Consider the following 56,518-nt stretch of genomic DNA (forward strand, 5'->3'; position numbering starts at 1 on the left):
CGCCACGCGCTGGCGCTGGCCGCCGGAGAGCTCGTTCGGGTAGCGCCCCGCGATCACGCGCGGCAGCGACACCTGGTCGAGCAGCTCGAAGACCCGCTCGCGCTGCGAGGTGCGGTCGCCGACCTTGTGCACCCGCAGCGGCTCCGAGATGGTGTTGCCGATGTTGTGCAGCGGGTCGAGCGAGCCGTACGGGTCCTGGAAGACCGGCTGCATGGAGCGGCGCAGCGCGAGCATCTCCTTGCCCTTGAGCTTCTCGGTGCGGCGGCCGTCGATCGAGATCGCTCCGGAGGTCGCGGTCTCGAGGCCCAGCACGAGGCGGGCGATCGTCGACTTGCCCGAGCCCGACTCCCCCACGAGCGCCGTGGTGGTGCCCTTGGGGATCGAGAACGAGACGTTGTCGACGGCCGTGAAGTCCTCGGCCTTCAGCCCGCCGCGGCGGATCTTGAAGACCTTGGTGAGGCCGTCGAGCTCGATCATCGGCCGCGCGGTGGTCGTCGCGCCGCCGTGGTGGGCGCCAGCGGCGCCGACCAGGTCGACTTCGCGGACGGCGGCGGACTCGCCGGGCACCGACTCCGTGGCCGCGCCGGCCGTGGACTGGATGCGGCGCGAGGCGAGGCTCGGCGCCGCCGCGATCAGGCGCTGCGTGTAGGGGTGCTGCGGGTTCTGCAGCACCTCCACCGAGGCGCCCGACTCGACGATGCGGCCCTTGTACATGACGATGAGCTTCTCGGCGCGCTCGGCGGCGAGGCCGAGGTCGTGCGTGATGAAGAGCAGCGCGGTGCCGTCGGTCTTCGTCAGGGTCTCGAGGTGGTCGAGGATGCGCCGCTGCACGGTGACGTCGAGCGCCGAGGTGGGCTCGTCCGCGATGAGCAGCTGCGGCGACGCGGCCAGGCCGATGCCGATCAGCACGCGCTGGCGCATGCCGCCGGAGAACTGGTGCGGGAACTGCTTGAGCCGCTTCTCCGCGTCGGCGAGACCGGCGTTCTGCAGCACCTCGATCGCCTTGGCGCGCACCTCCTTGCGGCCGGAGGCGAGGCCGTTGGCCTTGATCGTCTCCTCGACCTGGAAGCCGATCGACCAGACCGGGTTGAGGTTGGACATCGGGTCCTGCGGCACGTAGCCGATCCGGCGGCCGCGGATGTCCTCGAGCTCGGTCCGGGTCGCCTTCGCCAGGTCCTTGCCGTCGAACAGCACGGAGCCCGCGGTGACCTTGCCGCTGCCGGGGAGCAGGCCGATGATCGCCGCGGCGGTCGTCGACTTGCCGGAGCCGGACTCGCCGACGATCGCGACGGTCTGGCCGTGCTCGATCGTCAGGCTGACGCCGCGGAGGGCCTTGACCAGTCCGCTGCCGGTCTGGAAGCCGACCTCGAGGTCGGTGACCTCGAGCAGCGGGCCCTTCGGCGTGGTGGGTGTCGTGTTCGTCATCGGAGGGCCCTCGCCTTCGGGTCGAGCGCGTCGCGCAGGGCCTCACCCATCAGGATGAAGCTCAGCACGGTGATGGTCAGCGCGGCGGACGGGTAGATCAGCGTCTGCGGGTTGGTCCGCAGGTCGCGCTGCGCCTGGCTGATGTCGTTGCCCCACGACATCACCGAGCCCGGCAGGCCGACACCGAGGAACGACAGCGTCGCCTCCGCGGTGATGGCCGCGCCGAGCGAGATCGTCGTGACGACGATCACGGGGGCGATGGAGTTGGGCAGCACGTGGCGGAACAGGATCGCCATCTTCGACAGGCCGGTGGCCGTCGCGGCGCCGACGAAGTCGGACTGCTTCACCCGGAGGACCTCCGACCGCAGGACGCGGGCGGTGGTGGGCCAAGCGAACGCGCCGATCGCCAGGGCGATCACGAACACGTTCCGGTGGGCCGAGAAGACGGACATGATGACGACCGCGGCGAGGATGTAGGGGATCGAGAAGAAGATGTCGCCCGCGCGCATGATCACGGTGTCGACCCAGCCGCCGAAGAAGCCGGCGAGCGCGCCGCCGACGACGCCGGTGAGCGTCGTGATCAGGATCACGATGAGGCCGACCGAGAGCGACGTCGACGTGCCGTGGATGATCCGGGCGTACACGTCGCAGCCCTGCTTCGTGTAGCCCAGGACGCTGCCGTCGCCGGGACCCTGGTTGCTGAGACCGAGGTCGCAGGCGCGGGGGTCGACGGAGGTGAACAGCGACGGGATCAGCGCGACCGCGAGGATCAGCAGGATCAGCGCGCCCGAGATCCAGAACATCGGGCGCTTGCGCAGGTCCTGCCAGGCGTCGGTCCAGAGGTTGCTGGGCTTGTCGTCGAGCGAGACGGCGTCGATCGTGGCGATCGGCGTCTCCTCGAGCGGGGCGACGAAGTGGTCGATGCGGCGGGCCTTCTGCGCGCCGCCGGAGAACTCATTTGGCATAGCGGATCCTCGGGTCGAGTACGGCGTAGAGCAGGTCGACGAGGATGTTCACCACGAGGTAGAACAGCACCATGACCGTGACGAAGGAGACGACGGTCGGTCGCTCCCCTCGGATGATCGCCTGGTAGAGCGTGTTCCCGACGCCGGGAACGTTGAAGATGCCCTCGGTCACCGTCGCGCCGACGATCAGCAGGCCGAAGTCGGCGCCGAACTGGGTCGTGACGGGGATCAGCGAGTTGCGCAGGATGTGCACGGGGATGACGCGTCGTCGCGAGAGCCCCTTGCCGTAGGCGGTGCGCACGAAGTCGGAGCCGGCGGTCTCGATGACCGAGCCGCGGGTGAGGCGGATCGCCGAGGCGACCACGAACAGCGCGAGCACGATGGCCGGCAGCAGCAGCCGCTCGAACGTCGCCTGGCCGCCGACCGTGGGCGGGAACCAGCCGAGCTGGACGGCGAAGAACGTCTGCGCGATGAAGCAGAGCACGAAGATCGGCACCGAGACGAGCAGCAGGCTGACGACCAGCGCGCTGGCGTCGAAGAACGAGCCCTTGCGCAGGCCGCTGATGAGGCCGATGGTCAGCGCGAGCACGATCTCGATGATGATCGCCATCATCGCGAGGGTCAGCGTGACGGGGAAGGTGCGGGCGAGGATGTCGTTGACCGACTGGCCCGAGAACGAGATCCCGAAGTCGCCGCGGACGACGCCGCCCAGGTAGTAGAGGTACTGGACGAAGAACGGGTCGTTCAGGTGGTACTGCTCCTCGAGGCGGGCCAGGAGCGCCGGGTTCGGCGTCTTGTCGCCGAAGAGCGAGAGGAGCGGGTTCCCCGGCATGGCGAAGACCATGAAGTAGATGAGGAACGTCGTGCCGATGAGCACGGGGACGGCTTGGAGAATGCGTCGGACGATGTAGGCGAGCATCTCAGCCCTGCCGATTCCGGTGTCGCATGGTGGGGGACCTCATTCGATTCGGACCGAAACAGGGCGCTTCGCCCGTACCGAAGACCGAAGTCGACCGCACGGGCGAAGCGCCCCGGTTTCTAGCAGCTTAGTTCTTGGTGATCTCGTAGTAGAGCGGCACCGAGTTCCAGCCGAACTGGACGTTCGACACGTTCTCGCCGTAGCCGCCGGTCACGTTGGAGTACCACAGCGGGATTGCGGGCAGGTCCTTCAGGAGGACCTCCTGCGCCTGCTGGAACTTCTCGTTGGCCGAGTCGAGGTCGGTGTCGACAGCGCCCTCCGCGAGGAGCTGGTCGAACTCGGCGCTGGAGTAGTCGCCGTCGTTCGAGGACGCGTTGGTCGCGTACAGCGGGCCCAGGAAGTTGTACAGACCCGGGTAGTCGGCCTGCCATCCGGTGCGGAACGCGGTCTCGATGGTGCGGTCCGTGATCTTGGTGCGCGCCTCGGCGAAGGTCGGGTACGCCTCGCCCTCGGCGTCGATCCCGAGCGTGTTCTTGATCGAGTTCGACACGGCGTCGACCCAGCCCTGGTGGCCGCCGTCGGCGTTGTAGGCGATCTTGAAGGTGCCGTCCCAGGGGCTGATGGCGTCGGCCTGAGCCCAGAGGTCCTTGGCCTTGTCGGCGTCGAACGCGAGGACGTCGGCGCCCTCGAGCGAGTCGCTCCAGCCGTCGATCACCGGGGAGGTGAAGTCGGAGGCGGGGGTGCGGGTGCCCTCGAAGATCACGTCGGTGATCTGCGCGCGGTCGATCGACATCGAGATGGCCTGGCGTCGCAGCTGGCCCTCCTCACCGCCGAAGTGCGCGAGGCGGTCCGGGATGGTGAAGGACTGGAAGACGGCGGCGGGCTGGTTGACCGCACGGTCGCCCAGGTCGCTCTCGTAGGTGCCGTAGGCCGAGTCCGGGATGGCGTCGAGGACGTCGAGGTTGCCGCCCTGGAGGTCGGAGTACGCCGCGTCCTGCGTGGCGTAGAAGGTGACCGTGAGGCCGCCGTTGACCGGGGTGCGGCCGCCGGTGTAGTCCGGGTTCACGACGAGGTCGATCTGCACGTTGTGCTGCCACGCGTCGTCGCCGGCGAGCATGTACGGGCCGTTGCCGATCGGGTTCTGGCCGAAGGCGTCCATGTCCTCGAACGCGGCGGCGGGCAGCGGGTAGTACGCCGAGTAGCCCAGGCGCAGCGGGAAGTCCGACTTGGGCTCGGTGAGCGCGACGGTGAACGTCGTGTCGTCGACGACCGCGAGGCCGGTGAGCTCGGAGTCCTCGTCGTAGCTGAAGCCCTGGATGTCCTCGAAGAAGTAGCTGTTCAGCTGGTTGTTCGAGAGCTTCGCGCCGTAGTTCCACGCGTCGACGAACGAGTTCGCCGTGACCGGGTCGCCGTTCGTGAAGGTGAGGTCGGGCTTGATCGTGATGGTGTAGTTCTGCGCGTCGGTCGACTCGATCGACTCGGCGACGTCGTTCTGCGGCGCACCCTCGGCGTCGTAGTAGACGAGACCGGCGAAGATCTCGTCGAGGATCTTGCCGCCGCCCACCTCGTTGGTGTTGGTCGGGATCAGCGGGTTCTGCGGCTCGGACCCGTTGGTGGTGATGATCGCGCCGGAGTCGCCTCCCGCGTCACCCCCGCCCGAGTCGTTCGAGCTGCTGCAGCCGGCCAGGACCAGGGTGCTCGCGGCGACGAGCGCCAGAGCTCCGAGGCCGAAACGTCTGATTTTCACAATTCCTCCAGTGGTGTGGGGGCGCGCGAGAAGTGGTTTCCCTGACGCGTGGAGTGCCGTGCGCGTGGCGACGACGTCGGCGCGCGAGACTGGTGGCCACCGCGCGAATGCCTCTGACGAGACTATGTATCGACTGCCTATCGCCACAAAACGATGGGGAAACCGTTACACAGCGGTAACCAGGAGGTGGAATCCTTGCGCGGATTCGCACGAAACGTGCGTCTGCGCGGCGTTCCACGCACGACAGCGAATCCAGGAAGGGGCCTCCGCGTGTCCACCGCTCCCCCAGCGTCCGCCCAGTCCCGGCGCCGGATCGGGGCCGAGATCCTCCTGGTGCTCGGGCTCTCGCTCGGCGCCTCGGCGGTCTACTCCGTGGTGTCGATCGCGAACAAGCTCACCCGCTCCGTCGCGCTCGGGCAGCAGTCGACGACGATCAACGGGGCGCTGAGCGACAGGCCGGCCTTCGACCTGATCTACCAGCTGCTCGCGCTGTTCTTCGACGTCGTGCCGGTGCTGCTCTGCGTCTTCCTGCTCTGGCAGGCCGGTCCGCGGCCGCTCGGCCGGCTCGGGCTCGACCTGCGCCGGCCGCTCCCCGACCTCGGCACGGGAGTCGTGCTCGCGGTGGCGATCGGCGCGCCCGGCATCGGTCTGTACGTGCTCGGGCGGGCGCTCGGCATCACGGTGGCGGTCGTGGCGTCGCCTCTGGACGCCTACTGGTGGACGGTGCCCGTGCTGGTGCTCTCGGCGATCCGGGCGGGGGTGCAGGAGGAGGTGATCATGATCGGCTACCTCTTCGCACGCCTCGGCGACCTCGGCTGGGGGCGCTGGCGGATCCTGTTCGCGAGCGCGCTGCTGCGGGGCAGCTACCACCTGTACCAGGGCATCGGGCCGTTCATCGGCAACGTGATCATGGGTGTGGTCTTCGGTCTGTTCTACCAGCGCTTCGGGCGCACGCTGCCGCTGGTGATCGCGCACTCGATCATCGACATCGTGTCGTTCGTGGGCTACCCGCTGGCGGTCGCCCTCTGGCCGGAGCTGTTCGCGGCGCCGACCCCGCAGCCGACGCCCTCCGTCACTCCGACGCCCTGACGCCCCTCGTCGTCCGGCGCCGGGCGGCCGATCCGTCACGAACGGTCGTGTTGCGAAAGCGGACACGACCGTCCGCGACGGATCGTCGGCGGGCGTCAGGCGAAGGCCTCGATGGGCGGGCAGGCGCAGACGAGGTTGCGGTCGCCGTAGGCCTGGTCGACGCGGCGGACCGGCGGCCAGTACTTGCCGCGGACCAGCGAGCGGACCGGGTAGACGGCCTCCTCGCGGCTGTACGGGTGCGCCCACTCGGCGTCGACGAGGCACTCCGCGGTGTGCGGGGCGTTCCGCAGTGGGTTGTCGTCCACCGGCCACTCCCCCGCGCCGACGCGGTCGGCCTCGGCCTTGATGCCGATCATCGCGTCGATGAAGCGGTCGATCTCGGCGAGGTCCTCGCTCTCGGTCGGCTCGACCATCAGCGTGCCCGCGACGGGGAAGCTCATCGTCGGCGCGTGGAAGCCGTAGTCGACGAGGCGCTTGGCGACGTCGTCCACGGTCACTCCGGTGGCCGCGGTGAGCGGGCGGATGTCGAGGATGCACTCGTGCGCGACGAGGCCGCTGCCGCCGGTGTAGAGCACCGGGAAGTGCTCGCGGAGGCGGGCGGCGACGTAGTTGGCCGAGAGGACGGCCGCACCGGTGGCGGCGCGCAGTCCCTCCTCGCCCATCATCCGGGCGTAGGCCCACGAGATCGGCAGGATGCCGGGGCTGCCGTACGGCGCCGCCGAGACGGGTGCGCCGCCGTGGACGACGGTCTCGCCGTGCTGGCCGACGGAGTGCTCGAGCCGCTGCGCGAGCGGGTGGCCCGGCAGGAACGGCGCGAGGTGCGCCTTCGCGGCGACGGGGCCGACTCCGGGGCCGCCTCCGCCGTGCGGGATGCAGAACGTCTTGTGCAGGTTGAGGTGCGAGACGTCGCCGCCGAAGTCGCCGAAGCGGGCGAAGCCGAGCAGCGCGTTGAGGTTCGCGCCGTCGACGTAGACCTGGCCGCCGGACTCGTGGACGAGGCGGCAGATCTCGGCGACCTCGTGCTCGTAGACGCCGTGCGTGGACGGATACGTGATCATCAGCGCGGCGAGGCCCTCGGCGTGCTCCACGATCTTGGCGCGGAGGTCGTCGAGGTCGACGTTGCCGAGCTCGTCGCAGGCGACGACCACGACGCGCATGCCGGCGAGGACGGCGCTGGCCGCGTTCGTCCCGTGGGCGCTCGAGGGGATGAGGCAGACGGTGCGCGCCTCGTCGCCGCGCGAGCGGTGGTAGCCGCGGATCGCGAGGAGCCCGGCGAGCTCGCCCTGCGAGCCGGCGTTGGGCTGCAGCGAGACGGAGTCGTAGCCGGTGAGGTGCGCGAGCCAGCGCTCGAGCTGGTCGACCAGGGCGAGGGAGCCCTCGACGTCGGCCTCGGGCGCGAACGGGTGCAGTCCGGCGAACTCGGGCCAGCTGACCGCCTCCATCTCGGCGGCGGCGTTGAGCTTCATCGTGCAGGAGCCCAGCGGGATCATGCCGCGGTCCAGCGCGTAGTCGGCGTCGGCGAGGCGCTTGAGGTAGCGCATCATCGAGGTCTCGCTGCGGTGCGTGTTGAAGACGGGGTGCACCAGGAACGGCGTGGTCCGCTCCAGCGCGCCGGGGATGCTGCGCGCGGCGCCGGCGAGGACACCGTGCGCGGCGTCGAGGTCGCCGATCGCGACGGCGACCGCCACGACCTCCTCCGGGGTCACCGTCTCGTCGAGGGCGACCGCGACGGTGTCGGCGTCGACGAGGCGCAGGTCGAAGCCGGCCTCGCGCGCGCGGGCGACAGCCGCCTCCGCGCCCTGCGGGACGACGACCGCGACGGTGTCGAAGAAGTCGGCGTGCCGGAGCGCGTGCCCGCGGTCGAGCAGGAGCCGCGCCAGCAGCGCCGCGCGGGAGTGCACCTGCTCGGCGATCCGGGCGAGGCCGTCCGGTCCGTGGTAGACCGCGTACATCGCGGCCATCACGGCGAGCAGGACCTGCGCGGTGCAGATGTTCGAGGTCGCCTTCTCGCGGCGGATGTGCTGCTCGCGCGCCTGCAGCGAGAGCCGGTACGCGGGGTTGCCGGCCGCGTCCTGGCTGACGCCGACGAGGCGGCCGGGGAGCTGGCGCTCGAGGCCCTTGCGGACGGCGAGGTAGCCGGCGTGCGGTCCGCCGAAGCCCATCGGGACGCCGTAGCGCTGAGTGGTGCCGACCGCGACGTCGGCGCCGAGCTCGCCCGGCGAGCGGACGAGGGTGAGCGCGAGGAGGTCGGCCGCCACGATCGCGAGACCGCCGTGCGCCTTGACGGCGCCGAGGACAGCGGAGGGGTCCCAGAGGTGGCCGGACGCGCCGGGGTACTGGACGAGGGCGCCGAAGGACTCGGGCAGCTCGTCCGCGTCGGTGCGCGAGAGCGGCAGCTCGACGATGCGGATGCCCACCGCCTCCGCCCGGCCGCGCAGCAGCGCGAGGGTCTGCGGGAGCGCGTCGGAGTCGACGACGAAGACATCGGTCTTCGCCTTCGAGGCGCGGCGGGCCAGCAGCATCGCCTCGACGACGGCGGTGCCCTCGTCGAGCATCGAGGCGCCGGCGGTGTCGAGACCGGTGAGGTCGGCGACCATCGTCTGGAAGTTGATCAGCGCCTCGAGCCGGCCCTGCGAGATCTCGGGCTGGTACGGCGTGTAGGCCGTGTACCAGCTCGGGTTCTCGAGGACGTTGCGCTTGATCACGGCCGGGGTGAGCGTGCCGTGGTAGCCGAGGCCGATCAGCGGGCGGCGCACGGTGTTGCGCGCGGCGAGGGCGCGCAGCTCGGCCAGCGCCTCGGCCTCGGTGGCCGGCGCGGGGAGCACCGGCGCGAGGTCGCGGACGTGGATCGACTCGGGGACGGCGGCCTCGACCAGCGCGTCGACGGAGTCGTAGCCGAGCGCTGCGAGCATGGTGCGCTGCGCGTCGGCGTCGGTCCCGATGTGGCGGGACTCGAACTCTCCGGGGGTGCGGGCCGCCATCTACTCGCCCACCAGCTCGTCGTAGGCGGCCGCGTCGAGCAGGCCGTCGGGCAGCGCGTCGAAGCGCACCTTGATCAGCCAGCCGTCGCCGAAGGGGTCGGTGTTGACCAACTCGGGGCTGTCGACGACGGCGGTGTTGGTCTCGAGGACCTCGCCGTCGACGGGCGCGAACAGCTCGCCGACCGACTTGGTCGACTCGATCTCGCCGACGACGCTGCCGCCCTCGACCCGGCTGCCCGCCTCGGGCAGCTCGACGAAGACGACGTCGCCCAGCTTGTCGGCGGCGTAGGCGGTGATGCCGACGGTCGCGGTCTCGCCCTCGACCAGGATCCACTCGTGGTCGGAGGTGTACTGGAGCTCGGTGGGAACGGCCATGGTCAGTTCTTCTTTCTGGAGTAGAAGGGGAGCTCGGTGACGGTCATCGGGAGCCGGCTGCCGCGGATGTCCACGGAGACGACGCTGCCGGGCTGCGCGGAGGCCGGCGCGACGTAGGCCATCGCGATCGGCACGCCGAGGGTGGGCGAGAGGATGCCGCTGGTCACGACGCCGATCACGTCGTCGTCGGGGCCGTGGACGCTGTAGTCGGCGCGGGCGGCGCGGCGGCCCTCGCCGATCAGGCCGACGAGCACCGGGGCGTCGCCGGAGGGGCCCTCCTCGCTGGCCGCGCGGCCGACGAAGTCGATCGGCTTGCCGAGGGCGACGACGCGGCCGAGGCCGGCCTGCGCGGGGAAGACGTCGCGGGAGATCTCGTGGCCGTAGAGCGGCATGCCCGCCTCGAGGCGGAGGGTGTCGCGGGCGGCGAGCCCGGCCGGGACGAGGCCCGCGCCGGCGCCGGTCTCGGCGAGCGCCTCCCAGAGCGCGGGGGCGGTGTCGGGGGCGACGTAGATCTCGAAGCCGTCCTCGCCGGTGTAGCCGGTGCGCGCGATCAGGATCGGGTGCGCCTCGAAGCTGGCGGGCACGGCGCGGTAGTAGCGCAGCTCCTCGAGCAGGCGGGCCGCGTCGTCGGTGTCGAGCACCGACTCCTCGCCCCGGTCGACCTCGATCGCGAGGCCCTGCAGGTTCTGCAGGATCTCGAGCGAGCGCGGGCCCTGGATCGCGATCAGCGCGACGTCGTCGCTCTCGTCGTAGAGCTCGCACTCGAACATCGCGGTGCGGTCGCGCAGCTGCTCGGCGACCACGTGGCGGTTGGCGGCGTTGGCGACGACCATGAAGCGGTCCTCGCCGGTGCGGTAGACGACGAGGTCGTCGATCACGCCGCCGGTGCGGTCGAGCAGGAGGGTGTACTTCGCGCGGCCGACGGCGACGGCGGAGAGGTCGCTCGCGAGCGCGTAGTCGAGGGCGTCCACCGCCTCGGGGCCGACGACGAGGATCTCGCCCATGTGGGAGAGGTCGAAGAGTCCGGCCGCGGTGCGGACGGCGTGGTGCTCGGCGAGGTCGCCGGTGTAGCGGACGGGCATCCACCAGCCGGCGAAGTCGGTGAAGGAGGCGCCGGCGGCCACGTGCACGTCGTGCAGCGGCGAGCGGCGGGGCTCGGTGCTCGGCGCGGTGGCGTCGGGCGAGTCGATCTCGATGCCGCCGGTGTCGGGGGCGCCGGACTCGGCCGGGGTCTCTTCGACAGGGTTTTCGTCAGACATGGGAGTTCTCCAATTCGTCGCAGTGCTGCGCACGCGCCCGCACAGGTCGGTGATGCGTGGCACAGCAGTGCCGTGGGAACTCCCCCTCTGTCGTGGTGCCTGAGAGATTCACGCCGCCCCTCACGGGGCGAGCGCTTTCACCATCGGCGGATCCTCTGCGGATCGCTTTCCAGAGTGGCCAGTTCGACGCGGTACAAGACCTGAGAGATTGGCGGGGAGGCTTGCTCCTTCGGTGCCGACCGGAGTCGGCTCTCCCGCGTCGCGTATGCGGCCCGGTATTCGGTTGTCCGCTCACCCTAGCGGGCGGGTGCGCGTCCTGTCCCCCCGCCGCGAGATGCCACTTGTGCACGGCTTTCGCGGCGTGTCGCGTGCACAAGTGGCATCTCGCGGAGGGGGACGGAGTCGAGCGCAGGCGGAGGAGGGACTTGGCGTTCGGGTCGGGGTGACACTAAGCTCCGGGGAGTCGTTAGGGTCAGGGTGACCTTTAGGGAGGGTCTCGTGGAGGCAGCAGCGCCGCAGCTCGCGGTGTCGACCGTGATCTTCGCGCTGCGTCCGCATCCGGAGACCGGGGCCGCGGCCGTCTGGATCCCCGTCGTCCGCCGGCTGCGCGATCCGTATCAGGGGCTCTGGGCGCTGCCCGGCGGTCCCCTCCGACCGGACGAGGACCTCGCCGAGGCGGCGCGCCGCACCCTCCGCGAGACGACGGGCCTCGCTCCCCGTTACCTGGAGCAGCTCTACGCCGTCGGCGGCACCGAGCGCTCCCGCGGCGAGCGCCGCGTCGTCTCGATCGTCTACTGGGCGCTGGTGCGGACCTCCGAGGCCGACGCCGCGATCGTGGACGAGAACGTCGCCTGGCTCTGCACCGACCTGATGCCCGAGCTGGCCTTCGACCACGGTCTGATCGTCGACTACGCCCTCTGGCGCCTGCGCAACAAGATGGAGTACTCCCGCATCGCGCAGGCCTTCCTCGGCGAGACGTTCACGCTCGCCCAGCTGCGCGAGGTGCACGAGGCCGTCCTGCAGAAGCCCCTCGACCCGGCGAACTTCCGCCGGACGATCGAGGCCTCCAAGACCGTGGTGCCGACCGAGCAGCGACTGACGGGCACCCGTCACCGCCCGCCCCGGCTGTACCGCTACGACGGGTCCGTGGCACTCGTCGACAACGGGCCCCTGCCGGTCTAGCACCGGCCGCCGCCCGCACCAGGCCGCCGCCGGCCCCGGACCGGCCGCCGCCCCCGTCCGAACCGCACCATCGAGGAGACACCGTGACATCGGTCGACAGCACCATCCAGCTCATCGAGCGGGGCGCCGCCCCCGGCGCGACCTGCGCACCCGAGCTCGCCGACGCGCCCTGGTCCTTCGACCTCGGCCTCCCCGCCTACGGCCCGGGCGCCTCGCAGGCGGACCCGATCCCGGCGGCGTCGCCCGTGCAGGGCCGGCTGCCGGACGAGTACACCGCGGCGAGCGCCGACGAGCTGCACCGCCGCATCCTCGCGGCGAAGGAGACGCTGGGCGAGCGCGTCGTCGTGCTCGGCCACTTCTACCAGCGCGACGAGGTGGTGCAGTACGCGGACTTCGTCGGCGACTCCTTCCAGCTCGCGAAGGCGGTGGCGAACCGACCCGACGCCGAGGCGATCGTCTTCTGCGGCGTGCACTTCATGGCCGAGACGGCGGACATCCTCTCCCGGCCGGATCAGGCGGTCATCCTGCCGAACCTCGCCGCGGGCTGCTCGATGGCGGACATGGCCGACATCGACTCGGTCGAGGACGCCTGGGCCGAGCTGACCGAGCTCTACGGCACCGAGCCGGACGCCGACGGCCGCGTCCCGCTGATCCCGGTGACCTACATGAACTCGTCCGCGGCACTCAAGGCATTCTGCGGACGCAACGGCGGTGTGGTCTGCACCTCCTCGAACGCGACCACCGTGCTCGAGGACGCGTTCGCGCGCGGGCAGCGGGTCCTCTTCTTCCCGGACCAGCACCTCGGCCGCAACACCGCGAAGGCGATGGGCGTGCCGCTCGAGCGGATGCCGATGTGGAACCCGCGGAAGCCCGGCGGCGGCTCGGACGAGGCGACGCTGCTCGACGCGCAGGTCATCCTCTGGCACGGCTTCTGCTCGGTGCACAAGCGCTTCACGGTGGCGCAGATCGAGCGCGCGCGCCTCCAGCACCCGGACGTCCGCGTGATAGTGCACCCGGAGTGCCCGATGGCGGTCGTCGACGCGGCGGACGAGTACGGCTCGACCGACTACATCGTCAAGGCGATCCAGGCCGCGCCGGCGGGCAGCACCTTCGCGATCGGCACCGAGATCAACCTGGTGCAGCGCCTGGCGGTGCAGTACCCGCAGCACACCATCTTCTGCCTCGACGACGTCGTCTGCCCGTGCTCGACGATGTACCGCATCCACCCGGGGTACCTCGCCTGGGTGCTGGAGGGGCTGGTCGCGGGGACGGTGCACAACCGGATCTCGGTCGACGAGTCGGTGCAGGACCAGGCACGCGTGGCGCTCGAGCGGATGCTCGCGGCGGTGCCGCCGGCCGGGCCGGCCGCTCCTGCTCCCGTGGCGGGGGTCTGACGTGTCCCGCGTCGTCGTGGTCGGCAGCGGGATCGCCGGCCTGGTCGTCGCCCTGCTGGCCTCGCGTCGGCACGAGGTCGTCCTCGTCACCAAGGGCGCGCTCGCGGAGTCGAGCACGCGCGCCGCGCAGGGCGGGATCGCCGCCGTCACCGCGGCGGGAGACTCCGTCGCCCTGCACGTCGAGGACACCCTGACCGCGGGCGCCGGGCTGTGCTCGCGCTCGGCCGTCGAGGTGCTCTGCGCCGAGGGCCCGGCAGCCGTCGCCGCGCTGCAGGCCTGGGGCGTCGGCTTCGACCGCGACGGCGACGACCTCGCCCGCGGCCTGGAGGGGGCGCACTCGCGGCCTCGGATCCTGCACGCCGGGGGCGACGCGACCGGATCCGCGATCGAGGAGGCGCTCGTCGTCGCGGTGCGCGCCGCCGCGGTCACGGTGCTCGAGGAGACGGTGCTGGTCGACCTGGTGCGGCCGGGAGCGGCCGTGACCGGCGTGGACGTGCTGCGGGACGGACGGGTCGAGCGGATCGCTGCCGATTCCATCGTCCTCGCGACCGGCGGGGCCGGGCAGCTCTACCGGCACACCACGAACCCCGCGGTCGCGACCGGCGACGGGCTCGCCGCGGCGCTGCGGGCCGGCGCCCAGACGGCCGACCTGGAGTTCTACCAGTTCCACCCCACCTCACTCGCGCTGCCGGGCGGGTTCCTGGTGTCGGAGGCGGTCCGCGGCGAGGGCGCGGTGCTGCGCGACGCCGCGGGTGAGCGCTTCCTCGTCGGGGTGCACCCGGACGCCGAGCTGGCGCCCCGCGACGTGGTCGCCCGCGCGATCGCCGACCGGATGCTGCTCCAGGGCGGGCTGCCCGTGCACCTCGATGCGCGCGCCATTCCCGCGGACGTGCTCGCGCGCCGCTTCCCGACCATCTCGGCCGCCTGCCGCGCGGGCGGTCTCTCGCTCGCCGACGACCTCATCCCCGTGACGCCGGCCGCGCACTACTGGATGGGCGGGATCGCGACCGACCTGGACGGGCGGACCAGCCTCCCCGGGCTCTTCGCCGTGGGCGAGGTCGCCTGCACCGGCGTGCACGGCGCGAACCGGCTGGCGTCGAACAGCCTGCTGGAGGGCGTCGTCTTCGCCCGGCGAGTCGCGGCGGCGCTCGACGGACCGCCCGCGATGCCCTCGTCCGAGGCGCCGGAGCCCTCCGCCCTCGTGCCGCTCGCGCTCGACCGCGCGCTCCTGCAGGAGACGCTCTGGTCGGGCGCGGGGCTCTCGCGCGACGCGGCCGGCCTCGAGGCGGCCCGTGCCGTGCTGCTCGCCGCAGGCTCCCCCGCGCCGCTCTCGCGGGCGACCCTCGAGGACGCGAACCTCCGCACCTCCGGCCTCGCCCTGATCGACGCCGCCCTGGCCCGCGCCGAATCGCGCGGCGCCCACCACCGCACCGACCACCCCCACCCCTCGGCGAGCGCCTACCGCGTCGCCGGCACGAGAAAGGTCGCCGTCCCGTGCTGACCCGTCAGAGCATCGAGCGCATCGTCACCCTGGCCCTGGAGGAGGACGCCCCCTGGGGCGACCTCACCTCCGACACCCTGCTGCCCGCCGACGCGACCGCTTCGGCGGCACTCGTCGCCCGCGAGCCCGGCGTCTTCAGCGGCGGGGCGGTGCTGCTCGGCACGTTCCTGCAGGCCGACTCGCGGGTCCGGGTGCAGGACGTCGCCGCGGACGGCACGGTCTTCGCGGCCGGTGACGTCCTCGCCCGGATCGACGGCCCGGCCGGCGGGGTGCTGCGCGGCGAGCGCGTGGCGCTGAACCTGGTGCAGCGGATGAGCGGCATCGCGACGCTGACCGCGCGCTACGTCGAGGCCGTGGCGGGCACCCGCGCGCGCATCGTCGACACCCGGAAGACTACGCCGGGACTGCGGGCGCTCGAGCGGCACGCCGTGCGCAGCGGTGGCGGGCACAACCACCGCTTCTCACTCTCGGACGCGATCCTGGCGAAGGACAACCACCTCGCGATCCTCGCCCAGCGCGGTCTCGACCTGACGGAGGCGCTGCTCGCCGCGCGCGCGGCCGTCTCGCACACGACGCACATCGAGGTCGAGGTGGATCGGCTGGAGCAGATCAGCGCGGCCCTCGCCGGCGGCGCCGACACGATCATGCTCGACAACTTCACGCCCGAGCAGCTGGCGCAGGGCGTCGTGCTGATCGGCGGCCGGGCCGTGGTCGAGGCCAGCGGCGGGGTGAACCTCGACACGGTCCGCGCGATCGCGGAGGCCGGCGTCGACGTGATCTCCGTCGGAGCGCTGACGCACAGCGTCCGCTCGCTGGACCTCGGCCTCGACATCGCGATCGAGGCTCCGGCCGCGTGATCTACCTCGACCACGCGGCGACCTCGCCCGTGCGCCGCGAGGTGCTCGAGGCGATGTGGCCGTTCCTGACCGGCGAGTACGGCAACCCGTCCAGCAGTCATGCGCTGGGCGCGTCTGCGGCCCGCGCACTGGAGGAGGCGCGGCGGCACGTGGCGCGGTTCCTCGGAGGGCGCGGCTCGGAGGTCCTCTTCACCTCGGGCGGGACGGAGTCGATCAACACGGCGGTCAAGGGCATCGCGCTCGGCGGTCTCACCGCGCAGCGCGGCCGGCACGTCGTGATCTCGGCGATCGAGCACGAGGCGACGGTGGAGTCGGCCGACCATCTGCGGCGGCTGCACGGCTTCGAGGTGTCGGTCGCGCCGGTGGACGGCGCGGGGCGGCTCGATCTGGAGGCGCTCGCCACGCTGCTGCGGCCGGACACGGCGCTGGTCTCGGTGCTGGCGGCGAGCAACGAGATCGGCACGCTGCAGGACGTGCCGGCGATCGCGGCGCTCTGCCGGCCGCACCGGATCCCGCTGCACGTGGACGCGGTGCAGGCGGCGGGGTGGATCGACCTGGCCGGGCTGGGCGCGGACGCGATGTCGATCTCGGGGCACAAGCTCGGGGCGCCGAAGGGCGTGGGGGCGCTGCTGCTGCGCAGTCGCGTGCCGTTCGAGCCGCTCGTGCACGGCGGCGGTCAGGAGCGGGCGCGGCGCTCGGGGACGGAGAACGTGGCGTTCGCGGTGGCGCTCGGGGCGGCGGTGCAGCTCGTGGATGCCTCGCGGGGCCCCCGCGTCTCGGCCGTGCGCGACGCGTTCGCTCTGCGGGTGGCGGCGGAGGTGCCGCGGGCGGTGCCGCTCGGGTCGGCGGAGCACCGGCTCCCCTCGATCGCGTCGTTCGTCGTGCCCGGGCGCAGCGGCGAGTCGATCCTGCTGGCGCTGGAGGAGCGCGGCGTCGTGGTCTCCAGCGGCTCGGCCTGCGCGGCCGGCCGCGACGAGCCGTCGCCGACGCTCCTGGCGCTCGGGCTCGAGCCGGCCGTCGCCCAGACGGCGGTGCGCTTCAGCTTCGGCGCGGAGTCGACGCCGGCGGACGCGGACGCGGCGGCAACCGCGTTCGCGGCGGTGCTCGCGCCGGGCTGACGTCCGCCGACTTCCACCCGCGGCTGGTCGCGGTCGCCCGCGTCCACCTCATGCTGGTCGAGCAGCGGAGGCAGATCGCGACATCCAGCTCGTCACGACGACTGCGTCCGCGTGCTCGATGTCGAGCTCTGCCGCCGCATCCGCGGAGAGGGCGCGGACGAGCGCGCACACCCGGAGACGTCCGAAGGGATCGACGAAGCGACCGATGTCGAGCAGCTCGTCGCGGAGAGCCCCCGCCTCGAAGATCTCGTCGATGGCATCGAGATCGGCCTCCCCCCAGGGCGATCGTGTGAGAGCGAATGCGTCACCGAGGAACGGCTCAAGCGCGTCTCGGGCTGCTGTCGAATCGGTCGTGCTCGCGACGCCGACCCAACCGTCCGGCAGCTGATGAGCGACATAGGAGACGAGAACGTCGGCTCGCAGCCGATCGAGGGCGGCGAGGAGATCAGGAGCCAGCGCATCGGAGTGGGAGACGCGCCCGGTGGGAATGATCGAGAGATCGATCCGATCGCCGAGGTGCTCCGGAAGACGCACGGGATCGAGCGCCGCGACTACTCGAGCGTCGGAGATCTGCTGGCCGTCCCAGTAGCCCTGCACGGTGGTGACGCCCTCCCGCTGGAAGCCGAGCGGAAGGTCGGTCAGGACTTCGATGCCGGCCGCGTGCTGCAGAACGTGGTCGTAATGCCCTCGGCCGATCGCCGCGAGGCGTACGCGCCCGCCGTCCGCCCGAACCCGACCAGTAGCGACGACGAGGTCATCGCGATCGGAGGAGACGCCCTCCTCCTGAGGGAGGCGTCGGTACTTCCCACTTCTCCTGACGGAGCTCGCCCGATCGCGATCCTCCACGTGCACCTCCTGGCATCGTTGCACTCGACGAGAGCCATGACGGCCCACCGTCTCGTCGGTCACTTCTTAGAAGCGAAGATACTTCAATTCCGTCTAGATGACAATACGCAGATGGTGTCTTTGCCAGGACGTTTGACCGGCTCGTCGGATGCGCAGTGGGAGACGAGCCCTGGAAGCGAGCTGGCCGGTGCGCGCTCAGCAGCGCTCGATCGCCAGGGCGACGGAGCGCAGAGCGGGCCGACGACCGGACAGAGCGCGCCGATGTCCTCGAGTTCCTGCGCCGGGAAGGCTCTTGCGGTCGATCGTGCCTAGGGTCCTCTACGGACCAGGACGGCGACGATCCTGCAGAAGGACGATCGGTCGGTATTTAGATGAGGATTCGCGAGCGGACTTCGTCGCCCTCCCGAAGTGGCGCCAGGGCGGTGACCGTCCTCGCGGTCGTGACCGCGGTCCTCAGCGGCTGCGCTCTCGGACTGCCGCCGATGGACGGATCCGCAGCGCCGCCGCCCGCTGCGAGCTCCATCCCGACCGTCGACGGCCCCGGCCGGACGGCTCCTCTCGATCTCGCGACCTTCGACAGGATCAATCGGGAGACGGTCACGTCGATCGGCGACCCGAGCGGCGCGGATCTGACGCGGGCGCTGATCGCCGGTGGCGTGGACCGGGCCGGTCTGGAGATCACGGCCGACATCACGACCGCCGACAAGAGGGCGGATGCGGTCTTCGTCGCGGTGAAAGTCGGTGGCTCGTGCTTCGTGGGTCAGTACCGGCACAAGGCGTCGGGCGAGGACGGCGACCGGAGGTACCTCGGGGTGGTCGTCGCGCCGCTCGCGACGGGGCGGTGCCTGATCGGAGATCCGGTTCCCGTCGAGTGACGGCACATCATTCGGAGACGGTGTCACCTCATGCTGATCGAGTAGCGGCCGCAGGCCGCGTATCGAGATCCACCGGCGGCAGACGAGACGACTGCAGACCCGCCCTGCTGGGGACGGTGGGTCTCGATACGCCCCTTCGGGGCTACTCGACCAACATGCAGTCGCGACAGGCCCTGCGGGGCTGCTCGACCAGCATGCGATCGCGATGCGCCGATGCGGCAGCCTGCAGTCGCAATACGCCGAGGCGGGGTTGATCGACCCAGCATGGTGGGCGGCGGCGGTGCGCCGTCTCGTCACCGCTCACCCCGCTGCCGACACGCCGGATGCGCGACGGATGTCGGCCGATCGGGAATGTCGGAGGCGCCTGGCAGTGTTCTGAGTCTCGTACCACCCGTCGCATCGACGTCACCCAGGCGATGCGCCCCCTCACGACGATCCCCTTCACGACCGGAGACGCACCTGTGACCGAGCGCACCCTTCCCGAGACCCGGCCCGCCGCCGCGGCCGACACGCCCTCGACGGCGCTCGACCCGCGCAGCCGCCTCGTCATCAGCCTGCTGCTGGTCTCGGCCTTCGTCGTGATCCTCAACGAGACGATCATGAGCGTGGCGCTGCCCGACCTCATGCGCGACTTCGGCGTCGAGGCGCACGTGGGCCAGTGGCTCTCGACGGCGTTCATGCTGACGATGGCGGTCGTCATCCCGATCACCGGCTACCTGATCCAGCGCCTGCACACCCGCACGCTCTTCGCCGCCGCGATGACCCTCTTCAGCCTCGGCACGCTCAGCGCCGCGCTCGCGCCGACCTTCGAGGTCCTGCTCGCCGCGCGCGTCGTCCAGGCCGGCGGCACGGCGATCATGATGCCGCTGCTGATGACCACCGTGATGACCCTCGTGCCGCCGGCCATCCGCGGCCGGATGATGGGCAACATCTCGATCGTCATCTCGGTCGCTCCCGCCGTCGGACCGACGATCTCGGGCATCATCCTCAACTTCCTCAGCTGGCGCTGGATGTTCTGGATCGTGCTGCCGATCGCCGTCGGCGCGCTGATCCTGGGTCTCCGCAAGGTCGAGAACGTCACCGAGCCGCGCAAGATCCCGATCGACTCGCTCTCCGTGGTCCTCTCCGTCTTCGGCTTCGGCGGGCTGGTCTACGGGCTCAGCAGCCTGGGCGAGGGCGGCGAGGCGATCGTCGCTCCCTGGGTGCCCTTCGTCGTCGCCGGTGTCGCGCTCGCGGCGTTCATCGTCCGCCAGCTGCTGCTGCAGAAGACGGACCGCGCCCTGCTCGACCTGCGCACCTTCTCCTCCGGCAACTTCACCGTGGTCATCGTGATGATGGCGGTGAGCATGTCCGCCCTCTTCGGCACGCTGATCCTGCTGCCGCTCTACACCCAGAACGTCCTCGGCCTCACCCCGCTCGAGACCGGCCTGCTCCTGCTGCCCGGCGGCCTGCTGATGGGTCTGCTCGCGCCGTTCGTCGGCCGCGGCTACGACCGCTTCGGGCCGCGGGTGCTGCTGGTCCCCGGCTCGATCATCGTCGCCGGTGCGCTGTGGGGCTACACGACGCTCGACGAGAACTCGGTCTCCTGGTTCATCCTCTCCCTGCACGTGGTGCTGAGCCTCGGCCTCGCGCTGGTCTTCACCCCGCTGTTCACCGCGGGCCTCGGCTCGGTGCGCCCCGCGCTCTACTCGCACGGCAGCGCGATCATCGGCACGGTCCAGCAGCTCGGCGGAGCGGCCGGCACGGCGCTGTTCGTCACCGTCCTCTCGGTGCAGTCGGCCGCGCTCGCCCGCGAGGGCGTCGACGAGGTCGTCGCCACGGCGGGCGGCATCCACTCCGCGTTCGTCTGGGGCGCCTCCATCGCGACCGCCGCGATCGTCGCCGCGTTCTTCGTCAAGCGCCCCGCGGAGTCGGACGTGCCGCGGCCCGTCGCCGCCCACTAGGGTCCGTCCGGTGCTTCACTCGGGGCACCGGCTGTTCACCTCCGCGTCACCGAGCGCCCCTACCGTGGCGCCCCGGTCGACGTGCTCCCGGACGCGCGGCCGGAACGGAGAGCACACGTGAGCACGGCCGCGCATCCCCAGGATCTCCTCGACGCCGGCGGACTCGCCCCGGCGCCGCGCACCTTGATCGACGTGCTGCGCGACACCGCCGAGCGCCACCCCGACGCGTCCGCGCTCGAGGACCCGGCCGGCGCTCTCAGCTACCGCGAGCTGCTCGCCCGCGTCGTCGCCACCGCCGCCGAGCTCACCGCCTCCGGGGTGCGCCGCGGCGACCGTGTCGGCGTGCGGATGGCCAGCGGCTCGCGCGAGCTGTACCTCGCGATCCTCGCCGTCCTCGCGGCCGGCGCCGCCTACGTCCCGGTCGACGCCGATGACCCCGAGGAGCGGGCCCGACTCGTCTTCGGCGAGGCGGCGGTCCGCGGCCTCATCACCGGCTCCGGCCGCTTCGAGCGGGTCGATGCGGAGCCCGCGCGGCTGTTCACCGGCTCGGCGCCGCACCCCAGCACCGCCTCGATCCCGCTGCTGCAGCCGCCGACCCTCGAGGACGACGCCTGGATCATCTTCACCTCGGGCTCGACCGGCACGCCGAAGGGCGTCGCCGTCAGCCACCGCTCGGCCGCCGCCTTCGTCGACGCCGAGGCCCGCGTCTTCCTCCAGGTCGAGCCCCTCGGCCCCGGCGACCGCGTGCTGGCAGGCCTCTCCGTCGCGTTCGACGCCTCCTGCGAGGAGATGTGGCTGGCCTGGCGGCACGGAGCCTGCCTGGTGCCCGCCCCGCGCTCGCTCGTGCGCAGCGGCATGGACCTCGGCCCCTGGCTGACCACGCACGGCATCACCGTCGTCTCGACCGTGCCGACCCTCGCCGCGCTCTGGCCCGCCGAGTCGCTCGAGAACGTCCGGCTGCTCATCTTCGGCGGCGAGGCCTGCCCGCCGGAGCTCGGGCAGCGCCTGGCCGTCGACGGCCGCGAGGTCTGGAACACCTACGGCCCCACCGAGGCGACCGTCGTCGCCTGCGCCGCTCCGCTCGGCGGGCCCGGCCCGGTGCGGATCGGCCTGCCGCTGGACGGCTGGCGGCTGGCCGTCGTCGACCCCGAGGGCCATCGCGTCGGGGAGGGCGAGGTCGGCGAGCTGATCATCGGCGGCGTCGGCCTGGCCCGCTACCTCGACCCGGCGAAGGACGCCGAGAAGTACGCGCCCGCGCCGACCCTCGGCTGGGAGCGCGCCTACCGCTCCGGCGACCTCGTGCGCTTCGAGAGCGCCGGCCTCGTCTTCCAGGGCCGCGCCGACGACCAGGTCAAGCTCGGCGGCCGCCGCATCGAACTCGGCGAGGTCGAGTCGGCGCTGCAGGGCCTGCCCGGAGTCTCGGGCGCCGCCGCCGCCGTCCGCACCACCGGCGCCGGGATCCAGGTCCTCGTCGGCTACCTCGCCCTGGCCGGCGGTCGCGAGCTGGACCGCGACGCCGCGCTGGCGCGCCTGCGCGAGGAGCTGCCGGCCGCGCTCGTGCCGCTGCTGGCCGTGGTCGACGAGCTGCCGACGCGGGTGTCGGGCAAGGTCGACCGCGCCGCGCTGCCCTGGCCGCTGCCCGACAGCGGAGCGGCGGATCCGGGACTCGACGCCGAGACCGCCTGGCTCGCCGGTCTCTGGCGCGAGGTGCTCGGCGTCCCGGTCGACGAGAAGGCCAACTTCTTCGACCTCGGCGGCGGCTCGCTCGCCGCCGCCCAGCTCGTCGCCCGGATCCGCGAGCGCGACCCGGAGTTCACCGTCGCCGACGTCTACGCTCACCCGCGGCTCGCCGCGATGTCGGCCGAGATCACGAGCCGGGCGACCGGTGCCGGCGAGGTCTCGACCCACCGGATCGCGCCGGTCCCGCGCCGGATGCAGGTGCTGCAGACCCTGCTCGGCGCCCCGCTGCTCGTGCTCGGCGGCGCCCGCTGGACCACGGTGGTGCTCACGGCCTGCGCCCTGCTCGACCTGCTGCCCGGCTTCGACTGGCTGCCCACCGTCCCGGTCGCGTGGCTCGTCGTGGCGTTCGCCCTCTTCTGCACCCCGTTCGGCCGGATGGGCCTCACCGTCCTGGCCGCCCGCGCACTGCTGCGCGGCGTGCGCGCGGGCGACCACCCGCGCGGCGGCGGCGTGCACCTGCGGCTGTGGCTCGCGGAGCGGATCGCCCACCAGCTCGGTGCCGTCAGCCTCGCCGGCGCCCCCTGGGTCGCCCTCTACGCTCGCGCCCTCGGCGCCCGGATCGCCGACGACGTCGACCTGCACTCGCTGCCGCCGCTCACCGGCATGCTGACCCTCGGCCGCGGCGCCGCGATCGAACCGGAGGTCGACCTCTCCGGCTACTGGATCGACGGCGACGTCCTGCGCCTCGGCGCGGTCCGCGTCGGCGCGGGCAGCACGGTCGGCGCGCGCAGCACGCTGCTGCCCGGCACCCGCATCGGGAAGAACGCCCAGATCGAGCCCGGCTCCGCCGTCTTCGGCCGGGTGCCCGCCGGCCAGCGCTGGAGCGGCTCCCCCGCGCAGCGCGTCGGCAAGGCGAGTGCGGGCTTCCCCGCCGAGCGGCCACCGCGGGCGACGTCGTGGCTCTGGGCCTACGCCGTCTCGGCGGTGGGACTGGCCGCCGTGCCCGTGGTCTCCTTCGCGGCGGGCCTGAGTGCGCTCGCCCTCGCCACGCAGGGCTCCGCCGATCTCCCGGAGGCACTCCCCCGCGCCCTCGCCGCCCTCGTCCCCGCGGTCGCCGTCACCGGCGTCGTGCTGGCCGGGCTCGTCGTCGTGCTCGTGCGCCTGCTCGGCCGCGGCGTCGAGGCCGGCACTCATCCCGTGCGCGGCCGGATCGGCTGGCAGGTCTGGTCGACCGAGCGCCTGCTCGACCACGCCCGGACGCTGCTCTTCCCGCTCTACTCCGGTCTCTTCACTCCGGTCTGGCTGCGGCTGCTCGGCGCGAAGGTCGGCCGCGACGTCGAGGCCTCGACCGTGCTGCTGCTGCCCGCGATGACGACGATCCGCGACGGCGCCTTCCTGGCCGACGACACCCTCGTCGCCTCCTACGCCCTCGGCGGCGGCTGGATGCGGCTCGCCCGCGCCGAGATCGGCGAGCGCGCGTTCCTCGGCAACTCCGGCATGGCGGCGCCCGGCCACACGGTGCCGGCCGGCGGACTGGTCGCGGTGCTCTCCTCCGCGCCGCGCAAGTCCAAGGCGGGCTCGTCCTGGCTCGGCTCGCCGCCGGTGCGGCTGCGGCGGACCGTCGTCGAGGCGGAGTCGTCGCGCACCTTCCGGCCGGCCGCACGCCTCCGCGCCGCCCGGATCGTCTGGGAGCTGCTGCGCTTCGTGCCGGTCGTCGTCTCGATCGCGATCGGCTTCGGAATCGTCGTGGCCCTGCTGGCGCTGGTGCCGACGATCGGGGCGCTCGCGACGGCGGTGGTCGGCGGGGTCGTCCTGCTCGCGGCCGGCGCCGTCGCCGCAGCCGTCTCGACCGCGGCGAAGTGGCTCCTGATCCAGCGCGTGCGCCCGAGCGAGCACCCGCTCTGGTCCTCCTTCGTCTGGCGCAGCGAGCTGGCCGACACCTTCACCGAGATGGTCGCGGCGCCCTGGTTCGCGCACGCCGCAGCCGGCACGCCCGCGCTGGTCTGGTGGCTGCGGAGCCTGGGCGCGCGGATCGGCCGCGGCGTCTGGTGCGACAGCTACTGGCTCCCCGAGGCCGATCTCGTCGATCTGGGCGACGGAGCGACCGTGAACCGGGGCTGCGTCGTGCAGACCCACCTGTTCCATGATCGAATCATGAGTATGGATCTCGTGAGTCTCGACATCGGCGCCACGCTCGGCCCGCACAGCGTGATCCTCCCCGCGGCGACGATCGCCGCGCACGGCACGGTCGGCCCCGCCTCGCTCGTGATGCGCGGCGAGCTCGTGCCCGCCGGCAGCCGCTGGAGCGGCAACCCGATCGGCCCGTGGCGGGAGGTGCGCGTCGGCGACTACCACGCGCCCGTCGCGTGAGCCCCGCGCAGACCGGTCTGGAGACGGCGGGCGACCCGTACCTGTCGGGGATCGGCAACACGGGTTACCGCGTCGAGTCGTACGACCTCGATCTCGACTACCGGGTGTCGAGCAACCGGCTCGCGGGCCGCGCGACGCTGCGGATCGTCGCCCTGCAGCCGCTGCGCCGCTTCTCCCTCGACCTCAGCCGCCTCCGGGTGACCCGGGTGCGCGTCGACGGACGCAAGGCACGGGCCGAGCAGGTCGCGCACAAGCTCCGGATCACGCCCGCCGAGCCGCTCGGGGCCGGCGAGAGCTCGATGGTGGAGATCGAGTACGGCGGCCACCCCGGTCCGCGCGCCAGCCACTGGGGCGAGCTGGGCTGGGAGGAGCTGGCCGACGGCGTGCTCGTCGCCTCGCAGCCCTCGGGAGCCTCGACCTGGTACCCCTGCAACGACGACGTCGCCGACAAGGCGGCGTACCGGATCCGGGTGAGCGCGGAGGAGGGCTACTCCGTCCTCGCGAACGGCGTGCTGCTCGAGACGAGCGAGCGCTCGGGCCGGCGCACCTGGCTCTACGAGCAGCAGGAGCCGACCGCGAGCTACCTCGCGTCGGTGCAGATCGGGCGCTACGTCCTGGAGGACCGGCTGCTCGCCGGAGTCGCCGTCACGCTCGCGCGCCCGGCCGCCCTGGCCTCTCGCGTCGCGCGCGACTTCGCGCCGCTGAGCGACATGCTCGCCTTCTTCTCCCGCGTGTTCGGCCCCTATCCGTTCCGGCAGTACACCGTCGTGGTCACCGCGGACGAGCTCGAGATCCCGCTGGAGGCGCAGGGCATGGCGGTGTTCGGCGCCAATCACGCCGACGGCCGCGGCGGCTCGGAGCGGCTGATCGCGCACGAGCTGGCGCACCAGTGGTTCGGCAACAGCGTCGGCCTGGCCCGATGGCGGCACATCTGGCTCAACGAGGGCTTCGCCTGCTACGCGGAGTGGCTGTGGTCGGAGGAGTCGGGCGGGCTCAGCGCCGACGCCCAGGCCCGCCGGCACCACGCACTCCTGCGGCTCCAGCGGCAGGACCTCGTGCTGGGCGACCCGGGACCGGTGGACCTCTTCGACGACCGCGTCTACAAGCGCGGCGCGCTGACGTTGCACGCGCTTCGCCTGCGGCTCGGTGACGCGGCGTTCTTCGGGCTCCTGCGCACCTGGACCGCGCGGCACGCCTCCGGCATCGTGAGCGAGGACGACTTCCGCGCGCTCTGCGCCGAGGTCGCGGGCGGTTCTGCGGCCCCTGGCGTCGCGGCGCTGCTCGACGCGTGGCTGGTCGACGTGCGGCTGCCGCCGCTACCGGCCGCCCGCTGAGACGAGCGAGTCCTCGAGCGCGTCGCCGTGCTCCCGGCGCCAGCCGATGATCGGACCGGCGCCTCCTATCGCGTCGCCGAGCGCGACGCTGACCCGCAGCGACGGGTCGAGGCGCGGCTCGGCGAGCCGGAATCGCGACTCGTCGATCCGCGCCTCCGCGGCGAAGCGCGACTCGTGGATCCGGACGCGGCGCGGATCGACGTCCAGCCCGCGGCCGTCGGCCTTGAGCGCCGCCTCGATGCGGGTCCAGTGCAGGATCGGATCGGCCGCGCGGAACCCGCCCGTGGCGAAGGGGGCGCCGGCGATCCGCGTGATCGCGACGCCGCGCTCGGCCGGCCCCTCGACGGGCTCCACGTCGACCCCGACGATCCCCGCGCTGCTCGCCGCGACGACGACCGCGCCCGCGCAGTGCGCGATGCTGACGGAGAGGTGCTCGGCACCGTCGATCCAGGGGCGCCCGTGCGCTCCGCCGCAGCGGGCGCAGCGCGCCGACACCTGCACCGCCGTCGCCGGTCGCCCGAGCAGCTCGCCCGCGAGCATCCGCAGCAGCACCCGGCCGAAGACGAAGCGCTCGGCCACCGCCGCCGACCCGGTCGCGCGATAGCGCTCGCGCTCCGCCGTGCCGAGCAGCGGCAGCAGACGCCCGGCGTCGAGGCTCTGCTCGTCGAGCGCGAGCCAGCGCAGATGCACTCCCGGCAGGTCCTGCACGGCGTCGTGCGTCATCGTCCTGTCCCCCATGATCCCGTCCCCCTGATCCCGTCCGCCGGTCTCGCGCTAGTCCGATGCCCGCGCGGTCGCCGCGTGCTCGCCGCGCTCGTAGACGTCCGCCGCCGAGCCGACGATCAGCGGGTCGGGTCCGAGCGGCGAGACGACCTCGTCGTCCCGGCCGTCGTAGTCGTAGAGGCTCAGCACGTAGCGCATGGCCTCGAGCCGCGCGCGCTTCTTGTCGTTGCTCTTGACGATGGTCCACGGGGCGTCGGCCGTGTCGGTCGCCGCCATCATCGCCTCCTTGGCCGCCGTGTAGTCGCCCCACTTGTCGAGCGAGGCGAGGTCCATCGGCGAGAGCTTCCACTGCCGCACCGGGTCGATCATCCGGATGGTGAAGCGGGTGCGCTGCTCCTCGGCCGAGACCGAGAACCAGAGCTTGACCAGGTCGATCCCCTCGCCGACCAGCATGCTCTCGAACAGCGGCGTCTGCCGGATGAACTCGTCGTACTGCTCCGGAGTGCAGAACCCCATCACGCGCTCGACCCCTGCGCGGTTGTACCAGGAGCGGTCGAACAGCACGATCTCGCCCGCGGCGGGCAGGTGCGAGACGTAGCGCTGGAAGTACCACTGCGTGCCCTCCCGCTCGGTCGGCTTCTCAAGCGCGACCACGCGGGCCCCGCGCGGATTGAGGTGCTCGGTGAAGCGCTTGATCGTGCCGCCCTTGCCCGCGGCGTCGCGTCCCTCGAAGACGACGACGAGGCGCCGGCCGTGCTTCTTGATCCAGTTCTGCAGCTTCAGCAGCTCGATCTGCAGCAGCCGCTTGCCGGCCTCGTACTCCTCGCGCGACATCCGCTCGTCGTAGGGGTAGCCCTCGCGCCAGGTGTCGATCTGCGTGCCGTCGCGGCGCAGCAGCACCGGATCGTCGTCGTCCTCGTCGAGCACGACGAGGTCGCGGGCGTCCTCGGGAGTGAGCGAGCGGAGCAGCTCGGGAGAGGGCACGAGGGCACCGTCGGAGGCGGAGTCGGGGGCAGCGGGAGCGGCCTCGAGGACGGCGTCGGAGCGGGGGGAGCGATCGGAGGCGGAGGGCACGGAGCGACGCTAGAGCGCCCGTGCGACGCTCCGGTGAACGGCGGGTGTCCGCCCCTCTCGCGCCGCGGCACACCCGGTCGTACCCTCGTCGCATGTGCCGGAACATCCACACCCTCCACAACTTCGCGCCCGCCGCCTCCGACGAGGAGGTGCACGCCGCCGCCCTGCAGTACGTCCGCAAGATCAGCGGCGCCACCAGCCCGTCGAAGGCGAATCAGGAGGCCTTCGACCGCGCCGTGGCCGAGATCGCCCACATCACGGGCCACCTCCTCGAGGACCTGGTGACGACCGCACCGCCGAAGGACCGCGAGGTCGAGGCGGCGAAGGCCCGCGAGCGCTCGGCCAAGCGGTTCGCGACGGCCTGATCCCCACGGGCACGCGCCTAGCCGATCAGGTAGGCGAAGCCGCGACCCGAGCGCGCGACCCCGGTCGTGAACTCCACGGCGCGGTCGAGGCACTGGCGGGCGTACTCCCCCTCAGGATGCTCCGCCAGCTCCTCCTCCACCTCCGACCGGAGCGCGATCAGATCGTCGGCGATCTCGGCGACCTCGTCCGGCGGGACGGCCCGGACGCAGGGGTCCCAGCCCATCCCCCGCACGGTGACCCGACCCTCGACCATCCGGTGTGCGGGCCGCGGCGGCTGCTCCGGCGATCGCGGAGCGGTCAGCGTCTGCAGCGCCGACCACGCCTTGTCGAGGTAGAGCATGTCGCCCTCCGGGACGGACCGCCGGAAGTCGGTGCAGGTGGTCACGGCTCCGTTCGGCATCCCCCAGGCGTCGGCGAGCGGATCGTCGCTGAGGACGCTCCGCGGATCGGCGAGCGCGCGCTCGGTCAGGTCGGCATCGAAGGCGTAGGCGTAATAACGGATTCCCATGCGTCGATGCTGCCGAGCGGCCACGGCCCGCGGAGACCCGATGCCCGCATCCGGGGAGAGCGCGGCAGTTCTCGCAGCTGTGGAGGACGGCCGCCGAGGACCTCAGCGGTGCATCGCCGGCGTCCCGTCGAACAATGTCGGTGCTTCAGACGGCCCGGAGTGCATCAGGAGTCCACCGCGGCCACTGCGGGCCGCCGACGAGCGTCCCGTGCTCGAAGGTCGCGCAGAGACGGAACGGCTCTCGCGCACTGCTGTTGTCGAGCACCTCCACGACGTCGGCGACCGGGATCGCACTCCTGACGTGGCTCCACAGCCGCTCGTAACGGGCGCGGATCTTCTCCTCCGGCACGACGTGTCCGCCCCGACGGACCCGCTCCAGCACCCGTTGCACGGTCAGCTCGACCGGAACCATCACGACATGGAGGTGGACGAGGTAGCCCGCCTCGACGGCGTCGGACAACAGCTCGACCTTGCTCGGATGGGAGAACACCGTCTCGGAGAGGAACGACTCCCCGGCGGCGAGCATCTCCCTGCGACGGGCCTCCGCGATCCGCGCCGCCTCGTAGGCGTGCTCTGCCTCACCACCGGGCCATCGCTCCGCCGCGATCTCGTCCGCGTTGATGAACGGCAGGTGGGTCGTCGGCATCAGGACATCGCGGACGTAGGTCGACTTCCCCGCTCCGTTCGGGCCGGCGAGGAGGTGCAGCAGCGGCATCAGGAGCGAGCGGGATGGATGACGAGGTCGCCGTTGTCATCGACCTCGGAGTAGGACTCCCCGGACGCCTCGAATCCGGCAGCGTAGTTCAGGCCGCCGCGCAGGGCTGTCATCCGATCCGCCCACTCCTTGCGCACCACGGCCTGCTCGTGCTCCCGAAGAGCGTCGTAGGCGATCGCTCCCGCGAGGACCTCGGCGATCGCGCGACTGTTGACCTGGGGAGACATCTCCAGCTCCCTGCCGATCCGCGCCCAGTGCGCGATCTGCTGAGGCACCGTGCGCGAGGCGACCCGCGCTGCGGTGACCGCCGACTCGTAGACGTCGGCGGGCAGGCGGGTCGGCTGGCTGGACCTGGTCACCGTTCGAATGTAGCACCGTGCTACCGATCAAGACTGTTCGAGGTGCCGCTGGGCGCACGCAGGGACGTCAGGCGTCGAAGGCCGCGGGCGGCAGATCCGTCACGCCGTCCTCGATCGCGCGGACGATGCGCGCGGCGACCGACTCCGGCGAGTGACCCGCGCCGAAGCGCGGCGCAGTGCCGGCGAGCGGGTGCTGCGCCAGCGCCGTCTCGGTGTGGCCGGGGCGCGCGTCGAGCAGGAGGATCCCCGCCTTCTTGTACTCCCGCGCCGACGCCCGGACGAACGAGTACAGGGCCGCCTTGGACGCGGAGTACGCGGCGAGACCTGCGGTCGGCGCCTCGGCGACCACTCCGCTGATCGTCACCGCGAACGGCTGCCGGTCAGAGGCGGACAGCGCGGCGAACGACGCGGTCAGCACACGGATCGGCGCGAGCGCGTTGACGTCGACGAGCTCCTCGAGCACCGCCGGGTCCAGCTCGGCTGACGGCCCGAAGGCGACGACGCCGGCCGCCACGACGACGCCGTCGAGTCGGCCGTGCCGGCGGACGACCTCGTCGACGACACGCTGCGGAGCGTCCTCGCCGAGCAGATCGGCCACGAGGGGCGCGTCACCGAGAGCAACGGCATCGCGGCCCGAGCGGACCACCGTCGCGCCGTTGCGCTCCAGCTCGTCCGCGAGCAGGCGCCCGAGCCCGCCGGAGGCACCGAGCACGAGGACGACGGTGCCTTCGAATCGAGTCATCCCCGAAGCCTAGACGGGGGGTCTGGCGCGGATCGCCTCTACCGGGGCGCGACGGGCGCCAATACGGTTGTTCGCATGTCGCGTCCGGACACCTGCGCCGTGCTCCACCGACTGGTGGAGGTCCTCGAGGACCCCGCCCCGATCAATCGCGGCCACGCCCGGCATGTGAGCGGCCTCCTCTCCGTCGCGCTGGACAGTGCGCCGGCCCTCCGCAGCTGTGGCAGCGCCTCCGCACAGCTCGCCGCGTTCGCGCCCGAGGACCCGGCCGAGGACGACCCGGCCCTCTGAGCGCGCCGACCGCCTTGCTCCACTCCTCGAAAGTTGCGGTAGTCGAGCGCGACTACCGCAACTTCTGAGGACTCGCCCCTTCGCCGGCGGCCCGCTGGCCACTCCGCGGAAGTCGGCGTACTCGAGCAGCCGGTCCGACAACTCCTGCGGAGCCGAGGACCTCCGCGCCGACCGGCTCACTCCACTCCTCCAAAGTTGCGGTAGTCGAGCGCGACTACCGCAACTTCTGCGGACTCGCGGCGCCGACGCCGCCTCGTAGACTCGACGGGCCGAGAGAACGGGGACCCGGTGGACGACGAACGCGCCGCACCTGCGGGCTGGTACCGCGATGACGACCACCCGGAGTCCCTCCGCTGGTGGGACGGCACGCAGTGGACGGATGCCCGCCGCTCCGCGGACGACGCTCCGGTCGCCGTCCCGGTCGCCGCCCCGGTCGCCGCCGAGCACGTCGAGTACCGCCTCCCGAACTCCGCCGGCACCCCGACCGTCGACGCGACCGACGAGGCCGAGCGGATCGAGGAGATCGCCGCCGTCGTCGGCCGCCCGCTGCGCATCGGCGAGGTTTCGGAGCAGACGCTCGACGTCGTCCTCGTCCCCGAGCCCGACCACCCCTCCGGTACCCCCGCGGTGTCCGTCCGTGCAGGCGGCCGCGTGATCGGCTACCTCCCCGACGCCTATCGCCGTGCCCCCGGGTTCACCGGGCTCTCCCGCGTGGTCGCCGGCCGCGCCGCCCCCACGACGACAGCACGACTCCGCGCCGAGCGGACGGAGGACGGCCTGCGCGCCTCGGTGAAGGTCGCCCTGGTCGCTCCCGAGCTGCTGGTCCCGCTCAACGCGCCGCCGGAGGAGCGCTACTCGATCCTCCCCTGGGGTCGCGCCCTGCAGGTGCAGCGTGAAGACGAGCACTTCGTCCGCCTCACCGCGGTGGTCCCCGAGGGCGGCCGCGGCCTCCTCCTCGTGACGCTGCACCTCGCCGACGGTCTCGTCGAGGTGCGCCTCGACGGCGACCGCGTCGGCGAGCTGACCGCGGCGACGTCCGAGCAGTTCGCGCCCACCCTCCGCCACCTGGCCGGCCTCGGCCTCACCGCGGTCGCCTACTGCACCCTGCAGGGCTCCCCGCTGAAGGCCGAGCTGACCCTCCAGGCCGCCCGTGCCGCCGAGCTGCCGGCGGACTGGGTGGACGGCCCTCCGGTGACGCTGCCCCGGCTGATCCCCGGCGCCACGGAGGCCCCGCCCGCCTACGTCGCGCCGCTTCGGCCGACCCCGCGCACCTCGGAGGCGGTGGCCCGGTCCACCCGCCGCACCGTCGCCTGGGTCGTCGTCGGCGTGTGCACGCTGGTCGGCCTCTCCAGCTGGATCATCGGCGACGTCCTGAACTGACACGACTCGTCGCCGCGCTGCCTCGTCAGCGGCCGAGCCGGGCGAGCAGACCTGCGTACCGCTCGCGCGCTCGAGCAGAGAGAGGTCCTACGCCGCCCGCCTCCACTCGCCGATCGGCCTCGTCCTCAGGACCGTCGCTCGACGGCGCGTCGGCAGGCACCGCGCTGAACTCGGACCGAGTGCGCGCGTCCCGAGCATCCGTGAGCCATCGCGACGTCATACCGGGATGATGCCAGAACTCATCGCCGGCGTCTACCGAACTGTCGACCGACCTCCGGCTCGCAGAAACACGTCCGGCTCGCCGGATCGTCGAGATCCTGCGAGCCGGAGACCGTCCCGCGAGCCGCGGCTCGCCGAAGTGTCACACGTTGAAGCGGAACTCCACCACGTCGCCGTCCTGCATCACGTAGTCCTTGCCCTCGATGCGGGCCTTGCCCTTGGCGCGGGCCTCGGCGATCGAGCCGGTCTCGACGAGGTCGTCGAACGAGATGATCTCAGCCTTGATGAAGCCCTTCTGGAAGTCGGTGTGGATCACGCCGGCCGCCTGCGGGGCGGTCCAGCCCTTGCCGATCGTCCAGGCGCGCGTCTCCTTCGGGCCCGCCGTCAAGTAGGTCTGCAGACCGAGGGTGTCGAAGCCGATGCTCGCGAGCTGGTTGAGGCCAGACTCGGTCTGGCCGGTGGACTCGAGCATCTCCGCCGCGTCGGCCTCGTCGAGGTCGATCAGCTCGGACTCGATCTTCGCGTCGAGGAAGATCGCGTGCGCGGGGGCGACCAGCGCGGCCAGCTCGGCCTTGCGCGCGTCGTCGGTCAGCACGGCCTCGTCGACGTTGAAGACGTAGATGAAGGGCTTCGCGGTGAGCAGGCCCAGCTCGCGGATCGGCTCGAGCTCGATCGAGGACGCCGAGAGCGGCTTGCCGGAGTCGAGGAACTCGCGCGCCTTCTTCGCCGTCTCGAGCACGATCGGCTCGATCTTCCTGCCCTTGAGCTCCTTCTCGTACCGCGCCTCGGCCTTCTCGAGGGTCTGCAGGTCGGCGAGGACGAGCTCGGTGTTGATCGTCTCCATGTCGCTCGCGGCGTCGACCTTGCCGTCGACGTGCACGACGTCGGCGTCCTCGAAGCCGCGGATGACCTGCGCGATCGCGTCGGCCTCGCGGATGTTGGCGAGGAACTTGTTGCCCAGGCCCTCGCCCTCCGAGGCGCCGCGGACGATGCCGGCGATGTCGACGAACGACACCGGCGCGGGGAGGATGCGCTCCGAGCCGAAGATGCCGGCCAGCACCTCGAGGCGGGAGTCGGGCAGGTTCACGACTCCGACGTTGGGCTCGATCGTCGCGAACGGGTAGTTCGCGGCGAGCACCGTGTTCTTGGTCAGCGCGTTGAAGAGCGTCGACTTGCCGACGTTGGGGAGTCCGACGATTGCGATAGTGAGAGCCACGGGCATCCATCCTACGGCGTGGTCGCGGGGGCGCCGCGTGCCGGTCCGGGCGGCGTCGGAGGTGCGTGAGAGGGTGAAGGCGTGCCCATCGACTTCACCGCCATCGACTTCGAGACCGCCAACTCGCACGGAGCGTCCGCCTGCTCGGTCGGCCTCGTCAAGGTCCGCGACGGCCGCGTCGTCGATCGCGCGGGCTGGCTCATCCGCCCGCCCTACGGCTACGACGACTTCCTCGAGTGGAACACCCGCATCCACGGCATCCGCAAGCACGACGTGCACGCGGCCGCCTCCTGGGTCGAGCAGTTCGACGACCTGGTCGCCTTCGCCGGCGAGGACGTCTTCGTCGCGCACAACGCCGGCTTCGACATGAGCGTCATCCGCGCCGCCTGCGCCGCGACGGCGCTCGAGCTCCCCGCGTACGACTACCTCTGCTCGCTCCAGCTCGCCCGCAAGACCTACCAGCTCGAGTCCTACCGCCTGCCGTCCGTCGCCTTCGCCGCCGGCTACGACGACTTCCGCCACCACGACGCGTCGGCCGACGCCGAGGCCTGCGCCGCGATCGTCGTGCACGCCGCCCGCCGGCACGGCGCCGGCAGCCTGGCCGAGCTCGGCGAGCTGGCCGGGGTGTCGGTCAAGCGCCTGCGGCCGAAGGCGCCGATCGCCGCCTGACCCCCGGCAGACCCCTCACTCCCCCGCACGCGGGTCGCCGAACCAGTTGCTGAAGATGCGCCAGAAGTTGCGGTTGCCGTAAGCCGAGCAGGCGTCGCCCGAGCCGTAGAGGTCGCTCATCGCCGCCGCGTTCGGCTGGTAGGGCGTGTAGTAGTAGAGCCCCGCCGTGGCAGCGTTCTCGACCCGCACCGGAGCCGTCCCGCAGGCGGCGTCGGGCGAGTACTGGATCGCGCTGGTCTCGCCGACCGGGTACCAGTCGAAGCTGCTCTCGGGGTTGCGGTAGCGCTGGAACTGCCAGGCCGCGCCGTAGACCTGGCCGAAGAAGCCGAAGTAGTCGGTGTCGCAGTCCGCCGTGTCCGGGCAGCCGTAGCCGGTGGCGCTGCGGAACTGGCGCTCGCTCGGCGCGCTGTCGGTGACGAGCGACTGCTCCTTCTGCAGCAGCGTCAGCAGCACGGCGGGGCTGACATCGCAGGCGCCCGCGACGAAGGCGATGATCTCCGCGGCGGAGCTGTCCTCGTCGCCGGTGTAGGCGGCGCACTGCTCGTCGGCGGCGACGTCGCCGGTGTCCTCGGCGTAGTCGCGGAGGCACGGCACGTCGGTCCCCGCGCAGGAGGGCACCCGCGCGTTGAGGAACGCCTGGATCGTCAGCGGCCCGAGGGCGTGGCCGTCGAAGAAGACCTCGTCCGAGACGATGTCGCCGGGGTCGAAGCCCGAGCCGTCGACGCCGCCGGCCAGGTCGGTCCACATCCGGATGCTCGGCACCTCGGTCGCGGGAGCGGCTGCGGCGCCGAGGTCCGTCGCTCCGGGGAGCAGCAGCACGACCGCGAGGGCGGCGAGGGCCGCCGCCCCTCCCCGCCGACGTCGCACGACGGACGGGGAGGCGGTGGCCGGGGAGGGATCGGCCGAGCTCATCCCTCCACGCTAGCGGCCGTGCGCCGGAGCATCAGCCGCAGGGCGTGAGCCGCGCGACCGCGTCCGACAGCGTGTTCGGACCGCCCAGGAGGACGACCTTCTTGGTGCCGAACGCGGTGAGGTCGTTCAGCACGGCCTGGGGCACGCAGTCCGGCCGCACGGCGAAGAGAGGACTCGAGGTGTAGCCGGCGGCGGTCGCTCCGGAGAGCGCGTCGGGGAAGTTCTCGCCCGTCGCGAAGTAGACCGTGCTCTCCTGCTTGAACGCGGCCCGGTTGAGCTGCTCCGAAGTGTCGTAGCGGTCGGAGCCGGCGATGCGGGTCTTCGAGGCGACGGCGAGCGAGCGCTCGATGCCGTCGCTCACCGCGAGCGAGTCGCCCGCGATGGTGAGCGAGCGGACGCCGAGCTGCGAGACCAGGCTCTTCGTGGTGGCGTCGGCGGTCGACAGCCCGCCGTTGACCAGGAGCACCGGAGCGTCCACCGAGCCGGCCGCGGCGCTGGCGCCGAGGGCGTCCGGGAACTTCTCGCCCGTGGCCAGCCAGGCCTGGCTGGATCCGTCGGAGAAGGCGTACTGCACGACCTTCTTCGCGGTGTCGTAGCGGTCGACGCCGCCGAGGCGGGTCGGGGTCGCTCCGCCCCGCACGTACTGCTTGAGGTCCTGCAGGAGGGCGTCGCCGACGCTCAGCGCGGAGCCGACGACGACGATCTTGCCCGGCTTCAGGCGGGTCAGCTCGGCGCGGACCGGCTGCGACATCGAGTCGCGGTCGACCAGCAGGAGCGGGCCGCCCTGCTTGGCGGCGGCCGGAGCGGCGCTCAGCGCGTCGGGGAACGAGGCGCCGGTGGCGATGTAGACGACGGGGACGTTCGCCTTGAAGGTCGCCTTCGAGACCTGCACGGCGGTGTCCTGCCGGTCGGTGCCGGCGAGCCGCTGGACGGCGATCTGCGGTCCGTTCGAGACGCTCGAGCAGCCGAGGTCCTTCGTGCCGGGCGCCTTGGCGTCGCCCGAGCCGGTCCAGAGGTTCCAGTCCACGGAGGCCGCGCTGGCGCAGACCGTGTAGGTGCCGGCGGCCGAGGCGGGGGCGGTCGCGGAGAAGCCGTGGTTCCCGCCGGCGGCCGGGTACTCGCCCGGGATGTCGCCGCGGGAGGCGTTCGCGGTCGGGGTGCGGACGGTCTTCGAGCCGTCGGGCGCGGTGATCGTGACGGTGGTGGCGAGCTGCGCGCGCTGGGTCGTCGGGTCGACGGCCCAGCCGGAGGCGGTCAGCGTGCCGCCCGAGATCCTGGGGGCGTCGACACGACCGGCCGGGGCGACGCCGGCGTTGGCGAGCGAGCCGTTCCAGTCGCTGAAGATGTACCAGAAGTTGATGTTGCCGTAGGTGGCGCACGCCTGGTTGCCGGTGTTCGTCAGCGCGTAGTCGTTGGGCTGGTACGGCGTGTAGTAGTAGAGGTTCGCCGTGGCCTGGTTGCGGATGGCGACCGGCGTCGAGCCGCAGGACGTGTCCGGGTTGAAGAGGATGTTCGGCGTGGTGCCCGCGGCGTACGCGGTGAAGTTCGAGCCGGAGCCGGGCGGGTTCGCGTACTTCTTGAACTGGCGGGCCGCGCCGTAGACCTGGGTGAAGAAGCCGGCGGAGCCGTTGTCGCAGCCGGTGGAGTCGGGGCAGTTGAAGCCGGTCGCGCGGTTGTAGAGGCGCTCGGTGGGGCTCGTCGTGGTGACGAGGCTCGTCTCCTTCTGCACCAGGACCGCGAGCACGAGCGGGCTGATGCCGCAGGCCAGCCCGACGCGGGTGAAGATCGTCGCCGCGGACTCGACGGAGCCGCCGCTGTAGGCGCTGCACATCGCGTCGGCGGCCTTCGAGGGCGTCACCTGGCTGAAGGCCTTGAGGCAGGGCACGCCGTTGGGCGTGCCGGAGCAGTTGCGGCCCTTGTCGTCCAGGAGCGCCTGCATCTGCGGGGCCGAGCGGGCGTCGCTGTCGAAGAAGTTCGCGTCGCTGAAGATGTAGCCCGCGCGGAAGCTCTTGGTGCTGCTCGCCTCGTACTGGACCTTGACGTCGGGCAGGACGGAGCCGTCGGCGGCGGTGGCCCGCGCCTCCCCCGCTCCCGGATCGACGAGGACGGACGCGGGCGGCAGCGTCTCGTCGGCCGCGGACGCCGCGGCGACCGGGACGAGAGCGGTGCCGAGACCGACGGCGAGGGCGAGCGCGGCGGTGAGCAGGCGCGAAGGACGGCGGTGATTCCCCATGGTCCCGAAGCCTAGGGGCAACCGCCGACTCCGCTGCCTTCCGCTCGGGCCACCCTTCCGAGGGTCAGACGGGCCGCTCCGGAGCGCCGCCGCTCGGATGTCGGAGGTCCGTGGTCTCCTCGGCGCATGGAACTCAGCTTCGTCCTCGGCCTCGTCGTCGGTGCGCTCCTCGCCGCCGTCGTCGCGGTGCTGCTCGCCCGCGCCCGCACTCCCGACACCGCGCTCGCCCTCGAGCTGGCCACCGCGCAGGCGCGGGCCGAGGGGCTCGAGGAGCGGCACGAGTCCGTCGTCGAGCAGCACCGCGAGCACCTCGGCTCCGCCCGCGATCAGATCCGTGAGCTGCAGGAGCAGCTTCGGGTGGTCGCCGAGCGCGAGCGCCACGACGCGCGGATCCTGCAGACCCTCTCCCCCGTCGCCGAGAGCCTGCGCGGGATGCAGGAGTCGGTGCGCCGTCTCGAGAGCGAGCGCGCCGCGCAGTTCGGCGCCATCACCGAGCAGCTCGAGGGCCAGCGGCTGGCCGGCGAGCGGCTCCGCTCGACGACCGAGACGCTCGCCTCCGCGCTGCGCTCGAGCGCGAGCCGCGGCGCCTGGGGCGAGACGCAGCTGCGCAACGTGGTCGAGGCGGCCGGGCTGACCCAGCGGGTCGACTTCGACGTGCAGTTCGGCCTGGAGGGCGAGGGCGGGAAGGGACGTGCCGACATGGTCGTGCGCCTCCCGGGCGGCAAGGCGATCGCCGTCGACGCGAAGGTGCCGTTCGACGCGTACCTCGAGGCGAGCGCGATCCCCGCTGGCGCGGGCGCCGAGGAGGAGGCACGGCGCGCCGGGCTGCTGCGCGCGCACGTGCGCGCCCTGCGCGGGCACATCGACGCCCTCGCGGGGCGCGCCTACTGGACCGGACTGCCGGCGAGCCCGGAGTTCGTCATCGCCTTCATCCCGAGTGAGCCGCTGCTCGCGAGCGCGCTGGACGCCGACCCGACGCTGCTGGAGTACGCCTTCCGCAAGCGCGTCGCGCTCGCGTCGCCGGTGACGCTCTGGTCGGTGCTGAAGACCGTCGCCTACACCTGGCAGCAGGACGTCCTGACCGACGACGCGAAGCGGCTGCTTGACCTCGGCAAGACCCTCTACGCGCGGCTCGCCACGCTCGCCGACCACGCGGAGGGGCTGCGCCGCTCGATCGAGAAGACCGTCGACTCCTACAACGCCTTCGCCGGCTCGCTGGAGACCCGCGTCCTCGTCACCGCGCGCCAGTTCGACACCCTCGACGAGTCCCGCGTGATCGCGCCGGCCGGCGGCGTCACGGCGTCCCCGCGGCGGCTGACGGCCGTCGAGCTCCTCGCCCCGGACGAGCGAACGGCCTGAGCCGCCGGGTCTCGATACGCCGCTGCGCGGCTACTCGACCAGCATGGGGGCGCCGCCCCGCGGCGGCCCCAGCATGGGGGCGCCGCCCCGCGGCGGCTCCAGCATGGGGGCGCCGCTCCGCGGCGGCTCCAGCATGGGGGCGCCGCTCCGCGGCGGCTCGACCATCGGACAGGGCGTGCCCCTGCATGCTGATCGAGTAGCGCCCGCAGGGCGCGTATCGAGATCCACCCATGCGGGACGCCGGGTCTCGATACGCCGCTGCGCGGCTACTCGACCAGCATGGGTGCGCCGCTGCGCGGCTACTCGACCAGCATGTGGCAGCGGCTGCCTAGACCCACTTCTCCGCGAGGTGCTGGGCCGTCACGCGGCGGATCGTGCCCGAGCGCGAGCGCAGGACGATCGACTCCGTGGTGATGATGTGGCCCTCCTTGCGAACGCCCTTCACCAGCCCGCCGTTGGTCACGCCGGTGGCGACGAAGTAGGTGTTGTCGCTGCGGACCAGGTCGTTTGCGTGCAGCACCCGGTCGAGGTCGTGGCCGGCGTCGATCGCGCGCTGGCGCTCGTCGTCGTCCTTCGGGCGGAGGATGCCCTGGATCACGCCGCCCAGCGCGCGGATGGCGCAGGCGGTGATGATGCCCTCGGGCGTGCCTCCGGTGCCGACGCACATGTCGACGCGGGAGTCGTGCCGCGCCGCGTTGATGCCGCCCGCGACGTCGCCGTCGAGCAGCAGCCGCGTCCCGGCGCCGGCGGCGCGGATGTCGTCGATTAGCTGGGCGTGCCGCGGGCGGTCGAGCACCGCGATGCGCATCTCGTCGACGGGCTTGCGCTTGGCACGCGCCAGCGCGCGGATGTTCTCGCCGATCGGGCGCTCGATGTCGATGATCCCGACGCCCTCGGGCCCGGTGACGATCTTCTCCATGTAGAAGACGGCGGACGGGTCGAACATCGCGCCGCGGTCGGCGACGGCGATCATCGAGAGCGCGTTCTGCCGGCCGGCGGCGGTCAGCGAGGTGCCGTCGATCGGGTCGACGGCGATGTCGGCGGCCGGCCCGGAGCCGTTGCCGACGTGCTCGCCGTTGTAGAGCATCGGCGCGTTGTCCTTCTCGCCCTCGCCGATGACGACGACCCCGTCGAAGTTCACGGTGCCGAGGAAGGTGCGCATCGCATCGACGGCGGCGCCGTCGGCGGCGTTCTTGTCACCCTTGCCGATGAAGGGGACGGCGCGGATCGCCGCGGCCTCGGTGGCTCGGACGAGCTCCATGCCGAGGTTGCGGTCCGGGTGGAGGTAGAGCGAGTCGTGGTCGATTTCGGTCACAGCGCGGAGTCCTTCGCGTTCGAGTTCGTGCAGACGGCGTCGTCGCAGGACCCGCGGAGCGGATCCCCATCCCGGAGCGGAGTCTATCCGAGGCGTGCCCCGCGCCCGGGGGAAGCCCCGGAGCCGCCTCGCTAGACTCGACGCCGACGCGGGCCTCGCCCGACCCCCTCCCGTTCATCCGTCAAAGGAGATGCCATGCCCGTCGCTACCCCGGACCAGTACGCAGAGATGCTCGACAAGGCGAAGAAGGGCGGCTTCGCGTACCCCGCGTTCAACGTCTCCTCCTCGCAGACCATCAACTCGGTGCTGCAAGGCCTCTCCGAGGCCGGCTCGGACGGCATCATCCAGGTCACGACCGGAGGCGCCGACTACTTCGCCGGCCACACGGTCAAGAACCGCGCCGCCGGTGCGATCGCCTTCGCGAAGTTCGCCACCGAGGTCGCCAAGAACTACCCGGTCACGGTCGCGCTGCACACCGACCACTGCCCGCAGAACGCGCTCGAGGGCTTCGTCTACCCGCTGATCGCCGCCTCCGAGGAGGAGGTCAAGGCCGGTCGCGAGCCGCTCTTCCAGTCGCACATGTGGGACGGCTCGGCCGTGCCCCTCGACGAGAACCTGAAGATCGCCCAGGAGATCCTGCCGCGCGTGAAGGCGATCAACGCGATCCTCGAGGTCGAGATCGGCGTCGTCGGCGGCGAGGAGGACGGCGTCTCGCACGACATCAACGAGCACCTCTACACGACGCTCGACGACGCGATCGCGACCGTCGAGGCCCTCGGCTTCGGCGAGCAGGGCCGCTACATGGCCGCGCTGACCTTCGGCAACGTCCACGGCGTCTACAAGCCCGGCAACGTGCGCCTGCGCCCCGAGCTGCTCCGCGAGATCCAGGACGGCCTGCAGAAGAAGTACGGCACCGAGGCGCTCCCGCTCGACCTCGTCTTCCACGGCGGCTCCGGCTCGACCGACGAGGAGATCGCCGAGGCGGTCCGCAACGGCGTCGTGAAGATGAACATCGACACCGACACCCAGTACGCCTTCAGCCGCTCGGTCGCCGACACGGTGCTGAAGAACTACGACGGCTTCCTCAAGGTCGACGGCGAGGTCGGCAACAAGAAGGTCTACGACCCGCGCTCGTGGGGCAAGATCGCCGAGTCCGCCATGGCCGTCCGCGTCGCAGAGGCGACCCGCCAGCTCGGCTCCGCCGGCCACTCCGGCAAGTAGGGCACCGCTCCGTGACGAACGCACACGACCAGCCGAGCGGCTCCCCGCGCCCGGAACCGCAGTACGGCGAGTACGCGCCGCCCGGCTGGTCGTGGACGCCTCCGGAGGACGCCGTCGTCGTCCCGGACCCGCGGGGGTCCGAGACGGATCCGCGGCCCGCGACCGCCCCGTCCGCGAAGACCGTGGCGCACCCCGTCGACCGGCTGATCACGATCATCCTGCTGGCGCTCGGCGTCTTCTTCGCCGTGCCGACGCTGCTCGATCCTTCGAGCTTCGCGACCACGCTCTCCGAGCTCTACACGAGCCAGGGCATCGGCACCTACGCCTCGCCCGAGCTGGCCCGCACTCTCGGACTGGTCGTCGCCCTGGCGCAGGCGCTGATCGTCGCCTTCGCGGTCTGGATCTCGATCCGCCGGCTGCGAGCAGGCAGGCGCGCCGTGCTGGTGCCGATCCTCGGCATCGTCGCGACGGTCGTGCTCTCGCTGACGGTCGCGGCCATCGCCATCCTCGGCGACCCGACCTTCGCGGACTACGTCTCGCGGATGTCCGCCGGGACCGGCACGGACGTCTAGCGCCCGAGTCCGCACATGCGAGAAGGCCGCCCTCCCTCGGGAGTGGCGGCCTTCTCCGCGTTCGGCGCGCGGAGCGTCAGGCGCGGACGGGAGCGCTGACGCGACCGCCGGCGCCGCGGGCGTCGCGCTTGCCGGCGACGTCCTTGCGCAGCTCCTTCGGCAGCGAGAACATCAGGTCCTCCTCGGCCGTCTTGACCTCCTCGACGTCGCCGTACCCGGCGGCGGCGAGGTCGTCGAGGACCTCGCGCACGAGGACCTCGGGCACCGAGGCACCGCTGGTGACGCCGACGGTGCGGATGCCGTCGAGCCACTCCTGCTTGATCTCGCTGGCGTAGTCGATCCGGTACGCGGCCTTCGCGCCGTACTCGAGCGCGACCTCGACGAGGCGGACCGAGTTGGACGAGTTGGCCGAGCCGACCACGATGACCAGCTCGGCGTGCTCGGCGACCTTCTTGATCGCGACCTGGCGGTTCTGGGTGGCGTAGCAGATGTCGTCGCTCGGCGGGTTCTGCAGATTGGGGAAGCGCTCGCGGAGGCGGCGGACCGTCTCCATCGTCTCGTCGACCGAGAGCGTGGTCTGCGAGAGCCAGACGACCTTGTCCGGGTCCTTCACCACGATGTTCGGGACGTCGTCGGGGCTGCCGACCAGGGTCACGTGATCGGGGGCCTCGCCCGCGGTGCCCTCGACCTCCTCGTGCCCCTCGTGGCCGATCAGGAGGATCTCGAAGTCGTCGCGCGCGAAGCGGACGGCCTCGCGGTGCACCTTCGTGACGAGCGGGCAGGTCGCGTCGATCGCCTGGAGGCCCCGGTCCGCCGCGCCCTGCACGACCGCCGGCGAGACGCCGTGCGCGCTGAAGACGATGTGCGAGCCCTCGGGGACCTCGTCGACCTCCTCGACGAAGATCGCGCCCTGGCTCTCGAGCGTGGAGACGACGTGCACGTTGTGCACGATCTGCTTGCGGACGTAGACGGGGGCGCCGTAGTGCTCGATGGCCTTCTCGACGGCGACGACCGCGCGGTCGACGCCGGCGCAGTAGCCGCGCGGGGCGGCGAGGAGGACTCGCTTGGCACCGTCGACGGGCTCGTCGCGCAGGCGCCCGGTAGCGCGGGGCATGCGCGGCATGGGCAGGCTGATCGAGGCTTCACTCACCCTGCGATTCTACGCGGTGCATCCTGTGCTCCCCGCGGAAGGGCCGGATCCGGTGCCGAGCGGTCGGCGGGCGCCTCCGCGCGCGTCCCGGCGCCCCCGCCGCGGAGGTGTCGGAGGCATCCCGTACCGTTGACGTCGCGGGTCCGCCGCCCGATCCCCCACCCGCCCGCTCCAGCGAAGGCACCGATGACAGACGCCCCTCCCACCGCCGATGCTCCCTGGCCGGTCGGTCTGCTCGCGAGCAAGATCAAGGGCTGGATCGAGCGCCTCGGCACCGCGTGGGTCGAGGGCGAGATCACGCAGTGGGGCGTCTCCGGCGGCAACGTCTACGGCAAGCTCAAGGACATCTCCGGCGACGCGACCGTCGGCTTCACGGTCTGGTCCTCGGTCCGGGCCCGCCTCCCGGCCGACCTCAAGCAGGGCGACCGCGTGATCGCGCTGGTCAAGCCGAACTACTGGGTCAAGGGCGGCACGCTCTCGATGCAGGTGTTCGAGATGCGGCACGTCGGGCTCGGCGATCTGCTCGAGAAGCTCGAGCGGCTGCGCCGGCAGCTCGCCTCGGAGGGGCTGTTCGAGCCCGCGCGCAAGAAGCGGCTCCCGTTCCTCCCGCACGGGATCGGCCTGATCACCGGCAAGGACTCCGACGCCGAGAAGGACGTCCTCCGCAACGCCCAGCTGCGCTGGCCGGCCGTCCGCTTCCGCGTCGTGCACGCCGCCGTGCAGGGCGAGCGCACGGTGTCCGAGGTGACGTCGGCCCTGCGCACCCTCGACGCCGACCCGAGCATCGACGTGATCGTGATCGCCCGCGGCGGCGGCGACTTCCAGAACCTGCTCGGCTTCAGCGACGAGTCCCTGGTGCGCGCGGTCGCCGCCTGCGCCACCCCCGTCGTGAGCGCGATCGGGCACGAGGCCGACCGCCCGCTGCTCGACGACGTCGCCGACCTCCGCGCCTCCACCCCGACCGACGCGGCGAAGCGGGTCGTGCCGGACGTCTCCGACGAGCTGCTCCGGGTCCAGCAGGCGCGACTGCGGATGACCACCCGCGTCAGCGGCCTCGTCTCGCACGAGATCGACCGCCTGTCGCAGCTGCGCTCCCGGCCGGTCCTCGCGCAGCCCCGCGTCCTGGTCGACCAGCGCTCCGAGGAGCTGACCCGGTGGGTCGCCCGCGGCGCCGAGCTGGTCGAGCGGCGGATCGAGCGCGCCCACCTCGAGGTCGAGCGCCTGCACGGCCACCTCCGCGCGCTCTCACCGCAGCACACCCTCGACCGCGGCTACGCGATCGTGCAGAACGGCAGCGGCCACGTGGTCCGCGCGCCGCAGGACGCGGCCGAGGGCGAGGCTCTCGTGCTCACCCTGGCCGAGGGAGCGGTGGGCGCCCGGTCGACCGGGCCCACGGCCGATCCCGCCGGCCGCGGCTGACCGTCCCGCTCCCACCCGCCCGCGCCCTCCTCGCAGCCACGATCGATAGGATCACCCCCATGGCCGACGCCCGCACCGACTCCCCCGCCATGCAGTCGAGCGACCCCGTCCCCGCCGGCGAGACCGACGTCTCCGGCTTCAGCTACGAGCAGGCGCGCGACGAGCTCGTCCGCGTCGTCTCCGAGCTCGAGCAGGGCAGCTCCACTCTCGAGCGCTCGCTCGCCCTGTGGGAGCGCGGCGAGGCGCTCGCGGCCCGCTGCGAGGAGTGGCTGATCGGTGCGCGCGCCCGGCTCGACGCCGCCCGCTCGGGCGGATCGGGCGCCGGCGGATCGAGCGCCGGATGAGCCGCGAGAAGCCGCCGCGCGTCGTCGCCGAGCTCGGCCGGCCCGAGACGGCCGCCGAGACCGCGGCCCGCAAGGCCGAGAACTCCCGGCTCTACCGCCAGCGCAAGACCGTCAACAACCTCGTGTTCTCGCTGCTCGCGACCGTCGGCGCCGTGGCCCTGATCGTCCTGATCGTCCCCCGCGGCGAGGGCACCGTCCGCGATCCCGTCGACGTGCCGGCGGTCGCCGCCCAGTTCCAGCTCGGCGAGAGCGAGACCCTCGCCGCGCCCGACATGCCCGACTCCTGGTCCTCGAACGCGGCCGAGCTGCGCGAGGACGGCGGCGTCGAGTACTGGTACGTCGGCCTGATCACGCCGAAGAGCGGCTACATCGGCGTCAGCCAGGGCTTCGACGCCGACGAGCGCTGGGTCTCCGGCCAGCTCGACAGCGCCGCCGCGACCGGCGTCGAGCAGATCGACGGCCGCGAGTGGACGGTCTACGACCACCGCGACGGTGCCGGCGAGACCGGCAACAGCCCCTACGCTCTCGAGACGACGGCCGGTGGCAGCACCTACCTCGTCTACGGCACGGCCCCGACGGACGAGATCCGCCAGGTCGTCGACGCCATCACCCCGCAGATCGGCCAGGAGGAGTCACGTTGAGCTTCGAACCGTCGAGCCCTCAGCACGAGGTCCCGCAGAGCATCGCCGTCGCGCGCGAGACGCGCCCGCCGTCGTGGGTCTGGAAGGAGATGCTGCGCGGCAACCAGCGCTTCGTCGCCGGTGAGCCCCGCCACCCCCGCCAGGACGTCGAGCGCCGCAACGAGCTCGCCGCCGAGCAGAAGCCGCTCGCCGCGCTCTTCGGCTGCAGCGACTCCCGCCTCGCCGCCGAGATCATCTTCGACCTCGGCCTCGGCGATCTCTTCGTCGTGCGCAACGCCGGCCAGGTCATCGCCGACTCGATCATCGGCTCGCTCGAGTACGGCGTCGCCGTTCTCGGCGTGAAGCTGATCCTCGTGCTCGGCCACGACGAGTGCGGAGCGGTCAAGGCCGCGATCCAGTCGCAGGCGCCCGACGCCGAGCGGCTCCCGCCGCACATCGAGCACCTGATCGAGCCGATCATCCCGGCCGTCCGCCGCATCGTCGGCCCGCAGCCCGACGGCCGCGTCCTCGTCGACCCCTCGACCACCGACACCCTCGCCGTCGGCCGCGAGCACCTCCGCGACACGGTCGCCGAGCTGCTGCAGCGCTCGCCGCTCATCGCCGACGCGGTCGCCGCGGGAGAGCTCGCCGTCGTCGGCGCCAACTACCGCCTCTCCGACGGCACCGTCGACTCCGACGTGGTGCTCGGCATCGACCCGCCGCAGATGAGCCCCTACCGCTCCGAGCAGGAGCGCACCTCGAGCCCCCTCCAGAGCGTCTCGAGCCCCGACGCGACCGCGCCGGCCGCCGAGTAGCCGGCCGCGGACGACCAGACCTCTCAGAACCGATGAACCGAACAGAACAGGACGAACACAGCGTGGTGGACACCTCCCCGACCGACTCCGGCGCGACCGACGCCTTCCGCATCGAGCACGACACGATGGGCGAGGTCCGCGTGCCGCGCGACGCGCTCTACGCCGCGCAGACGCAGCGCGCGGTCGAGAACTTCCCGATCTCCGGCGCGGGCCTCGAGCCGGCCCAGATCGCGGCCCTCGCCCGGATCAAGAAGGCCGCGGCCCTCGTCAACGCCGACCTCGGCGTCCTCGACGGCGAGATCGCCCGCTCCATCGCCGACGCGGCCGACCTCGTCGTCGGCGGCGGCTACGGCGAGCACTTCCCGATCGACGTCTACCAGACCGGCTCCGGCACGTCGTCGAACATGAACATGAACGAGGTGCTCGCCACCCTCGCGACCACCGCGCTCGGCCGCACGGTGCACCCGAACGACCACGTCAACGCCTCGCAGTCCTCGAACGACGTCTTCCCGACCTCGGTGCACGTCGCCGTGACCGGCGCGCTGATCCAGGACCTCGTGCCGTCCCTCGAGCACCTCGCCGAGGCGCTCGAGACCAAGGCCGAGCTGTGGGCCGAGGTCGTCAAGGCCGGCCGCACCCACCTGATGGACGCGACGCCGGTCACCCTCGGCCAGGAGTTCGGCGGGTACGCGGCGCAGATCCGCCTCGGCATCGAGCGCGTGCAGTCCGCCCTCCCGCGCGTCGCGGAGGTCCCGCTCGGCGGCACCGCCGTCGGCACCGGCATCAACACACCCGCCGGCTTCCCGGCGAAGGTCATCGCCCGCCTCGCGGAGGAGACCGGCCTGCCGGTCACCGAGGCGCGCAACCACTTCGAGGCGCAGGGCGCCCGCGACTCGCTCGTGGAGGCCTCCGGTGCTCTCCGCGTGCTCGCGGTCAGCCTCACCAAGATCAACAACGACCTGCGCTGGATGGGCTCCGGCCCGAACACCGGTCTCGGCGAGCTGAGCATCCCGGACCTCCAGCCCGGCTCGTCGATCATGCCCGGCAAGGTGAACCCGGTGATCCCGGAGGCGGTGCTGATGGTCTGCGCGCGGGTCATCGGCAACGACGCGACGATCGCCTGGGCCGGCGCCTCGGGTGCGTTCGAGCTCAACGTGGCCATCCCCGTGATGGGCACCGCGCTGCTCGAGTCGATCCGCCTGCTCACCGCCTCGGCGACCCTGCTCGCCGACAAGACCATCGACGGCCTCGAGGCCAACGTCGAGCACGCGCGGGCCCTCGCCGAGTCCTCGCCCTCGATCGTGACCCCGCTGAACAAGGTGATCGGCTACGAGGCCGCCGCCAAGGTCGCGAAGAACTCGGTCGCGAAGGGCATCACCGTCCGCGAGTCGGTCGTCGACCTCGGCTTCGTCGAGCGCGGCGAGGTGACGGAGGAGCAGCTCGACAGCGCCCTCGACGTCATGTCGATGACCCGCCCGGGCTGAACCCGACCTCCCATGCTGGTCGGGTAGCCCCGCAGGCGCGTATCGAGACCCACCGTGCTCAGCAGGGCGGGTCTGCAGACTCGCGTCCTGACGCTGGTGGATCTCGATACGCCCGCTCCGCGGGCGACTCGATCAACATGGACCGGGCCGCCGCCGCGCGACGGGCGCCCCCCCCTGCATGCTGGTCGAGTAGCGCCGCAGGCGCGTACCGAGACCCACCACGGCCGGGACGCCGGCCGTCAGCGCGCAGGCGGTCGCCGCGCCCACGACGGCGCGCGCTCGGGCCGTGGCCCGACGCCCACCAGCAGTGCCGGCACCACCCCGAGCCCGGGCATCAGCCGGAGCAGCACCGCCAGCGTGCGCGGCGGCCCCGCGAGCCGCCCCGCAAGAGCCGGCAGGATCAGGCGCGCGTGCAGCACCCGCTGCAGCGACTGGATCAGCACCGCGGGCAGCGCGCGCCGGCGCTGCACCCGCGCGAGCACGCGGTCGCCGGCCGGCGTCCGCAGCACACCGCGGCGCAGCGGCCCGGCCAGCAGCCGCGCCGCCGCCACCGCGTCCTGCACCGCGAGGTTGATGCCGACTCCGCCCACCGGTGACATCGCGTGCGCCGCATCGCCGAGGCAGAGCACCCCCGGAGCATGCCAGCGCGGCAGCCGCTCGAGCCGGACGTCGAGGTGCTTCACGTCGTCCAGGGACACGATCCCCGCCACGTCGTCGGCGACCTCGGGCAGCAGCTCGGCCGCCTCCGCCCGGAACGCCTCGATCCCCCGCTCCCGCACCGCGGCGTCGGTCCCCTTCGGCCCCAGCCGCGCGATCTGCAGGTAGCCGTCGCGCGGGATCGCGATCGCCACCCGCCCGCGCCCGATCCGCGGCAGGAGCGACTCGCCGACGGCCCGCGCGGTCGGCAGGCGGTACCACCAGACGTCGAAGGCGACCGGCAGCGAGTGCACCCGCAGCCCGACCGCGCGACGCACCGCCGACCAGCGCCCGTCGCAGGCGACGGTCAGATCGGCGAGCAGCCGACCCTCCCCGTCCGGCGACCGGTACTCGACGCCGACGACCCGCCCTCCCTCGCGGACGACCCCGGTGACCTCGTGCTCGGTGAGCAGCGTGAAGCCGCGCTCGGCCTGCGCGGCCTCGGCGATCAGCGCGAGCAGGTCCCACTGCGGCACCATCGCGATGTACGGGTGCCGCACCGGCAGCCGCGCGAAGTCCGCGATCACCACGTCGTGCCCGTCGCGGTCCGGGATCGTCACCCGCTCCACCCGCGAGTGCCGGATCGCCTCGAAGCGGCTGAGGAGCCCGAGGTCCTCGAGCAGCCCCAGGGTCGTCGGATGCACCGTGTCGCCGCGGAAGTCGCGCAGGAAGTCGGCGTGCTTCTCCAGCACCGTCACCTCGACACCGGCCCGCGCCAGCAGCAGGCCGAGCACCAGGCCCGCGGGCCCGCCGCCCACGATCGCGCAGGTCGTCCGCTGCTCCCGCCCCGCGCTCCCGCCGGCCACCCCGCCGTCTCCGTCGCAGTCCGCCACGTCGGCCTCCTCGCTCGGCACCCGGTCTACACCTCCGCGGCGCGCGCGACCAGCGGCGATCCGCGTCGTCACGCCCCGGCGAGCACGAGCCAGAACGCGGCGAGCTGGAACGGCCCGAACGGGATCCGCTCACTCCCTCCCCGGAGCGCCGACGGCAGGCTCCACACCCCGGCCAGGACGAACGCCAGCACCGGCGCCAGGAGGGCGAGCCCCGGATCGACCGCCGCGAGCGGAAGCGCGAGCCCCGTCCCGAGCTTCACGTCGCCCCGGCCGAGCCCACCCGCGAGGTGCAGCAGTCCGAGCGCGAGAGCCGTGGCGACCACGGCGGGCAGCTCCCCCGGCGTCCGGCCCGCGACGACCCCGCCGACCGTCGACGCGACCCCCGCGAGCAGGATCGGCACCGTCAGCGCGTTCGGCAGCCGCCGCTCGCGCACGTCCGCGACCACGAGCGGCACCGTCGCCGCAGCGACGAGAAGCACGACGATCGCCGTCCGCCCGTCGACCCGCGCGAGCCCGATCGCGCCGAGCAGGACCGCTCCGAGGAGCGCTGCCGGGGTGTCGCGGAGCCGATGCATCCGGAGACCCTAGAGCGGATCGCCCCGCCGCCGCCGGAGTTGTCCACAGGCGATGCCGGACGTCCGCCCCTCACTCCCGCGGCGGCACCGGACCGAGCAGCGCGTTCGCGAAGAGCCCGTGCGCGGACTCGTCGTCGGAGGGGTGGAAGAGCCCGGCGAGCACATCGCGGTAGAGCCGGGACAGCTCGGAGTCGCGGCGGTAGGACGAGCCGCCCGAGACGCGGACCGCGCTCTCGACGATGCGCAGCGCCGCCTCCGTGGTGCGGATCTTGACGCCGACGAGCGACGGGAACCAGACCGCCCCGCGATCGACCAGCGCGTCGACGTCGGCCGCCGCGCTCGCGAGCGGCGCGCGGAGCCCGTCGAGCAGGATCGCCGCGTCGGCGAGGCGCCAGCGGATGTCCGGGTCCTCGGACAGCGGTCGGCCGCCGGCCCGGAGCGACGTCCGCTTCCGCGCCGAGGCCACGCCGAGCTCGAGCGCGCGCTGAGCGACCCCGAGATAGACCGAGGCGATCAGCAGCTCGAAGTCCGCGAAGATCGCGAAGACGAGCGGGTCGGCGGTCGGGCCGACGGGCAGCGAGCGGAACATCCGCGCGGCCGGCACCTCGACGCCGTCGAGCACGGTGGTCCGGCTCTGCGTGGCGCGCATGCCCAAGGTGTCCCAGTCGTCGTACACGGTGAGCCCCGGCACCGGCGCGTCCGGCGTCGGTCGGTCGACGAAGCCGTGCACGAGCCGCGGCTCCGGTCCGCTGTCGTCGCGACCGAAGACGCCGAGCCGCGTCCAGGCGGGCGAGAGCGAGGTGAAGATCTTGGTGCCGGTGAAGCGGTAGCCGCCGTCGCCCAGCGGCTCGGCGCGGGTGAGCGAGTCGGAGAGCACCAGGTCGTTGCCGGGCTCGCTGTTGCCGAAGGCGAAGACGTGCCCCGCCGCGGCGTCGACCAGCACGTGCTCGAGCGAGGTGTCGCCGCGGGCGCGCAGGGCCTTCGCGATGCCGGTCCAGACCAGGTGCATCGCGGTCGCCAGCGCGGTGGCGGGGGCGGCCGTCGCCAGCCGGGTGTGCTCGGCCGTCGCCTGCTCGAGACCGAGGCCGCCGCCGCCGAGCTCCTCCGGGACGAGCATCGTCAGGTAGCCGGCGGCCTTCAGCTCCTCGAGGTCCTCGGTGAAGAAGACGTTGCGCGCGTCGTAGTCGGCCGCGCGGAGGCGGAAGCGCTCGAGGAGCGCGTCGTCGAGGATGCTCACCCGCCCCACGCTACGCGCCGCGACCGTGGAGCACCCCGTCCCCGGAGCACCTCCGGCACGCGGAACGACCTCCGGCTCGCGAGAACAGGCGAATCCGGCGAGCCGGAGCTGTTTCCGCGAGCCGGAGATGACCGGAGGTCGCTCAGGACTCAGGCCGACTCGTTCGACTCCAGCATCTCCGTGACGAGCGCCGCGATCGCCGACCGCTCCGAGCGGGTCAGCGTCACGTGCGCGAACAGCGGGTGCCCCTTCAGCGTCTCGATCACCGAGGCGACGCCGTCGTAGCGGCCGACCCGCAGGTTGTCGCGCTGGGCGACGTCGTGCGTGAGCACCACCCGCGAGTTCTGGCCGACCCGCGACAGCACCGTCAGCAGCACGTTGCGCTCGAGCGACTGCGCCTCGTCGACGATCACGAAGGCGTCGTGCAGCGAGCGGCCGCGGATGTGCGTCAGCGGCAGCACCTCGAGCATCCCGCGCTCGATCACCTCGTCGAGCACGTTCTGCGAGACCAGCGCGCCGAGGGTGTCGAAGACCGCCTGCGCCCAGGGGTTCATCTTCTCCGCGGCGTCGCCCGGCAGGAAGCCCAGGTCCTGGCCGCCGACCGCGTAGAGCGGCCGGAACACCATGATCTTCTTGTGCTGGCGCTTCTCCAGCACGGCCTCGAGCCCCGCGCAGAGCGCGAGCGCCGACTTGCCGGTGCCGGCCCGGCCGCCGAGCGAGACGATGCCCACCTCCTGGTCCAGCAGCAGGTCGATCGCGAGCCGCTGCTCGGCCGAGCGGCCGTGCAGCCCGAAGACGTCCTTGTCACCGCGCACCAGCGCGATCTGGCGCTTGCCGGTCACCCGCGCGAGCGCGGAGCCGCGGTCCGAGTGCACGACCAGCCCGGTGTTGATCGGGATGTCGGCGACCTCGTCGGTGAAGAGCCGCTCGCGGTCGTACAGCTCGCTCATCTGGTCGCCGCTGAGGGTGACGACGTCCATCCCCGTCCAGCCCGACTCGGGGGCCAGCTCGGCGAGGTACTCCTCGGCGGCGAGGCCGATCGAGGCGGCCTTCACGCGCATCGGCATGTCCTTCGACACGACGGTGACCAGAGCGCCCTCGCTCTGCAGGTTCATCGCCACGGCGAGGATCCGCGAGTCGTTGTCGCCGAGCTGCAGACCGCTCGGCAGCACCGACATGTTGGAGTGGTTCAGCTCGACGCGGAGGGTTCCGCCGCGGCCGACGGTGATCGGGAAGTCGAGCCGCTCGTGCTTGATCCGCAGCTCGTCGAGATTCCGCAGCGCCTGGCGGGCGAAGTAGCCGATCTCGGGGTCGTTGCGCTTGCCCTCGAGCTCGCTGATCACGACGATCGGCAGGACGACGGCGTGCTCCGCGAAGCGGAACATCGAGGAGGGATCCGACAGCAGCACCGAGGTGTCGAGGACGTAGGTGCGCTGGAGCTGCTCGGTGCGATCCGAGGCGCCGTGCTGCGCGCGGCGGTGGACCGCGCCCTGCGTGCCGTTCTGCGGATCCGTACCCTGGGGAACTGTCACGTCGACTCTCCACACTCCGGGGGCCGGAGCCCCCGACTCACTTAGAGGAATTCGAGTCGGCCGGTGGTGCGTCTCGGCACCGCGCAGTTCCTTCACTGGCAGATCATCGAGCCGTACTTGTGTGGCCGACTCGACCAGGTGCGTCACCTGATGATCCGAACCTAATCCCGGAAATGACAGCCGTGTGGTTCTTGCCGAGACGAACGTGTAACGGGTATGTGAACTCGCGGCTCTGCAGAGGGTGCGACGAGCGCCGGTCAGCTGCCGAAGCGCCTGTGTCGGCCCGCGTAGTCGCGCAGCGCCCGGAGGAAGTCGACCTCGCGGATGTCGGGGCCGAGCGCCTCCATGAAGTAGAACTCGCTGTGCGCGCTCTGCCAGAGCATGAAGTCGGAGAGGCGCTGCTCGCCCGAGGTGCGGATCACCAGATCCGGGTCGGGCTGCCCGCTCGTGTAGAGGTGCTCGCCGATCAGCTCGGGCGTGAGCAGCCCCGCGACGTCCTCGATCGACGAGCCGCGCTTGCCGTGCTCGTCGAGGATGCTGCGGACCGCCTGCGCGATCTCGTGGCGACCGCCGTAGCCGACCGCGAGGTTCACGTGCAGTCCGGTGTGCGAGGCGGTGCGCTCCTCCGCGCAGTCGAGCGCCGAGACGAGCGACTCGGGCAGCCCGTCGTCGGAGCCCACGTGCTGCACGCGCCACTCGGGCTGCTGCGAGACCTCCTCGGCGAGGTCGGCGATGATCGCGATCAGCTCGGTCAGCTCGGAGCTCTCCCGGCCGACCAGGTTGTCCTGTGAGAGCAGGTAGAGGGTGACGTGCCGGACACCGAGCTCGTCGCACCACTGCAGGAACTCGTGCACCTTCGCGGCGCCCGCCCGGTGGCCGTGGGCGGCCGTCTCGAGCGCGCGCTGGCGGGCCCAGCGGCGGTTGCCGTCGATGATCATCGCGACGTGGTTCGGCAGCGCGGCGCCCTCGAGACTCGAGCGCAGGCGCTTCTTGTAGACGCCGTAGAGGAGGTCCCTTCCCACAGGCAGTCTCGGCTTCGGCACCCTGCCACGGTAGTCGAAGACGGGACCGGATTGCGGACCCCGGCCGCTCCCACGTCCGAGCGCGGTCTCCCGGTGCGGGCGGAGCGGCGGGTCGTATCCTCGACCGTATGAGCCAGCGGCCGACCTCCCCCACGCCCGATCCGGATGCGCGCGCCCTGGCGGAGGATGATGCGGCCGGCCCGTCGTTGCCGGCCCTGCCGCTCGTCGAGGACGAGATCGCGCACGGTCCGGCGACGGAGGCGCGACCGACCTGGCGCGGCTGGATCCACGCCGGACTGTTCCCGCTGGCGATCGCGGCGGGCATCGTCCTGGTCAGCGTCGCCGACGGCGCCCCGGCGAAGTGGGCGGCGACCGTGTTCGCCGTGTCCTCGCTGCTGCTCTTCGGCAACTCCGCGCTCTACCACCGCTTCGACTGGTCGCCGCGGACCAAGATGATCCTCAAGCGGATCGACCACGCGAACATCTTCCTGCTGATCGCCGGCACCTACACGCCGCTCGCCGCGCTCGCCCTGCCGCCGTCGCAGGGGACGCTGCTGCTCGTGCTGGTCTGGGCGGGGGCGCTGCTCGGGATCGGCTTCCGGGTGTTCTGGATCTCCGCGCCGCGCTGGCTCTACGTGCCGCTCTACCTGCTGCTGGGCTGGGCGGCCGTGATGTACCTCGGCCCGCTGTTCGAGGCGAGCGCGGCGATGATGGTGCTCGTCCTGGTCGGCGGCCTCTGCTACTCCGTCGGCGCGGTGATCTACGGGATCAAGCGCCCGAACCCGCTGCCCGGCGTCTTCGGCTTCCACGAGATCTTCCACGCGCTGACCGCGGTGGCGTTCCTCTGCCACTGGACGGCGGCGCTGATCGTCTGCCTCCACCCGACCTACAACGTCGGCTGAGCGCGTCGGGCGTCAGCGTCCGGAGGAGGCGTCCTCGGCGCTCCGGCGCTCCTCGGCGTCGAGCTGCTCGTTCACCTGGGCGCGGTAGGTCGTCCGGCGCACCCGGCGGACCATGTCGAGCGCGAGGAGGACCGCGGCGAGCGCAATCACGAACATGGTGATGAAGCCGAAGAGGCCGGGCGTCACCGTGTCCTCGTTGAACTCCGGCGCGGTCGTCGGCACCGGCGTGGCCTCGGCGGCCCGGATCAGGGCGAGGTGGGCGGCCTCGAGCACGGTCGCGGCGATCATGTGGTCTGCTCCTCGGGGACGGGGGCGGCGGCTTCAGCGACGGGGGCGGCGGCGGACTCCACCGGCAGCGCGACGTCGATCCCGGCGAAGAGGTCGGTCTCCGGCGTCGGGGCGTCGACCCGGCTCTGCACGAGCTGGAAGTCGTCGGTCGGCCAGGCGGCGTCGATCGCGGAGTGCGGGAGGAAGAAGAACTTGTTGTCGGGCGCGACCTGGCTCGCGTGCGCCAGCAGGGCCGCGTCGCGGCGGTCGTGGAAGCCCGAGACGTCGATCTTCGTGGTGGCGAGGTAGGGCGTCTCCTCGTTCCAGCGCTTCATCTCCTCGAAGGACGCGAGCAGCGGGTCCTCCGGGTCGATCGAGCGGATGTGCTCGGCGATCGCGCGCAGCTTCTGCGAGCTGAAGACGCGGTCGTAGTAGAGCTTCGAGACGGACCAGGGGGCGCCGGTGCCGGGGTACTCGTCGGTTTCCCCCGCGGCGCGGAACGCCTCGACCGCGACCTGGTGCGCCCGGATGTGGTCGGGGTGCGGGTAGCCGCCGTTCTCGTCGTAGCTGATGATCACGTGCGGGCGGAAGCGGCGGACGAGGCGCACCAGCGGTGCCGAGGCGGTCGGCAGCGGCAGGCCGGCGAAGGAGTCGGCGGCGACCGCTCCGTCCTCGGGCATCCCGGAGTCGACGAAGCCGAGCCAGGCGTGCTCGATGCCGAGTGCCTCCTGAGCCGCGGCCATCTCGTAGCGGCGGAGCCCGCCCATGTCGCGCTCGGCGTGGGCGCGGGCGGAGAGCGCCTCGTTGAGGATCGAGCCGGCCTCGCCGCCGGTGCAGGAGACCACCATGACCTCGGCGCCGCGGGAGGCGTAGGAGGCGAGGGTCGCGGCGCCCTTGCTGGACTCGTCGTCGGGGTGGGCGTGCACGGCGAGGAGGCGAGGAGTCTCGCGGAGCTTCGAATCAGCCTGCGCCTCTGAATCGACGGAGACCTGGACGGCCTGGGACACGATCGCTCGATTCCTCGGGGTTTAATGGGAGCGACGCGCGGTTTCCACCGGAGCACGTCATCCGCCAGAATAGTCGCTTCACCCGAGGGAGTTCCGTGGCCGCCCGAACGTCCGAGAGCGACGAGCGCGCGAGCGACCCCGCCCTCGACCCGGACGCGGTCCGCGCCGCCGGCCCCCTAGCCTCCCGCTACGGACGCACCCCGCGCAGCCGCCGCGGCGACCGGCGCCTCTTCGCCCTCGTCGCCGTCGCCTTCGTCGCGGTCTTCGCCGCCTGGGTGATCTGGGCGGGGCTCGACGGCGCCCGCGACGGCGTCGACGTACAGGACACCGCCCACCAGGTCGTCGACGACCGCACGGTCGAGGTGTCCTTCGATCTGACCGTGCCGACCGGCCGCGACGCCGCCTGCGCCGTCCAGGCGCTCAACGAGCAGTCCGCCGTGGTCGGCTGGCTCGTCGTCGAGTACCCCGCGTCGACCGAGCGCTTCCGCTCGTACACCGAGACGGTGCGCACCACGGAGCTCGCCACGACAGGTTTGATCTCCTCCTGCTGGCTCCCGTAGGGTGTCGGGGTGCCCTGACGGACTCGTCGGGGCCTTGTCTTTTCCCCCGCCGCACGCCCTCGGTCGATCCGCTCGACGGGCCAGGCGCCCGACAGCACCGTCGGTCGCGCGCGGCCGTCATGTGAGGAGCCCACCATGGCCGACCAGCCTCAGGTCACCTGGATGACCCAGGAGTCGTACGACCGCCTCCAGGCGGAGCACACCGAGCTGTCCACCAACGGGCGCCTCGAGATCGCCAAGCGCATCGAGGTCGCGCGCGAGGAGGGCGACCTCAAGGAGAACGGCGGCTACCACGCCGCGAAGGACGAGCAGGGCAAGATCGAG

The 56,518-nt window shown here is 72.3% G+C and carries 51 protein-coding genes and 1 riboswitch (2 of these 52 cut by a window edge); of the genes, 25 read left to right on the forward strand and 26 right to left on the reverse strand.

Annotation, left to right across the window (positions count from 1 at the left end):
* From HQQ86_RS02575 to HQQ86_RS02590, 4 genes are all read right to left on the reverse strand, one after another.
* Nucleotides 1-1,425: the 5' portion of an ABC transporter ATP-binding protein gene (locus HQQ86_RS02575; RefSeq protein WP_173286225.1), read on the reverse strand. 312 nt of this gene lie to the left of the window's left edge; the window shows 1,425 of its 1,737 coding nt (coding positions 1-1,425); the start codon lies at nucleotides 1,423-1,425; its stop codon lies off the left edge, out of view.
* A complete protein-coding gene (locus HQQ86_RS02580) occupies nucleotides 1,422-2,390 on the reverse strand; it encodes an ABC transporter permease (protein ID WP_173286227.1) in 969 nt (322 codons plus the stop codon). Before HQQ86_RS02580 ends, HQQ86_RS02575 begins: the two co-directional genes overlap by 4 nt.
* Complete coding sequence (locus HQQ86_RS02585; protein WP_159985443.1) at nucleotides 2,380-3,309, reverse strand: ABC transporter permease; 930 nt, start codon at nucleotides 3,307-3,309, stop codon at nucleotides 2,380-2,382. Before HQQ86_RS02585 ends, HQQ86_RS02580 begins: the two co-directional genes overlap by 11 nt.
* A gap of 127 nt (nucleotides 3,310-3,436) precedes the next feature.
* Nucleotides 3,437-5,056, reverse strand: a complete 1,620-nt coding sequence (locus tag HQQ86_RS02590) for an ABC transporter substrate-binding protein (protein WP_173286229.1) — start codon at nucleotides 5,054-5,056, stop codon at nucleotides 3,437-3,439.
* Between the two features lie 270 nt (nucleotides 5,057-5,326).
* On the opposite strand from HQQ86_RS02590, the gene HQQ86_RS02595 reads away from it, so the two are divergent.
* Nucleotides 5,327-6,145, forward strand: coding sequence for a CPBP family intramembrane glutamic endopeptidase (locus HQQ86_RS02595; protein WP_367948522.1), 819 nt, complete (start codon nucleotides 5,327-5,329; stop codon nucleotides 6,143-6,145).
* A gap of 95 nt (nucleotides 6,146-6,240) precedes the next feature.
* On the opposite strand, the gene gcvP is transcribed toward HQQ86_RS02595, so the two are convergent.
* Genes gcvP through gcvT form a run of 3 tightly spaced genes read right to left on the reverse strand, consistent with a single transcriptional unit; the run spans nucleotide 6,241 to nucleotide 10,760 of the window.
* Nucleotides 6,241-9,126, reverse strand: coding sequence for an aminomethyl-transferring glycine dehydrogenase (gene gcvP / locus HQQ86_RS02600; protein ID WP_216844911.1), 2,886 nt, complete (start codon nucleotides 9,124-9,126; stop codon nucleotides 6,241-6,243).
* The gene (gene gcvH / locus HQQ86_RS20870; RefSeq protein ID WP_216844912.1) at nucleotides 9,127-9,501 is read right to left on the reverse strand and encodes a glycine cleavage system protein GcvH; all 375 of its coding nucleotides are present in this window, start codon (nucleotides 9,499-9,501) and stop codon (nucleotides 9,127-9,129) included.
* A gap of 2 nt (nucleotides 9,502-9,503) precedes the next feature.
* A complete protein-coding gene (gcvT, locus tag HQQ86_RS02605) occupies nucleotides 9,504-10,760 on the reverse strand; it encodes a glycine cleavage system aminomethyltransferase GcvT (protein ID WP_173286234.1) in 1,257 nt (418 codons plus the stop codon).
* 179 nt (nucleotides 10,761-10,939) lie between these two features.
* Nucleotides 10,940-11,027: riboswitch (glycine riboswitch) on the reverse strand.
* Nucleotides 11,028-11,258: 231 nt separating this feature from the next.
* Between gcvT and HQQ86_RS02610 the strand changes: the two genes are divergently transcribed.
* From HQQ86_RS02610 to HQQ86_RS02630, 5 genes are all read left to right on the forward strand, one after another.
* Entirely contained in the window at nucleotides 11,259-11,942 is a 684-nt protein-coding gene (locus HQQ86_RS02610; protein WP_173286236.1) for an NUDIX domain-containing protein, read from the forward strand.
* A gap of 83 nt (nucleotides 11,943-12,025) precedes the next feature.
* Nucleotides 12,026-13,336 carry a quinolinate synthase NadA gene (gene nadA, locus HQQ86_RS02615; protein WP_173286238.1) on the forward strand — a complete coding sequence of 437 codons (1,311 nt, stop codon included), beginning with the start codon at nucleotides 12,026-12,028 and terminating at the stop codon, nucleotides 13,334-13,336.
* Nucleotide 13,337: 1 nt separating this feature from the next.
* Nucleotides 13,338-14,837, forward strand: coding sequence for an L-aspartate oxidase (nadB, locus tag HQQ86_RS02620; RefSeq protein ID WP_173286240.1), 1,500 nt, complete (start codon nucleotides 13,338-13,340; stop codon nucleotides 14,835-14,837).
* Nucleotides 14,831-15,694 (forward strand): carboxylating nicotinate-nucleotide diphosphorylase, encoded by an 864-nt coding sequence (gene nadC, locus HQQ86_RS02625; RefSeq protein WP_173286242.1) that lies wholly within the window; start codon nucleotides 14,831-14,833, stop codon nucleotides 15,692-15,694. Before nadB ends, nadC begins: the two co-directional genes overlap by 7 nt.
* Nucleotides 15,691-16,812, forward strand: coding sequence for a cysteine desulfurase family protein (locus tag HQQ86_RS02630; protein ID WP_173286244.1), 1,122 nt, complete (start codon nucleotides 15,691-15,693; stop codon nucleotides 16,810-16,812). Before nadC ends, HQQ86_RS02630 begins: the two co-directional genes overlap by 4 nt.
* 48 nt (nucleotides 16,813-16,860) lie before the next feature.
* On the opposite strand, the gene HQQ86_RS02635 is transcribed toward HQQ86_RS02630, so the two are convergent.
* A complete protein-coding gene (locus HQQ86_RS02635) occupies nucleotides 16,861-17,658 on the reverse strand; it encodes a hypothetical protein (RefSeq protein ID WP_173286246.1) in 798 nt (265 codons plus the stop codon).
* 422 nt (nucleotides 17,659-18,080) lie between these two features.
* Here HQQ86_RS02635 and HQQ86_RS02640 point away from each other — a divergent pair, with 422 nt between their 5' ends.
* The 4 genes from HQQ86_RS02640 to HQQ86_RS02655 all read left to right on the forward strand — a co-directional run bounded on the left by HQQ86_RS02640 (nucleotide 18,081) and on the right by HQQ86_RS02655 (nucleotide 25,860).
* A complete protein-coding gene (locus HQQ86_RS02640) occupies nucleotides 18,081-18,533 on the forward strand; it encodes a hypothetical protein (RefSeq protein WP_173286248.1) in 453 nt (150 codons plus the stop codon).
* 461 nt (nucleotides 18,534-18,994) lie between these two features.
* Complete coding sequence (locus HQQ86_RS02645) at nucleotides 18,995-20,476, forward strand: DHA2 family efflux MFS transporter permease subunit (RefSeq protein ID WP_367948523.1); 1,482 nt, start codon at nucleotides 18,995-18,997, stop codon at nucleotides 20,474-20,476.
* Nucleotides 20,477-20,593: 117 nt separating this feature from the next.
* Nucleotides 20,594-24,526 (forward strand): Pls/PosA family non-ribosomal peptide synthetase, encoded by a 3,933-nt coding sequence (locus HQQ86_RS02650; RefSeq protein WP_367948524.1) that lies wholly within the window; start codon nucleotides 20,594-20,596, stop codon nucleotides 24,524-24,526.
* The gene (locus tag HQQ86_RS02655) at nucleotides 24,523-25,860 is read left to right on the forward strand and encodes a M1 family metallopeptidase (RefSeq protein WP_173286254.1); all 1,338 of its coding nucleotides are present in this window, start codon (nucleotides 24,523-24,525) and stop codon (nucleotides 25,858-25,860) included. The genes HQQ86_RS02650 and HQQ86_RS02655 overlap by 4 nt, the downstream gene beginning before the upstream one ends.
* Here HQQ86_RS02655 and HQQ86_RS02660 read toward each other — a convergent pair.
* On the reverse strand, nucleotides 25,843-26,583 hold the full coding sequence (locus HQQ86_RS02660; protein ID WP_173286256.1) for a 4'-phosphopantetheinyl transferase superfamily protein: 741 nt from the start codon (nucleotides 26,581-26,583) through the stop codon (nucleotides 25,843-25,845). The genes HQQ86_RS02655 and HQQ86_RS02660 overlap by 18 nt on opposite strands.
* Before the next feature lie 51 nt (nucleotides 26,584-26,634).
* The gene (gene ppk2, locus HQQ86_RS02665; RefSeq protein ID WP_320526840.1) at nucleotides 26,635-27,510 is read right to left on the reverse strand and encodes a polyphosphate kinase 2; all 876 of its coding nucleotides are present in this window, start codon (nucleotides 27,508-27,510) and stop codon (nucleotides 26,635-26,637) included.
* A gap of 239 nt (nucleotides 27,511-27,749) precedes the next feature.
* Between ppk2 and HQQ86_RS02670 the strand changes: the two genes are divergently transcribed.
* Nucleotides 27,750-28,022, forward strand: a complete 273-nt coding sequence (locus tag HQQ86_RS02670) for a DUF2277 domain-containing protein (RefSeq protein ID WP_173286258.1) — start codon at nucleotides 27,750-27,752, stop codon at nucleotides 28,020-28,022.
* A gap of 17 nt (nucleotides 28,023-28,039) precedes the next feature.
* On the opposite strand, the gene HQQ86_RS02675 is transcribed toward HQQ86_RS02670, so the two are convergent.
* The 4 genes from HQQ86_RS02675 to HQQ86_RS02690 all read right to left on the reverse strand — a co-directional run bounded on the left by HQQ86_RS02675 (nucleotide 28,040) and on the right by HQQ86_RS02690 (nucleotide 30,347).
* A complete protein-coding gene (locus HQQ86_RS02675) occupies nucleotides 28,040-28,531 on the reverse strand; it encodes a DUF1877 family protein (RefSeq protein ID WP_173286260.1) in 492 nt (163 codons plus the stop codon).
* Nucleotides 28,532-28,676: 145 nt separating this feature from the next.
* Complete coding sequence (locus HQQ86_RS02680; protein ID WP_173286262.1) at nucleotides 28,677-29,246, reverse strand: zeta toxin family protein; 570 nt, start codon at nucleotides 29,244-29,246, stop codon at nucleotides 28,677-28,679.
* Complete coding sequence (locus HQQ86_RS02685; protein WP_173286264.1) at nucleotides 29,246-29,605, reverse strand: hypothetical protein; 360 nt, start codon at nucleotides 29,603-29,605, stop codon at nucleotides 29,246-29,248. The genes HQQ86_RS02680 and HQQ86_RS02685 overlap by 1 nt, the downstream gene beginning before the upstream one ends.
* A 67-nt stretch (nucleotides 29,606-29,672) precedes the next feature.
* Nucleotides 29,673-30,347 (reverse strand): SDR family oxidoreductase, encoded by a 675-nt coding sequence (locus tag HQQ86_RS02690; RefSeq protein ID WP_173286266.1) that lies wholly within the window; start codon nucleotides 30,345-30,347, stop codon nucleotides 29,673-29,675.
* 75 nt (nucleotides 30,348-30,422) lie between these two features.
* Here HQQ86_RS02690 and HQQ86_RS02695 point away from each other — a divergent pair, with 75 nt between their 5' ends.
* Both HQQ86_RS02695 and HQQ86_RS02700 read left to right on the forward strand, forming a co-directional pair.
* Complete coding sequence (locus HQQ86_RS02695; RefSeq protein WP_173286268.1) at nucleotides 30,423-30,635, forward strand: hypothetical protein; 213 nt, start codon at nucleotides 30,423-30,425, stop codon at nucleotides 30,633-30,635.
* 288 nt (nucleotides 30,636-30,923) lie between these two features.
* Nucleotides 30,924-32,015, forward strand: coding sequence for a DUF2510 domain-containing protein (locus tag HQQ86_RS02700; RefSeq protein ID WP_173286270.1), 1,092 nt, complete (start codon nucleotides 30,924-30,926; stop codon nucleotides 32,013-32,015).
* 361 nt (nucleotides 32,016-32,376) lie between these two features.
* Here HQQ86_RS02700 and ychF read toward each other — a convergent pair whose 3' ends face one another.
* Nucleotides 32,377-33,450 carry a redox-regulated ATPase YchF gene (ychF, locus tag HQQ86_RS02705; RefSeq protein WP_159985466.1) on the reverse strand — a complete coding sequence of 358 codons (1,074 nt, stop codon included), beginning with the start codon at nucleotides 33,448-33,450 and terminating at the stop codon, nucleotides 32,377-32,379.
* Nucleotides 33,451-33,531: 81 nt separating this feature from the next.
* Here ychF and HQQ86_RS02710 point away from each other — a divergent pair, with 81 nt between their 5' ends.
* Nucleotides 33,532-34,119, forward strand: coding sequence for an exonuclease domain-containing protein (locus HQQ86_RS02710; RefSeq protein WP_173286272.1), 588 nt, complete (start codon nucleotides 33,532-33,534; stop codon nucleotides 34,117-34,119).
* Nucleotides 34,120-34,134: 15 nt separating this feature from the next.
* Here the strand turns inward: HQQ86_RS02710 and HQQ86_RS02715 are convergent, their stop codons facing one another.
* Both HQQ86_RS02715 and HQQ86_RS02720 read right to left on the reverse strand, forming a co-directional pair.
* Nucleotides 34,135-35,031, reverse strand: a complete 897-nt coding sequence (locus HQQ86_RS02715; protein WP_173286274.1) for a hemagglutinin — start codon at nucleotides 35,029-35,031, stop codon at nucleotides 34,135-34,137.
* A gap of 31 nt (nucleotides 35,032-35,062) precedes the next feature.
* Complete coding sequence (locus HQQ86_RS02720) at nucleotides 35,063-37,264, reverse strand: cell wall-binding repeat-containing protein (RefSeq protein ID WP_173286276.1); 2,202 nt, start codon at nucleotides 37,262-37,264, stop codon at nucleotides 35,063-35,065.
* A 126-nt stretch (nucleotides 37,265-37,390) separates the two neighbouring features.
* Between HQQ86_RS02720 and HQQ86_RS02725 the strand changes: the two genes are divergently transcribed.
* Nucleotides 37,391-38,623, forward strand: coding sequence for a DNA recombination protein RmuC (locus tag HQQ86_RS02725; RefSeq protein ID WP_173286278.1), 1,233 nt, complete (start codon nucleotides 37,391-37,393; stop codon nucleotides 38,621-38,623).
* A 328-nt stretch (nucleotides 38,624-38,951) separates the two neighbouring features.
* Here HQQ86_RS02725 and glpX read toward each other — a convergent pair whose 3' ends face one another.
* Nucleotides 38,952-39,884 (reverse strand): class II fructose-bisphosphatase, encoded by a 933-nt coding sequence (gene glpX / locus HQQ86_RS02730; RefSeq protein WP_123445977.1) that lies wholly within the window; start codon nucleotides 39,882-39,884, stop codon nucleotides 38,952-38,954.
* Between the two features lie 249 nt (nucleotides 39,885-40,133).
* Between glpX and fbaA the strand changes: the two genes are divergently transcribed.
* Entirely contained in the window at nucleotides 40,134-41,159 is a 1,026-nt protein-coding gene (gene fbaA, locus HQQ86_RS02735; protein WP_123445424.1) for a class II fructose-bisphosphate aldolase, read from the forward strand.
* Nucleotides 41,160-41,170: 11 nt separating this feature from the next.
* Entirely contained in the window at nucleotides 41,171-41,731 is a 561-nt protein-coding gene (locus HQQ86_RS02740) for a DUF6264 family protein (protein ID WP_173286280.1), read from the forward strand.
* 76 nt (nucleotides 41,732-41,807) lie between these two features.
* On the opposite strand, the gene HQQ86_RS02745 is transcribed toward HQQ86_RS02740, so the two are convergent.
* Entirely contained in the window at nucleotides 41,808-42,854 is a 1,047-nt protein-coding gene (locus HQQ86_RS02745; RefSeq protein ID WP_173287473.1) for a 4-hydroxy-3-methylbut-2-enyl diphosphate reductase, read from the reverse strand.
* A 213-nt stretch (nucleotides 42,855-43,067) separates the two neighbouring features.
* On the opposite strand from HQQ86_RS02745, the gene xseA reads away from it, so the two are divergent.
* The 5 genes from xseA (at nucleotide 43,068) to HQQ86_RS02770 (ending at nucleotide 47,563) form a co-directional block, all read left to right on the forward strand.
* Nucleotides 43,068-44,300: an exodeoxyribonuclease VII large subunit gene (gene xseA / locus HQQ86_RS02750; protein ID WP_173286282.1), complete on the forward strand. Its 1,233-nt coding sequence runs from the start codon at nucleotides 43,068-43,070 to the stop codon at nucleotides 44,298-44,300.
* Nucleotides 44,301-44,389: 89 nt separating this feature from the next.
* Entirely contained in the window at nucleotides 44,390-44,644 is a 255-nt protein-coding gene (locus tag HQQ86_RS02755) for an exodeoxyribonuclease VII small subunit (RefSeq protein WP_173287474.1), read from the forward strand.
* Nucleotides 44,641-45,285 carry a DUF4245 domain-containing protein gene (locus HQQ86_RS02760; RefSeq protein WP_127886140.1) on the forward strand — a complete coding sequence of 215 codons (645 nt, stop codon included), beginning with the start codon at nucleotides 44,641-44,643 and terminating at the stop codon, nucleotides 45,283-45,285. The genes HQQ86_RS02755 and HQQ86_RS02760 overlap by 4 nt, the downstream gene beginning before the upstream one ends.
* Nucleotides 45,286-45,374: 89 nt before the next feature.
* Nucleotides 45,375-46,079 (forward strand): carbonic anhydrase, encoded by a 705-nt coding sequence (locus tag HQQ86_RS02765; protein WP_173287475.1) that lies wholly within the window; start codon nucleotides 45,375-45,377, stop codon nucleotides 46,077-46,079.
* 62 nt (nucleotides 46,080-46,141) lie between these two features.
* Nucleotides 46,142-47,563 (forward strand): class II fumarate hydratase, encoded by a 1,422-nt coding sequence (locus HQQ86_RS02770; protein ID WP_367948525.1) that lies wholly within the window; start codon nucleotides 46,142-46,144, stop codon nucleotides 47,561-47,563.
* Between the two features lie 239 nt (nucleotides 47,564-47,802).
* Here the strand turns inward: HQQ86_RS02770 and HQQ86_RS02775 are convergent, their stop codons facing one another.
* The 5 genes from HQQ86_RS02775 to HQQ86_RS02795 all read right to left on the reverse strand — a co-directional run bounded on the left by HQQ86_RS02775 (nucleotide 47,803) and on the right by HQQ86_RS02795 (nucleotide 53,479).
* Nucleotides 47,803-49,092 carry an FAD-dependent oxidoreductase gene (locus tag HQQ86_RS02775; RefSeq protein WP_367948526.1) on the reverse strand — a complete coding sequence of 430 codons (1,290 nt, stop codon included), beginning with the start codon at nucleotides 49,090-49,092 and terminating at the stop codon, nucleotides 47,803-47,805.
* Between the two features lie 68 nt (nucleotides 49,093-49,160).
* Complete coding sequence (locus HQQ86_RS02780) at nucleotides 49,161-49,667, reverse strand: prepilin peptidase (protein WP_173286286.1); 507 nt, start codon at nucleotides 49,665-49,667, stop codon at nucleotides 49,161-49,163.
* Between the two features lie 70 nt (nucleotides 49,668-49,737).
* Entirely contained in the window at nucleotides 49,738-50,913 is a 1,176-nt protein-coding gene (locus HQQ86_RS02785; protein WP_173286288.1) for an acyl-CoA dehydrogenase family protein, read from the reverse strand.
* Nucleotides 50,914-51,053: 140 nt separating this feature from the next.
* Nucleotides 51,054-52,436: a PhoH family protein gene (locus tag HQQ86_RS02790; protein ID WP_173286290.1), complete on the reverse strand. Its 1,383-nt coding sequence runs from the start codon at nucleotides 52,434-52,436 to the stop codon at nucleotides 51,054-51,056.
* Nucleotides 52,437-52,693: 257 nt separating this feature from the next.
* The gene (locus tag HQQ86_RS02795; protein ID WP_173286292.1) at nucleotides 52,694-53,479 is read right to left on the reverse strand and encodes an isoprenyl transferase; all 786 of its coding nucleotides are present in this window, start codon (nucleotides 53,477-53,479) and stop codon (nucleotides 52,694-52,696) included.
* A 107-nt stretch (nucleotides 53,480-53,586) separates the two neighbouring features.
* Between HQQ86_RS02795 and HQQ86_RS02800 the strand changes: the two genes are divergently transcribed.
* Nucleotides 53,587-54,360, forward strand: a complete 774-nt coding sequence (locus HQQ86_RS02800) for a hemolysin III family protein (protein ID WP_173286294.1) — start codon at nucleotides 53,587-53,589, stop codon at nucleotides 54,358-54,360.
* 12 nt (nucleotides 54,361-54,372) lie between these two features.
* Here the strand turns inward: HQQ86_RS02800 and HQQ86_RS02805 are convergent, their stop codons facing one another.
* Nucleotides 54,373-54,648, reverse strand: a complete 276-nt coding sequence (locus HQQ86_RS02805) for a hypothetical protein (RefSeq protein ID WP_173286296.1) — start codon at nucleotides 54,646-54,648, stop codon at nucleotides 54,373-54,375.
* Nucleotides 54,645-55,634: a mycothiol conjugate amidase Mca gene (mca, locus tag HQQ86_RS02810; protein ID WP_173286298.1), complete on the reverse strand. Its 990-nt coding sequence runs from the start codon at nucleotides 55,632-55,634 to the stop codon at nucleotides 54,645-54,647. Before mca ends, HQQ86_RS02805 begins: the two co-directional genes overlap by 4 nt.
* A 95-nt stretch (nucleotides 55,635-55,729) precedes the next feature.
* On the opposite strand from mca, the gene HQQ86_RS02815 reads away from it, so the two are divergent.
* Nucleotides 55,730-56,194, forward strand: a complete 465-nt coding sequence (locus tag HQQ86_RS02815; RefSeq protein WP_160088220.1) for a DUF4307 domain-containing protein — start codon at nucleotides 55,730-55,732, stop codon at nucleotides 56,192-56,194.
* 135 nt (nucleotides 56,195-56,329) lie between these two features.
* Nucleotides 56,330-56,518: the start of a transcription elongation factor GreA gene (gene greA, locus HQQ86_RS02820; RefSeq protein WP_159985483.1), read on the forward strand. It continues 303 nt past the right edge of the window; 189 of the gene's 492 nt are visible here — the first part of the coding sequence; its start codon is at nucleotides 56,330-56,332; its stop codon lies off the right edge, out of view.

The sequence above is a fragment of the Rathayibacter sp. VKM Ac-2857 genome, assembly GCF_013205025.1.
In the GTDB taxonomy this organism is placed as follows: Bacteria; Actinomycetota; Actinomycetes; order Actinomycetales; family Microbacteriaceae; genus Rathayibacter.

What these genes read in the sequence shown, in the direction of transcription:
- HQQ86_RS02580 (WP_173286227.1), bottom strand. Translation starts at nt 2,390, where the DNA reads ATGCCAAATGAGTTCTCCGGCGGCGCGCAGAAGGCCCGCCGCATCGAC.
- HQQ86_RS02585 (WP_159985443.1), bottom strand. Translation starts at nt 3,309, where the DNA reads ATGCTCGCCTACATCGTCCGACGCATTCTCCAAGCCGTCCCCGTGCTC.
- gcvP (WP_216844911.1), bottom strand. Translation starts at nt 9,126, where the DNA reads ATGGCGGCCCGCACCCCCGGAGAGTTCGAGTCCCGCCACATCGGGACC.
- gcvH (WP_216844912.1), bottom strand. Translation starts at nt 9,501, where the DNA reads ATGGCCGTTCCCACCGAGCTCCAGTACACCTCCGACCACGAGTGGATC.
- gcvT (WP_173286234.1), bottom strand. Translation starts at nt 10,760, where the DNA reads ATGTCTGACGAAAACCCTGTCGAAGAGACCCCGGCCGAGTCCGGCGCC.
- HQQ86_RS02660 (WP_173286256.1), bottom strand. Translation starts at nt 26,583, where the DNA reads ATGACGCACGACGCCGTGCAGGACCTGCCGGGAGTGCATCTGCGCTGG.
- HQQ86_RS02670 (WP_173286258.1), top strand. Translation starts at nt 27,750, where the DNA reads ATGTGCCGGAACATCCACACCCTCCACAACTTCGCGCCCGCCGCCTCC.
- HQQ86_RS02675 (WP_173286260.1), bottom strand. Translation starts at nt 28,531, where the DNA reads ATGGGAATCCGTTATTACGCCTACGCCTTCGATGCCGACCTGACCGAG.
- HQQ86_RS02680 (WP_173286262.1), bottom strand. Translation starts at nt 29,246, where the DNA reads ATGCCGCTGCTGCACCTCCTCGCCGGCCCGAACGGAGCGGGGAAGTCG.
- HQQ86_RS02690 (WP_173286266.1), bottom strand. Translation starts at nt 30,347, where the DNA reads ATGACTCGATTCGAAGGCACCGTCGTCCTCGTGCTCGGTGCCTCCGGC.
- HQQ86_RS02695 (WP_173286268.1), top strand. Translation starts at nt 30,423, where the DNA reads ATGTCGCGTCCGGACACCTGCGCCGTGCTCCACCGACTGGTGGAGGTC.
- HQQ86_RS02715 (WP_173286274.1), bottom strand. Translation starts at nt 35,031, where the DNA reads ATGAGCTCGGCCGATCCCTCCCCGGCCACCGCCTCCCCGTCCGTCGTG.
- HQQ86_RS02720 (WP_173286276.1), bottom strand. Translation starts at nt 37,264, where the DNA reads ATGGGGAATCACCGCCGTCCTTCGCGCCTGCTCACCGCCGCGCTCGCC.
- HQQ86_RS02725 (WP_173286278.1), top strand. Translation starts at nt 37,391, where the DNA reads ATGGAACTCAGCTTCGTCCTCGGCCTCGTCGTCGGTGCGCTCCTCGCC.
- glpX (WP_123445977.1), bottom strand. Translation starts at nt 39,884, where the DNA reads ATGGAGCTCGTCCGAGCCACCGAGGCCGCGGCGATCCGCGCCGTCCCC.
- fbaA (WP_123445424.1), top strand. Translation starts at nt 40,134, where the DNA reads ATGCCCGTCGCTACCCCGGACCAGTACGCAGAGATGCTCGACAAGGCG.
- HQQ86_RS02745 (WP_173287473.1), bottom strand. Translation starts at nt 42,854, where the DNA reads ATGCCGCGCATGCCCCGCGCTACCGGGCGCCTGCGCGACGAGCCCGTC.
- xseA (WP_173286282.1), top strand. Translation starts at nt 43,068, where the DNA reads ATGACAGACGCCCCTCCCACCGCCGATGCTCCCTGGCCGGTCGGTCTG.
- HQQ86_RS02755 (WP_173287474.1), top strand. Translation starts at nt 44,390, where the DNA reads ATGCAGTCGAGCGACCCCGTCCCCGCCGGCGAGACCGACGTCTCCGGC.
- HQQ86_RS02760 (WP_127886140.1), top strand. Translation starts at nt 44,641, where the DNA reads ATGAGCCGCGAGAAGCCGCCGCGCGTCGTCGCCGAGCTCGGCCGGCCC.
- HQQ86_RS02765 (WP_173287475.1), top strand. Translation starts at nt 45,375, where the DNA reads ATGCTGCGCGGCAACCAGCGCTTCGTCGCCGGTGAGCCCCGCCACCCC.
- HQQ86_RS02780 (WP_173286286.1), bottom strand. Translation starts at nt 49,667, where the DNA reads ATGCATCGGCTCCGCGACACCCCGGCAGCGCTCCTCGGAGCGGTCCTG.
- HQQ86_RS02800 (WP_173286294.1), top strand. Translation starts at nt 53,587, where the DNA reads ATGAGCCAGCGGCCGACCTCCCCCACGCCCGATCCGGATGCGCGCGCC.
- HQQ86_RS02805 (WP_173286296.1), bottom strand. Translation starts at nt 54,648, where the DNA reads ATGATCGCCGCGACCGTGCTCGAGGCCGCCCACCTCGCCCTGATCCGG.